We start from the raw sequence: 57,671 nt of genomic DNA, 5'->3' as shown, positions 1-57,671 counted from the left end.
AATTGTTTTTTTTGCCTTTTTTTTTAGTTTAATTCGTTCACTTTTGCAACAAATTGATTTGCAGCAACTTCGAATTCTTCCTTAACTAATTTGTAATGTGCTTTTTTATTTTCAACATCTTTTTGGTTAACTTTTACCATCAATGCATCAAATGCATCGTAAATATCTCCTACTAAAGCCTCTGAAGATTCAGTTGGTTTTCCGCCAGAAGTCATTTCCCAAATGTATACTATGTTTAAGATATCTCCTAAAACGTAGTTTATTTCTTTTTTCAAGTTTTTAACGCTTGCCATTTTGTTATTTTTAAAAATTATGGTGCAAAAGTAAACAATATATTGATACGCTGCTAATTAAATTGTAATTTCCAACAGTGAAGTTTCTCCAATAATTTGAAATTCTTCTAATGCAGCTGGAATTAAAACCGTATTACCTTTTTTAAATTTTGATTTTGAATCTGGTGTAACTAACACAAAACTACCTTCAGTACACATAAAAACAGTAAAGGATTCCTTTTTCTTATTCCAATTATAATTTCCTGAAACTTCTAAAATATTAGTTGTAAAAAACGGACATTGAACTAGATTAACACTTTCGTTTGGTTGGTTTTTATATTGTACTTTGGTTTTGGTTTTATCATAATTGATTGCTTCAACGGCTAAATCTGTATGTAATTCTCTACTATTTCCGTTTGCATCAAGTCTATCCCAATCATATAACCTATAAGTAATATCACTCGTTTGTTGAATTTCAGCAATTAAAACTCCAGCACCAATGGCATGAACTGTACCAGTTCCCAAGAAAAACGTATCTCCTTTTTTAACAGAGGTTTCATTCAGAATAGTAACTAAAGTTTTATCTTCTAAATGTTTTAAATAATCTTTTTTATTTGTTGATTCTTTGAAACCAATAACCAATCTTGCATTTTCATCAGCTTGCATTACATACCACATTTCTGTTTTACCAAAAGAATTATGCCTCTTTTTAGCCAATTCGTCATTTGGATGTACTTGAATAGATAAATCCTCTTTAGCATCTAAAAACTTGAAAAGCAATGGAAAAACAAATCCGTATTTTTCAATACAATTTTTACCTAATATTTCTGTTGGATATTTTTTAATTAATTCATTTAAATTTAGTCCAGTAAATTCTCCATTAGAAACCACACTAACATCATTAGTTACAGTTGACAACTCCCAACTTTCGCCAATAAAATTAGCCTCAAAAGATTTATTTAAAAAATCTTTCAACTTCGTTCCGCCCCAAATTCTCTCTTTATAAATGGGTTCAAATGTTAGTGGATATAACTTCATTTAATTTCCACTATAGGTTACAAAATTTCTTGGTGTTTCATATAAAACCACCTCTAAATCGTATTTAATTTCGATTTGATTTCTCAATTTTTGCCAAATAACTACTGAAATATTTTCGGCAGTTGGATTTAAATTTTCAAATTCAGGTACATCTAAATTAAGATTTTTGTGATCAAAAGCATCTTCAATATGTAGTTTAATTAAATCCGATAAAATTTTCACATCCATAATATAGCCCGTTTCTGGGCTAATTTCACCAGTAACACTGACAATTAATTCGTAGTTATGGCCGTGAAAATTTGGATTGTTACATTTTCCAAATACCGCATCGTTCTTTTCCATAGACCAGTCTTTACGATATAATCTATGCGCAGCGTTAAAATGTGCTTTTCTACTTATTTTTGCTCTCAATTTATATTTTTTTTGGCTGTTAAATTTTCATCAAAATGATGATAAAATTCTTCAAAAATTATTTTAAACCAAACAGTATAAATGTCTGGATTTTCAATCATATCGTTTTTAATGTCTTCAATTTTCATCCATTTCCAACTTTCCACTTCATCTTCATTAATAAAAGGAAAATCGTTATAATAACCTATCATTACATGATCTAATTCGTGTTCTGTTAATCCGTTATCAAAAGGTGCTTTGTAAATAAAATGAAACATTTCTTTTAATTCCGTTTCAAAACCCATTTCTTCGCGAAGACGTCTTGTTCCTGCTTGAATATTGTTCTCATTTTCACGTTGGTGACTACAACACGTGTTCGTCCACAATAAAGGTGAATGGTATTTATGATGCGCGCGTTGTTGTAACATCAGCTCATTTTTATCATTCAAAATAAAAACAGAAAAAGCTCTATGCAACAACGCTTTCTCATGTGCTTCTAGCTTATTCATTAACCCAATTGGATTATCATTTGTGTCCACTAAAATAACTTTTTCTTCTACCACTCTGGAAAATTTTAGATGTCAAATTTACAAAAAAAATAATTTTAATAGCAAAGATACACTGAAATAAAGAGTTTAACGCAATGTTAATAAAATTGGGTTGGTTATACCATAAATAATTGTATTTTTACGCTTCGAAAATTTTAAAAGAAAAAATGGGTAAAATCATTGCAATTGCCAATCAAAAGGGTGGTGTAGGAAAAACAACAACTTCAATAAATCTTGCCGCTGCTTTAGGTGTTTTAGAGAAAAAAGTTTTATTAATAGATGCAGATCCGCAAGCTAACGCTAGTTCTGGATTAGGAATTGATGTGGAAACCGTAGAAATTGGAACCTATCAAATATTAGAACATAGTAACAAAGCTGAAGATGGTGTAATTGCTACTACTGCTCCAAATGTTTGGATAATTCCAGCGCATATTGACTTAGTTGCCATTGAAATTGAATTGGTTGACAAAGAAAATAGAGAATACATGCTGAAACAAGCATTAAACGACATAAAAGAAGAATACGATTATATTATTATTGATTGCGCACCATCTTTAGGTTTGTTAACTTTAAATGCTTTAACTGCTGCCGATAGTGTTGTGATTCCAATTCAGTGTGAATATTTTGCCTTGGAAGGTTTAGGGAAATTATTGAATACAATAAAAAGCGTACAAAAAATTCACAATCCAGCTTTAGATATTGAAGGCTTACTTTTAACTATGTACGATTCTCGTTTACGTTTATCAAACCAAGTAGTGGAAGAAGTTCAGAAGCATTTTAACAACATGGTGTTCTCAACTATAATTCAAAGAAATATTAAATTAAGTGAAGCTCCGAGTTTTGGGGAAAGTATCATTAATTATGATGCCACTAGCAAAGGTGCAACCAATTACTTAAATTTAGCAGAAGAAATTATCAAGAAAAACAGTACTATATAATGACAAAAGCAGTAAAAAAACCTGTATTAGGAAGAGGATTATCGGCACTTTTAAGTGATCCTTCAAACGATATTAAGTCGGTTGAGGATAAAGGTGCAGATAAAGTTGTAGGCAGCATCATTGAACTTGATATTAATTTTATTGAAATCAATCCGTTTCAACCAAGAACTAATTTCAATGAAGAAACTTTACAAGAATTAGCCAAATCCATCAAAGAAGTTGGTGTAATTCAACCAATTACTGTTAGAAAATTAGAATTTAATAAATACCAATTAATTTCTGGAGAACGAAGATTACGTGCTTCAAAATTATTAGGTCTTTCTACAATTCCCGCATACATCAGATTAGCGAACGATAACGAATCGTTAATCATGGCATTAGTAGAAAATATACAACGTCACGATTTAGATCCGATTGAAGTTGCTATTTCTTATCAAAGATTAATTGAAGAAGTAAATTTAACTCAGGAAGAAATGAGTGAACGTGTGGGTAAAAAACGTTCTACTATTACGAACTACTTACGTTTATTAAAATTAGATCCAATCATTCAAACTGGAATGAGAGATGGTTTTATTTCGATGGGACATGGTAGAGCATTAATTAACATTGAAGATCAAGACGCTCAAAGCGATATTTATCATACTGTTGTTACTCAGAATTTATCTGTTAGAGATACGGAAGCTTTAGTGAAGAAATACCAAGAAGGTTTAAAACCAAAAACAGGCAAACCAGCTTCAACAAAATCTTTTGAAATTCCTACAGAACAAAAGAAAACGTTCGCTGATTTCTTTGGTGCTAAAGTAGATGTAAATGTTGCCGCTAATGGTAAAGGAAAAATTTCAATTCCTTTTCATTCGGAAGAAGACTTTAATAGAATTATGAAATTAATCAACAACTAGTGAAGCAACTTCTATACATATTTGTTTTTTTATTTTTGGGTGCTCCATTATCAGTTGCTCAAAATAAAGAATTGAAAATAGAAACAAAACAAACTGTAAAAGGTGACATTAATCCGTTATCGCCAGCAAAAGCTGCTTTTTATTCTGCAATTTTACCAGGATTAGGACAAGCCTATAACAAACGGTATTGGAAAATCCCTATTGTATATGGAGCCATTGGCGCTGGAGTATATTTTATTGTAGATAGCAACAAAAAGCACAATCAATATAGAAACGAATACAAAAAACGTTTGATAAATGGTGGAGCAGACACATCTGATCCAACTTTTGGTAAATTATCTGACGAAAGCGTTATTCGTGGTCAAAAATTCTATCAAAAAAACAGAGATTTATCGGTACTTATTACAGGTGCTTTATACATTTTAAATATTGTTGATGCTAATGTTGATGCTCATTTACTACAATTTAACGTAAATGACGATTTATCTTTAAAACCAGACTTACAAACCAACCCTTATACTTACAAACAAGATGTTGGATTTACGTTAACGTATCAATTTTAACATTGCTTTAAGTAACAATTTCTTTAAAACAATACTAATACAAAATGAAGATAGCACTTTTAGGTTACGGAAAAATGGGAAAAGTAATTGAAAACATTGCTTTAGAACGTGGACATCAAATTGTTTTGAAAAAAGGAAGCTCAGATAGTTTTGATGGATTATTAGATGCTGATGTCGCTATTGATTTTAGTGTTCCAAATAGTGCGGTAGGTCATATTTCAGAATGTTTAAACCACAATATTCCTGTAATCTCAGGAACAACAGGTTGGTTAGAAAATTACGATGAAATGGTGAATTTATGCCAAGAAAAAAACGGAAGTTTTATTTATGGTTCCAATTTTAGTTTAGGGGTAAATATTTTTTTCGAACTGAATAATTACTTGGCAAAAATGATGAAAAACCTTAAAGACTATAATGTCTCAATGGAAGAAATTCATCACTTACAAAAATTAGATGCGCCAAGCGGAACAGCCATTAGTTTAGCTAAAGGAATTATAGAAAATACAGATTACACCGATTGGACTTTAGATAACGCATCAACAAATGAAATTTATATTGATGCGAAAAGAATAGAAAACATTCCTGGAACACATTCTGTTTTTTACGACAGTAAAGTGGACCAAATTGAAATCAAACATACGGCTCACAGCAGAGAAGGTTTTGCTTTAGGTTCTGTAATTGCTGCCGAATGGTTACTTGGAAAAAAAGGCTTTTTCACTATGAAAGATGTTTTAGGGATATAAAGAGCCAAGTAAAAAGTAAAAAGAAACAAGTATAAAAAATAAGAGGATTTGAAGATTAATTCGTTCCTCACAACAATAAATAAGTATGGACATATCAACTTGGATTATCACATTATTAGTAATTAGCACATTACACGGCATTTGCTCTTGGAAATTATATGTAAAAGCTGGTAGAAAAGCTTGGGAAGCATTTGTTCCTGTGTATAATGGAATTGTTTTAATGCAAATTATAAACCGACCAAAATGGTGGATGTTTTTAGTGTTTTTACCTGTAATTAACTTGTTGATTTTACCTGTAATTTGGATTGAAACCTTACGTACTTTCGGTAAAAAAACTACTGCAGATATGTGGTTAGGTGTTGTTACTTTAGGATTATATATTGGATATGTAAATTACACACAAGACGTTTCTTACGAAGCAAAACGTGAAACAAAACCTGCAACTAAAGCATTAGACACTTTAGGTTCATTAACATTTGCTTTGATAGTCGCTACTTTCGTTCACACGTATTTTATTCAACCATTCGTAATTCCATCTTCATCTTTAGAAAAATCTTTATTAATTGGAGATTTCTTATTTGTAAGTAAGTTTCATTACGGAGCGAGAACACCAATGACACCTATTGCTGCGCCAATGGTTCATGATTCTATTCCTGTAATTAAAAAACTATCTTACTTAAGTAAACCACAACTTCCATATTTCAGATTTCCAGCTTTAGAAAAAATAAAAAATAATGACATTGTTGTTTTCAACTGGCCAAGAGATACACTTTCAAACATGTATATACGTGCCACAGAAAGAATTGACAAACCTCGTGATAAAAAAACAAATTATGTAAAAAGATGTGTTGGAATTCCTGGTGATAGTTTACAAATTAAAGACGGAATTGTTTTTGTTAATGGTAAAGAATTAATTTTACCAGAAAGAGCAAAACCTCAATATTCATACGAAGTTACTTATGACGCAAATACTCCTATTGACTTTGAAGGAATTTTAAAAGAACTTAATTCAACTGATGGCGCAGGTTTTAAAAATGACGCAAGAGACACTTTATACATACGTGCATTAACTTTTGAAGGTGCAGAAAAATTAAAAACAGTTTCTGGCATTAAAACCGTTAATCGAGTGATAGAAAAAGGTCCAAAAGATGGAGTGTTTCCAGATTTCGAAGACGGAAATCCTTCAGTAACTAATGACTGGAATGGTGATAATTTTGGCCCAATTTATATTCCTGAAGCTGGTAAAACTGTTACTCTAAACAAAGAAACCTTACCATTATATAAAATCATCATTACTGAATATGAAGGCAATACTTTAGAAGTAAAAGGTAATGAGATTAAAATAAACGGAAAAATAGCAAACTCTTACACATTCAAACAAGATTATTTTTGGATGATGGGAGATAACAGACATTGTTCTTTAGACGCACGTTATTTCGGTTATACTCCTGCTGATCATATTGTAGGTAAACCAATTTTTATTTGGATGAGTTTAGATTGGAATGCAAAAGGTTTATTCAATAAATTTAGAACCGAACGTTTCTTTACAACGGTAAGTGGCGAAGGTCAACCAGAATCATACTTTAAATATTTCCTAATTCTTTTAGCTGGATATTTCGCTTGGGATTGGTATAGAGGTAAGAAAAAGAAAAAAGAAGCAGATTTACTTTAAATAATTTAAGAGTTGTAATTTAGTTTACAACTCTTTTTTCATTACGATAGAATTATGAACCAGAATGACATTTTAATTTACCCAACTTATTTTCCATCTATCAGTCATTATATTGCTATGATTGATGCGAAAACGGTTACGTTTGAAGTGGAAGATACGTTTCAAAAACAAACGAATAGAAACCGAATGTACATTTATAGTCCAAACGGAATTCAACTATTAAACATATCAGTGAAGCATAACAGTGCAAACACTAACTTTAAAGACATCAAAATAGACAATCAACATAATTGGCAAAAGAACCATTTTAAATCGTTAGAAGCCGCTTATAAAAACTCTCCTTTTTACGAATATTTTGTAGATGATTTGCGACCATTATTCGAAAAGAAACATGAGTTTATGTTAGACTTGAACTTTGAGATATTTGATTTGGTAAATGAATCTTTAGGCATTTCTATTCCTTTTGAAAAAACTACAGAATACTTCCATGAAGTTTCAGACAAAACCGATTTTCGTTATTTGGTGAATGGCAAAAAAGACACCACACAAATTGAACCTTACACGCAAGTTTTTGATGACAAACATGGTTTCATAAATAACTTGTCCATCTTGGACTTATTATTTAATGAAGGAAGATATGCGGTTGATTATTTAAAACAGCAGAGTTTATAATTTGACTAATAGAAAAGAATCTGAAACAAGTTCAGATTAAAAACAAAAATGCCCCGATATGTATCGGGGCATTTTTTATATTCTTAAGTTATAACTTATGAGTTATGCTCTTGTTCAACTATTGTTTTATCGTATTTAGTCATCGTATCTACTAATACTGGTGTAGCAATAAATAATGATGAATAAGTTCCAACAATAATACCAATTAACATCGCGAAGATGAATCCACGGATTGAATCTCCACCGAAAACAAACATAATAGACAATACTAAAATCATCGTTAATGAAGTATTTAAAGTACGTGATAATGTAGTATTAATCGAATCATTTACGATTTGATTAAAGTTACCATGGTGAGATCTAATTCCTAAGAATTCACGAACTCTATCAAATACAATTACCGTATCGTTCATAGAATATCCAATTACAGTAAGAATTGCGGCAATAAAGTGCTGATCAATTTCCATGTGGAATGGCATGTATTTGTATAATAAAGAGTAAATTCCTAATACGAAAATAACGTCATGCGCAACAGCAGCAATTGCTCCTAATGAATATTGGTATTTTCTAAATGAAATTACTAAGTATAAACACACTAATAACATAGCTCCTAATACTGCCCAATAAGCATTTGTTTTGATATCATCTGCAATAGATGGACCTACTTTCATAGCTTGTAATACTCCAATTTTTTTACCTTCTTCCGTATTTGTAAACTGTTTGTAAGTAATTTCTTTAGCGAAGAATTTTTTTAATCCATTGTACAATTTAACATTTACAGCTTTATCAACCTCAACACCCTGCTTATCAATCATGTATTTAGTTGTGATTTTCAATTGTTTGTCGTTACCAAACGTTTTAGCTTCAGCTTTTTCGAAATACTCAGCAGTTGAAAGTGCATTTGAAACTTCTTCAGAAGAAACTTTTTGGTCAAACTGAACTTGGAATGTTCTTCCTCCTACGAAATCAATTCCTTGATCAAATCCATTTACATAGAATGAAACGAAACTAATAACACAAACTGTTAAAGAGAAGATATAAGTAAACTTCTTGATTCTTAAGAAATCGAAGTTGAAACCAGTAAACCAGTTTTTAGTAATATTTGTAGAGAATTGTAAACTTCTACCTTTAGCAATATCTGCATCGATAAAGAAACGAGCGATAAAGATCGAAGTAAATAATGAAGTTAAAATACCAATTAATAAAGTGATAGCAAAACCTCTAATCATTCCTTCACCAAAAATATATAAAATAGCTCCTGTTAAAACGTGAGTAACGTTAGCATCAATAATAGAACGCATAGCTCCTTTCCAACCGAAAGCATTTTTTACCGACTCTTCTAATGATAAACCAGCTCTTAATTCTTCTTTTGCTCTTTCATAGATAATAATGTTCGCATCTACTGCAGTACCCATTGTTAATACGATACCAGCAATACCAGGTAATGTTAATACAAAACCAAAGTTAGCCATTGCACCAAACAATAACACTAAGTTTAATAATAAAGCAACGTTTGCATACCATCCAGCTCTTCCGTAATAGAAAACCATCCAGAAAGAAACTAATAATAAACCAATTAATGAAGATAAAATACCGTTGTCAATTGCTTCTTGACCTAAAGATGGTCCAACAACTGCTTTTTGTACAATTTCTGCTTTAGCTGGTAATTTTCCTGCTCTTAATACGTTTTCTAAATCGGCAGTTTCTTCTAAAGTAAAACTTCCAGAAATTTGAGTTTGTCCTCCAGAAATTGCTGCTTTAGCAGTTGCTGCAGAATATACGATGTTATCTAAAACGATACAAACTTGGTTTCCTTTTTTAGCGATATCTCCAGTTAATTGTTCCCATTTTCTAGAACCAACTGGATTCATTTGCATACTTACTGCTGGTTTACCAAATTGGTCAAAATCAGCACTAGCATCTGTAACTGCACCACCTAATAATGGAGCAATACCATCAGAAGTACCTTTTAAGATGTATAATTCAACAATATCACCTAATTTTTCATTTGTTTTTCCCCAAGCAAATTTTGCATATGATGCAGTTGCTGGTAATAACGCTTTAATTTCAGATCTTTTTAAATAAGAGTTAATTTTCGCTGTATCTTTTACATTATAAGCGTATAATCCAGAAGGGCCTGCAATAGCTTTTTCGAATAATGGCCCTAAATCTTTAGCATCTTTTTTTGCAGGATCTTTTTTGTCTGCTAATAAATCGTTAACTTTTGATTTTGAATCAACAGCTTTTGTAGTATCAACTGTAGCAACTTTTTTAGTAACTGCTTTTTTCTCCGTTACTCTTAAAGCTTCGTTTGCAGCAGTAAAGAAATTACCTAATTCTTCAGGTCTTAAAGTTTCCCAAAATTCTAATTGTGCAGTACCAGATATTAATTTTTCAATTCTATCTAAATCTTTTGCACCAGGTAATTCTACTAAAATTCTTCCCGTTTCACCAATTTTTTGAATGTTTGGTTGCGCTACTCCGAATTTATCGATACGTTTTGTTAGTACTTTATAAGCACTTTCAATAGATTCAGCAACTTTTCTTTTTAAGATTACTTTTACCTGATCATCAGACATATTTGACTGAATCTCATCAGATAAATTTCTATTATAAAATACTTCAGGCGAAGCTAATTTTAAAATTCCTTTTGATTCTTTATTGAAAGCTTCAAAAAAGGCGTCTAAATAATCTTGATTTCCTTCTCTTTCTTCAGTAGCTCTAGTTAAAGCTCTATTAAAAATAGGATCTTTAGAATTGTTAGATAACGTTTTTAAAACGTCTTTAACAGAAACTTCTACAGTTACGTTAATACCACCTTCTAAATCTAACCCTTTGTTGATTTGTTGTTTTTCTATTTCCTCATAAGTAAAGCTAGCAAAACCTAAGTTTAAAACTTCTTTTTTCTTTAATGATTTTAAATAGTTTAGTTCCTTTTGAGAATCTCCTTTCGCAAACTCTTTCGCATCTTTTACAATTCCGTTAGCAACAAACGTAAATGAAAGTTGGTAGATACAAGCAATCGTAAAAATGATTGCGAAGAATTTAATTAGTCCTTTGTTTTGCATTATAGTTAATTTTAGTTATTTTCTTTAAAAACGGACAAATATATCATTTCATAAAGGATAAAACAATTTTATTTTTGTCTAAAATTCATTTTTTATAATTATTCAATCAACATTTTTGTTAATTATTTAATTATTAAGGCTTAACACAAAGGTAAGACATTAAAATTAATTAATCAATTATTTCCCACAACCTCAAATTGAGTGTTTTTTCACATGATAAATGTTATAAAAAAAACACTTTAGATGCTTTTTTTAGGTTTTTTTTTATTTCTCTCGAAACTTTTAAATTTCACTTTTACCAAAATTCTAAAACTGACAAAAAATAACATAAAAAAAGCGCTGAAATAGTTCAGCGCTTTTTAAAGTTTATATCAAACAATTATTAATTATCAATAATTGTAGAATCTGCAATTTTCTTATATGTTCCGTTTTCTAATTTCTCACGAATAGCGTCAAATGCTGTTAAAGTTTCGTCAATATCCGCAATTGTATGTGTTGTAGTAGGAATCATTCTTAATAAAATTATTCCTTTTGGAATAACTGGATACACCACAATAGATAAGAAAATACCGTAGTTTTCTCTTAAATCATTCACCATTATCATTGCTTCCGGAATACTTCCTTCTAAATAAACTGGTGTAATACACGTATTTGTATCTCCAATATTGAAACCTTTTTCTTTTAAACCGTTTTGTAACGCATTAACGTTTACCCAAAGTTTATCTTTAATTTCAGAAGAATTACGCAACAACTCTAAACGTTTTAACGAACCAATAGTTTGAATCATAGGTAACGCTTTTGCGAACATTTGAGAACGTAAATTATATTTTAAATAATCGATAATATCTTTATCAGCAGCAACGAAAGCACCAATATTTGCCATCGATTTTGCAAAAGTTGAGAAATACACATCAATTCCATCTTGACAACCTTGCTCCTCACCTGCTCCAGCTCCAGTTTTACCTAAAGTTCCGAAACCGTGTGCGTCATCTACTAATAAACGGAAATTGTATTTTTCTTTTAAAGCAACAACTTCTTTTAATTTCCCTTGTTGCCCTCTCATTCCGAAAACTCCTTCGGTAATGAATAAAATTCCTCCACCTGTTTCAGTAGCCATTTTAGTAGCACGTTGCAGGTTTTTTTCCATACTTTCTAAATCGTTATGCTTGTAAGTAAAACGTTTTCCCATATGTAAACGAACACCATCAATAATACAAGCGTGAGAATCCACGTCATAAACGATAATGTCGTTTTTAGTTACCAAAGCATCAATAATAGACACCATTCCTTGGTAACCAAAATTTAATAAATAAGCAGATTCTTTCATAACGAAAGCCGCTAATTCTCTTTCTAATTGTTCGTGAGCATCAGTATGACCACTCATCATACGAGCACCCATTGGATATGCAGCACCATATTGAGCTGCTGCTTCTGTATCAGCTTTACGAACTTCTGGATGATTGGCTAAACCTAAATAGTCATTTAAACTCCAGTTTAATATATTTTTACCTTGAAATTGCATTCTTGGACCTAATTCTCCTTCCAATTTAGGGAATACGAAATATCCTTCTGCTTGTGAAGCCCATTTACCTAATGGTCCTTTATTTTGTTGTATTCTTTCAAATAAATCTTTAACCATGATACTATATTAATTTGTGGTGCAAAAGTATAAATAAAAAAACGTTTTTAATAATTTTTTTTCATTACCTAACTTATGCTCAACACAATTGAAAAAACATATTTGCAGAAAATAAAGTTTTACTTATCTTTGACATTCTTATGAAATCGCAATTAAAACTTTTTTTTTTGCAAAAAAAATTCCGATATATAAAAAGCGATACCATATATGACCTCTAAAAAACAATTATTGCATATATGAAAGCAATTAAAATAATAGAATGTCCACGCGATGCTATGCAAGGCATCAAAACTTTTATTCCAACCGAAAAGAAAGTACAATATATCCAATCGTTATTACGTGTTGGATTTGACACTATTGATTTCGGAAGTTTTGTATCGCCAAAAGCCATTCCACAAATGCAAGATACTGCAGAAGTTTTAGCACAATTAGATTTGTCGCAAACTACAAGTAAATTACTAGCAATAATTGCTAATACTCAAGGTGCCGAAATTGCTTCAAAACACAAAGAAATTCAATATCTAGGTTTTCCTTTTTCTATTTCTGAAAATTTTCAGATGCGAAACACACACAAAACCATTGCGGAAGCATTAATTAGCTTACAAGAAATTTTAGAAATTGCAGTCAAATCTAACAAAGAAGTAGTTACCTATATTTCTATGGGATTTGGAAATCCGTATGGCGATCCATATAATGTAGAAATTGTTGGAGAATGGACTGAAAAATTAGCTAATATGGGTGTGAAAATACTATCACTTTCAGATACAATTGGCTCATCTGTTCCAGAAACGATTGATTATTTATTCAGTAATTTAATTCCGAAATATCCAAATATCGAATTTGGTGCGCATTTACATACTACTCCAGACACTTGGTTTGAAAAAGTGGACGCCGCTTACAAAGCTGGATGTGTCCGATTTGATGGTGCTATAAAAGGTTATGGCGGTTGCCCGATGGCAAAAGACGATTTAACAGGAAATATGCCAACTGAAAAATTATTATCTTATTTCACAGCAGAAAAAGCCAACACCAATTGTCATCCAATTAGTTTTGAAAGCGCATATAACGAAGCTTTAAAAATATTTAACGCTTACCACTAGTTGTAAAGTTAATAATCATAATAATATCTTTAACAGTAAGTGGTTTTCTTTTGTTATCCTTTTCTGGATTAATAACAAAATGGAACGCAAATAACGCTGATAAAATCAAACATACTAATACTTTTCCTGCAATATTCCCTATCATCATTTCTGAATAATTCAATTCCGAATAAAAATTTATGGTATAAAACAGAAAAGAATCCAAAACTGCTGTAATTACACTTGCTCCTAAAAACTGTAAAAAATAATATTTAGGAAATTTCGATTCTAAATATCTGAATAAAAATATAATTAGAATCATATCTAAATACAGTAAAATAATTCCTGTAAAAAATAAAACAATATCGAAATTAAAAATCTCCGCTAAAAAAGTGGTATTTCTAGAGAAATTATCGCTCAAAATTTGCTCTAACGAAATATAAGACAGGAAAACTAGTATAATATTACTCAAAATGATTCCATAAATCACACTTCGTACCTTAATTATACTTTCATTTCTAAAGATTAATAAAACAGCAAATAAAGTAGAAATAAAAATTAAGGTAGAACCAGGCGAAAACAAGAACACATCGAAGTATAAATTATACACATTTCCTGAAAGTATCGTTTGAAAAAACTGCATCGTTCCTAAGAAAATATACAGTAATCCAATCCCAAAATACTTTTTGGAAGCATGCAATCCTAAAATCATCAAGCCGACGATTAAAGTTTCTAAAAGCAAATATATAAATGTATCCATTTCACAAATATAATTATTTATCTCACTTAACAATTATTTAGCATAAAAACAATTGATTATTCCTAATATTTCACTAAATTTGCACGCAATTTAACTACAATTGCAGCATGAAAGCACACACTTCTAAAATTATTGGAGAAGGACTAACCTATGATGACGTTCTTTTAATTCCAAATTATTCTGAAATACTTCCAAGAGAAGTTTCTATTCAATCAAAATTTAGTAAAAACATTACCTTAAACACGCCTATTGTTTCCGCAGCAATGGACACGGTTACAGAAAGTGCTATGGCAATTGCTATGGCTCAAGAAGGAGGAATTGGTGTTTTACATAAAAATATGACTATTGCACAACAAGCTGCAGAAGTTAGAAAAGTGAAACGTGCAGAAAGCGGTATGATTATCGATCCAGTTACTCTACCATTAACTGCTAATGTTGGTGATGCTAAAAATGCCATGAGAGAATTTGGTATTGGAGGAATTCCAGTTGTAGATGCAAATGGTATTTTAAAAGGAATTGTTACCAACAGAGATTTGCGTTTTGAAAAAGAAAACAGCCGTGCAATTACTCAAGTAATGACTTCTGAAAATCTAGTAACTGCAGGAAAAGGAACTACTTTAGCTGCTGCAGAAGAAATACTACAAGAAAGTAAAATTGAAAAATTACCAGTGGTTGATGCCGATTTTAAATTAATTGGTTTAATCACTTTTAGAGATATTACGAAATTAACTCAAAAACCAAACGCTAACAAAGATAAATTTGGACGTTTACGTGTGGCTGCTGCTTTAGGTGTAACAGGTGACGTTTTAGAACGTTGCGAAGCTTTAGTAAACGCTGGAGTTGACGCCGTAATTATTGACACCGCTCACGGACATACAAAAGGTGTTGTTGATGTATTGAAACAAGTAAAAAATAAATTCCCAGAAATTGATGTAGTAGTTGGAAACATCGCGACTCCAGAAGCAGCTTTATATTTAGCTGAAAATGGTGCTGATGCAGTAAAAGTAGGAATTGGACCTGGTTCAATTTGTACGACACGTGTTGTAGCTGGTGTTGGTTTCCCTCAATTTTCAGCTGTATTAGAAGTTGCAGCCGCTTTAGAAGGAACTGGAATCCCAGTAATTGCTGACGGTGGCGTTCGTTATACAGGAGATATCCCAAAAGCGTTAGCGGCTGGAGCATCTTGTGTAATGTTAGGTTCAATGTTAGCAGGAACGAAAGAATCTCCAGGTGAAACTATTATTTTTGAAGGAAGAAAATTCAAATCATATAGAGGAATGGGTTCTGTGGAAGCCATGAAAGAAGGTTCTAAAGATCGTTACTTCCAAGATGTTGAAGATGATGTGAAAAAATTAGTTCCAGAAGGAATTGTAGGTCGCGTACCATATAAAGGAGAATTAAACGAAAGTATGCAACAATTCATTGGTGGACTTCGTGCCGGAATGGGTTATTGTGGTGCTAAAAATATTGAAACTTTACAAGCCACTAGCCGATTTGTACGTTTAACATCAAGTGGAATTAGCGAAAGTCATCCACATAATGTTACAATCACTAAAGAAGCTCCAAATTACTCGAGATAAATTTTAGTATTCAGCTTACAGTCTGAGTCTCAGTTTGCAGATAATAAAAAATCCATTCCAACTTATTGGAATGGATTTTTTATTTTTCCCCAAAAACCTGAACTGCGTAAATTTTAGTTTTAGACTCATTAAACGCGAATCCAAAACCTGTGTAATTGTACTCGCTATTTTTAATATTCTTAAAATGATTAGGCGATTTCACCCAAAGTGATTTCATCTTTTCAGCTAAAACTTCAGAATCAATAGTTTCTTTTGGAATGGTAGTAAAAAGTAAATTTTCAGCTACCATAACATATTTATCTTTACTAAAAAATTTCACTCTATCTAAATTTTTTTTTGTCTTGGGATTTTCATTCTGATCATGTTCTAAAATATCTTTACTCGCAATATATTTAGCTTGATTTGTTGCGGCCTTATCTAAATTTTCATCACGTTTTAACTTTGAACATTTATTCTCAACACGAACAACATTAATTTTATCAAACAATTTCGCATCTATTTTATCAAGATCAATATTTTGTTGAAAACCTAAAAACAACAGTACTAAAACTCCAAAACTTTTCATTTTTCACTTTTTATTAAAACGTTAAATATTGAGTTTTATTTTAGTTAAAATTTATTTAATTGAAATAAAAAAAATCCATTTCTTACGAAATGGATTTTTTTTCACTTTATTTAAGCATTAATTCTCTCTATAAATTTATTTAATTTTTTAATAAATTCATTGAAATATAAACAATTCAAAGTTTTCTCAAAATCAATTAATTTGAATAAGTCCGCATTATGTGATTCGTTATATTTTTTTGATGCAAATTTCAAATACTCTTTAGGTTCCTCTATTAACATCACATTTTCAACCTCTTCCAATTCAGCACCATAAATCCTATTGAATGTTTCAACATCTGTCAACAAAAGCGCTTCAATTTCATAAATATGCAATAAAGGAATTCCTTTTTTATCAACTACACTATTAGAACTCGTAAAATAATCCTTTCTTTCATATAATTTAGTTCTATTTGGCCAAGTTGAATCTAAATCACGAATAAAAACAACAATGTCTGGTTTTTGAAGTTGATACTCAATTCTTAAAAACCTCTTAGTCTTTTGACTATCTAAACTAGATCCATTAATTATATTCAACATTGAAACAAATTCAAAATCTTCATATTTTTTTCTCAAAAGATTCTTTATTGACTCAGTATCATTCGGAGCTTCTCCAACCAACCCTATCTTCATAAAATTATTTTTCTAAATCCGAATAAAGCCAATAATCACTTAAAAAATCTTCTTTTATATATTCATTAGCTTTTACAATTTCATTTTCATTTAAATGACGAAGTTTAGTACCTTCTTTTGAACTTGTAGAATACGCTATGACAATTCTACTTAACTCATTTGAATTTATAGCATCTAAAGCTTGAGGAGAATGAGTTGTGATAATTATTTGCTTATTTTGAGCTTCTAATTTCAAAAACTCCATCAATTTATGAAATTGATGCGGATGAATGCCTAATTCAGGTTCCTCAATCAAAATAATTCTACTTATTTGATTTTGACCTTCATACTTACCAATATTTGTTGGTCTTACATGTGTGTTTTCGTCATTTTCAAACACTTCTGAAATAATATAAAACAGACGTTTTGTACCATCTGACAAACTTGAAAACGGCAACCAATTACCATCAATCTTAAACTCAATAAAAATATTATTAACAGAAATAGTCTCTTTATCATCACTTATAAAAATATTAAAATTATCACTAAATTTAATATCTTCAATAGGTGAATATTTTTTTAAAGTTGATTTGATTTTTTCAGTTTTATTAAAAATATTTTTAAAAAGCTCCTTAAAATTATCTAAATCAAATTCTTCTTTTAAATTCATAATTCCTAAAATAAAATCTAATGTCAAACATTTAATAAAATAGGGATTAGATGGATTTCCAAAAATGCTTTGTAAATCATTTGACCATCTAAATTTAGAATTATCAATTCTAAAAGAATATGGTTTATCAACAATTAAATAATCTTTAAAAATACCGTGACAAATAAAAGTAGTATCAAAAACTATTTTATTTTTTTCAAATTTATCAAAAATAATAGTTTCGTCATTTCCTTTCTTGTCTTTTATAATTTTACCATCAACGATTAATTCATAATCCACTTTGTTTGATAAATTATTCGAATTAAACAATTCATCTATTTCAATATTTCGTTGAGACTTGAAAACATTTTTTTTTTCATTTTTAAAAAGAAATTCCGCATAAAAGTTATTTAAACTCTCATACTTAAATGACAATATTTTAGTGAGAAATTTCAAAAAATTAGTTTTACCAGCTGCATTTTTACCAATAATAACATTAAGTCCATTTTGAAACTCAACATCAACATCAATAATAGATTTGTACCCCGAGAGTTTAACTTCTTTTAAATAAAGATTATTTTCCATAAATTTAATTATTAGTACAAATATACATTACAATTTTAAATATTACGAATACTATTTTAGTAAAATTGCAATCACAGGTATAACAAAAAAAAATCCCGCCAAAATGAATTAGCAGGATTTCTGTTTATTAGATTCTGAAACAAGTTCAGAATGACAAAATTATATACCCAAATAATTACTTGGCGTAATCGCTTTTAATTCTGTTTTAATATCGTCAGAAACATTTAACGTTTCAATAAACGCATGAATTGAATCTTTATTGATAACCGTATTTGTTCTAGTCAAATCTTTTAACGCTTCGTATGGATTTGGATAGCCTTCTCTACGCAAGATTGTTTGAATCGCTTCTGCTACAACTGCCCAGTTTTTCTCTAAATCTTCAGCGAATTTTGGTTCGTTTAACAACAATTTATTTAAACCTTTCAAAGTCGCTTCAAATGCAATAAGTGTATGTCCGATTGGCACACCGATATTACGTAAAACCGTACTATCTGTTAAATCACGTTGTAATCTTGATAAAGGTAATTTCGCAGATAAATGTTCGAAAATCGCATTCGCAATTCCTAAATTTCCTTCCGAATTTTCGAAATCAATTGGGTTGACTTTATGTGGCATTGCTGAAGAACCGATTTCACCAGCTTTGATTTTCTGTTTGAAATAGTCCATGGAAACGTACGTCCAAATATCTCTATCTAAATCGATTACTATCGTATTAATACGTTTTAAAGCATCGAAATAGGCTGCAAAATGATCGTAATGTTCAATTTGAGTCGTAGGAAACGAGTGACGTAATCCTAAAGTTTCTTCAACAAATTGAGATCCGAAAGCTTTCCAATCGTGATTTGGATACGCTACTTTGTGTGCGTTATAATTTCCAGTTGCCCCACCAAATTTAGCGGCAAAAGGCACATTGAATAACAAACGCATTTGCTCTTCAATTCGTTCTACGAAAACTAAAATTTCTTTTCCTAAACGCGTTGGTGAAGCGGGTTGTCCGTGCGTACGAGCTAATAATGGAATGTCTTTCCATTCTGTAGCCAATTCTTTTAATTTTTGTACAATTGCAATTAAGCTTGGTAAATATACATTTTCAAAAGCTTCTTTTGCAGAAAGTGGAATCGCAGTATTATTGATATCTTGAGACGTTAATCCGAAGTGGATGAATTCTTTAAAGGCTTCTAATCCGAATTCGTCAAATTTCTTTTTGATAAAATATTCAACCGCTTTTACATCGTGGTTGGTTGTTTTTTCTGTTTCTTTAATCCAAAGTGCATCTTCAGTTGAAAAATTTTCATAAATACCTCTCAATTTTCCGAAAAGGTTCTTATCTACACCTTGTAATTGTGGCACATTATATTCGCACATAGCGATAAAATATTCTACCTCAACTAAAACTCTATATTTAATTAAAGCTTCTTCAGAAAAATAAGCGGATAATGATTTGGTTTTACCTCTGTAACGACCATCAATTGGCGATACGGCATTTAATTCAGTTAGTTGCATGATGTTGTGTTGTTATTTAAGGCGCAAAAGTACTTTTTTTTTGCCACAAAGTCGCAAAGTCGCCAAGGATTTTTTTTGATTTCCTGCAAGGTTTCCAAAACCTTGTAGGTATTTTTCTTTACTATATAAAACCTACAAGGTCCAAAAAAGACCTTGCAGGATTTCGTAATTTTGCCTTATAATTTCTCTTTCAAAATCTCCATGCCTTCACTCGCACTCATGGGTAAAACTTCTAATGGATTAGCTAAATCGTAAATGGTTGCTGGATTCGGATCGATATAATAAACTGGAACGTGAGATTTCGCATAATGCATTAAACCTGCAGCTGGATATACTTGTAACGACGTTCCGATGATAATGACAACATCAGCTGTTTGCATGTGTGGAATCGCTAAATCTATTGCAGGGACTTGCTCGCCAAACCATACAATATCTGGTCGTAATTGTTCTGCATTTTCGTTTACATCTCCCAAATGAATATCGGTTTCCCAATAAATACTTTCATTTTCTGAAAACTCACCACGTACTTTTACCAATTCGCCATGCAAATGCAAAATGTTTTTACTTCCAGCACGTTCGTGTAAATTATCTACGTTTTGAGTAATAATTTGAATGTTGAAATTTTCTTCTAACTCGGCTAAAATTTCATGACCTTTATTCGGTTGAACTTCTTTCAACTGCGCACGACGTTTATTATAAAAATCCAAAACCAAAGCTGGATTATTCTTCCAACCAATTGGCGAAGCAACTTCCATAATATCGTGATTTTCCCAAAGTCCGTTTGAATCTCTGAAGGTAGAAATTCCGCTTTCGGCACTCATTCCTGCTCCTGTTAAAACTACTATTTTTTTCATATTCTTTATTTGAAGCTATTTCCCGCTATTCGCTATATCTTTTTATTTTATTCCCTTAGAAAGCACTTCAAAAAACTCAGAGTAAAATCGCAACTAACAAAATAAAAAGGATGCCGCTACTATCGGGGCTAATTTTTTATATTTGCAGTAAATTTAAGAAAATGCCAAAAAACAAACTCGCTTTATTAGAATATTTAGAGAACTTCATGTCTGAAAACAGAAAAAACAGATTTATAGATGTGCTAAAAAACAGAACTAATCATTTTACGATTGCTATGGAAGATGTGTTTCAATTGCACAATACCAGTGCAGTGATGCGTAGTTGCGAGGTTTTTGGAATTCAGAATTTACATATTGTAGAGCAACGTTACGGAAAAGCCATTGACAAGCAAATTGCCATGGGTGCCGAAAAATGGGTAGATATCAATCAGCATCACGACATGAAAAGCTGTATTGCGAGTTTAAGAGCACAAGGTTATCAAATTATTGCTACTACACCACATAACGAATCTTGCATGTTAGATGAATTTGATGTGACTAAAAAATCAGCGATATTTTTCGGAACTGAGATTGATGGGCTTTCTGAAGAAGTAATGAAAGAAGCAGATGGTTTTATAAAAATTCCAATGGTTGGTTTTACCGAAAGTTTAAACATTTCTGTATCGGCAGCTTTAGTGATTCAAGACATAACGAATAGAATGCGTCATACAGATATTGCTTGGCAATTAACCGAAGATGAAGTATTAGAAAAACGTTTAGATTGGACCAGAAAAACGATTAAAGATATTGATTATATTGAGAAGCAGTTTGTGGAAGAAGAGCCAAGTAAATTCTAAGTTATGAAGAAACTATCACTATTGGTTTTGCTTTTATTTTTTGTTTCATTTAAACAAGACAAATCTTTACAAAATTCAGAGATCAAAAAAGATACTTTAAAAACAAAGAGTTTCACAAACTTTGATAAAAAGACAAATAAAGAAACTACTGAGGTTTTAGACTTTTTCTTAAAGAACAAAACTGACGCACTTAAACATGTAAAATATATTTATTACAAAAGTGAATATTTTAATTATAAAGAAAACAAAAAAGACATTCCTGGTCACATGAAATATTCTAATTATTTTGTTTTAAATGATTATGAAACTACCATGCATCAAATAGAGAATATTAAAAAAGATGAAAAAATACCTCATCTATTCTCATATAAGCAAATATACATAGATAGATTTGAGAAAAAGTACAAAGTAAATCCTGAGGAATACTGGCAGAAATACGAAAAGGTATTTGGAAAAAATGGTTTTGCAACTATGTCAAAACCATTATTTTCAAAAAATCTTCGATTCGCATACATAGAAATTTCTATACATTGTGGAGAATTATGCGGAGAAGGTCTTCATTATTTTTTAGAAAAAAAAGAAAACAATTGGGTAATTATAGAAAAAGGTTGTGATTGGGTTTCTTAATTCCTCTTCAAAACTTTATAATCATTGTACGAAGTCGCCAAAGCATCTAATACTAGTAAGTCACTTGCTGATATAATAAAGTTTCTATAATAATTACATTTTATTACTGTTTTTTTTCAAACCACAAATCCCGAATTCTACTCATCGTAATAGTTAAACCCGTAATACTTCCTTTTTTGTTTCTTTTATATTTTGAAACAGCCATTCCTGACCAACTCAAAACATCTTGTTTTAAAATTTGAATGTCAAATTCGCCAAAACGACTATGATATCCAATTAGTTTATCATCTTTTAAACTAATAGTATAATAAGTTTCTAACTCAGAGCTATAAAACGTTCCTGTATATTCTTTTAAGTCTTCTACTAAAAGTGGTTTATCCACGTATTTTTCAAAAACATCTATTGAATTGTCTGCGGAAATCAATTTCATTGTATTCGTTTTGATATCAAATTTTACAAGCAACTTTTCATTAATACCTCCCATTTGAAATTCAGTTGATGTAATAGGAATTAATGGTGATTTTTTATTGTTACTACGCAAATACCATAAGGTATTATTTTCTACATAAATTTTTCGAGAATAGTTATTCTTATCACTCCAATACATTCCTTCATATTTTTTTAAAACTTCATTATTTAGGGTAATGGGCTTAATTTCTTCCGGATAGGTTTCAGAAAGTAATTTGCTTTGCAAAAAAAGTTGGCTAATTTGATCAGCTGTTTTTGATAATTGATTGGATGCAAAATTGGATAGTATTATAATTTCTAAATTATCATCAGGATAACTATACATTACGGATCGAAAACCTGCAATAGCACCAGTATGTTGAATTCTATGATTTCCGAAAAAATCGTCCACAAAAACTCCAAAACCATAATTGTTTTTTTGACCCGAATTTAAAACATCTACAGTTTTAAGCATTTCGAAAGCACTTTTCCAATTCATCGAAGCTTCATTAAAATTTTTCATCCATTTTAAAACATCTTTACTTGTAGAATATACATTTGAAGCTCCATATGTTAAATCGTTGTTCTCAACATAATTAAAAACTGAAGGTTCGATTTCTGAGTAAGAAGTTGCTACTTTTGAAACTACATTAGAACTGTTTTCTTCTATAAAAGTAGCATTCATTTGAAGCGGCTGAAAGATTTTTTCCTTCATCCAACTTTTAAAATTCTGTTTTGAAACGTTTTCAATAATTTTCGCAAGTAAAATATAACCTGAATTAGTATACATATATTCTGAACCCGGTTCAAAATTCAATGCCGTTTGTTTTGTTAAATAACGATAAAAATCTTCATTTGAGATTGCATCACCATCTCGCCATCCAGCAAGTCCAAACAATTCCGGAGAACTTCTAAACCCACTCGTATGATGTAATAAATGCCTAATAGTTATTGGTTTTCCAAAATTATTTAGTTCCGGTAAATATTTTTTAATATCGTCATCAATAGATAACTTACCTTCCATTTGTAATAAAACAATTCCCATTGCGGTAAATTGCTTTGACATGGAACCAATATTAAAAACACTTTCTGAAGTATTTGGAATTTTATATGAAATATTTTCTAAACCATAGGCTTTTTCAAAAACCGTTTTATTGTTTTGAGTTACCAGAACAACACCACCTGGACCGTTTAAATTTTCCCGCATTGAAAACAAACCATCAATGTCGTTTGTTATATTTTGACTTGTTACTGAAAATGTGGTAAATACTGTGAAGTACAAAAAAATTATTTGTTTCATTTTTTTAGATCATTAAGTTAATAATGAAACAAATGTGAAGATTTACAAAGTAGTAGAAAACTTAATTATGCAAACTCCTTTTTTATGTCTGCAAAATAAGAAATTTTGCAAAAAGACAAATTTTAAAATAGTATAGATTTATAGTTTTAGCTTTTAATTTGCGAGAAAAAATGATCGCGGTACGTTTCTGAAATGGGGATAATTTCTTTTGAAATTTTTATTCTGCTTCGTTCGATTTCATCAATTTTACTGATGGCAACCATATACGATTTGTGTACACGACAAATTAAATTTGCAGGAAGAAGCTGTTCTAATTCAGAAAAATTTTGAAGTGTCATTATTCTTTTATTTATGGTATGAATTCTTCTATAATCTCGCATTCCTTCAATGAATAGAATTTCATCAATATTGACTTTTTCTAATCGACTCTCGGTTTTAATAAAAATAAATTTAGAATTTAATTCCTTGTGATTAACCAAATTATTATCTTGAATTTTATCCACAGCCTGCAAAAATCTTTCAAATGTAAAAGGTTTTAATAAATAATCTGTAACGTTAAGTTCATACCCTTTTAAAGCATATTCTGAATAAGCGGTTGTGATGATTACCTGACAATTTAATTTGGAATTTTCCAGCAATTCAATACCTGACAACTCATCTAAATTGATGTCTAAAAAAAGTAAATCTACTTTATTAGATTTTAAAAACGCTAATCCTTCCAACGCATCATCAAATGTGGCTAGCAAATTTAAAAAAGGTGTTTTCTCTACAAAACCCTTAGTTTTTTCTAAAGCTAAAGGTTCGTCTTCAATGATGATACAAGAATATTTAATCATTCGCTAAGGTTAAATTTACTTTATAAGTGTCGTTTTCTTTTATAATGGCTAAATTATGTTTTTTTGGGTACATAAGTTCAATTCTCTTTTTAATCAATTCGTTTCCTAAACCATTAAATTCTGATTGAAATGTTTTGTTTTCGTTATACTTGTTTTCGCATTCAAATACTATTTTTTCTTTCTCAATAACTAAAGAAACCGTTATGGCATTTTCCGTTTTTTTATTACTTACATGCTTGAAAGCGTTTTCTATAAACGGAATAAAAAGCATTGGTGAAACAGAATGATTTGCAGCTTCTCCTTTTACAATGAAATTTACAAAATTATCATTAGAAGTTCTAATTTTCTGCAAAGCGATATATTTTTCAATATATTCAATTTCCTTAGTTAAAGCGATTTTTTCTGTTTTAGTTTCAAACAACATAAACCTTAAGATGTCTGATAATTTATTCAGGTATTCTGAAGCCAGTTGCGCATCTTTAAGTAGTAAGATGTCGATATTATTAATGGTATTGAATAAAAAGTGAGGATCTAATTGTGATTTCACTAAAGCCAATTCAATTTGATGGTTTTTAAGATTAAGCGTTTCTTTTAATTGTATTTCATCATACCAAGTAATAAATCCTTTAATAATTACACTCATAGTACCTGCAAATAATCCAATAAGTGACATGGTTATAATTTCAGCAAAAAAAGAGCTCCAACCTCCTTCAAACATAAAAATTTTCCCAAATATTAAGGTCAAAAAAAAACCTCCAACAAAAGCGGAACCAATAGAAAACAAAATGCCATAAACAAAGGAAAGCCCAATTTTTCTTGTTTTGACATACTTAGGAAAAAGATAAAAATAGAACAGATAAAATGCACTAAAAGATGGAATTACCACAAATGGAATACCTACTTTAAGAATATTCTCAAAATTTGGTCCTGAAGAAAACCCTTGAGTTGCGGCAGCAATAATAACCAATAGTAATAAAAAATAAGCTAGCCAGAAAGCTGTGTGAATCAAATAAACAATTGACTTTTTCATAATAAATAGATTAATTTTTTAATTATTTCAAAAGTCTTGGTTTGTTTCATTAGTAAAAAAAGTATTATGCAAATTAGGATATTTCATCTGCGAAATGGAAATATTATAGTTGATTTTAATTAAAAACTAATGTAATTAGAACCAATTTAGTATTTCAAAAAAACTACAGATTATTTTCTCTTCAAAACTTTATAATCGTTATATGAAGTAGCCAAAGCATCTAATACTTGTAAGTCGCTTGCTGTGTTGATAAAACTTCTTGAGTAGTTACATTTTTCTAAAATCTTATCAATTTCATTTTTGTCTAATTGTAATAACATCACTAACGATTCTCTGTCAGTTTTTTTACTTAAAATGGCTGCGAAATTGGCATCGTTTTTCAAATCCATTAGCTTCTTCAAATCTTTTTCTTTCGAATTAAATAAAGAATACACTAAATCTACCGGATTGGATAAGGCTTTCATTAAATTTTCAGTTGCATTTTTAGCTTTCATTCCTGGTTCGTACCCTAAGTTTAAACCTGCAATGTTGTATCGGTAATTTTCATTAACTGGAATTAACTTCGTATCAATTTCTAAATAACCCGTTAAATTATAACTTGTTACCACAACGGTTTCAATTTCGTTTACTTTTTCACTTAACAAAATCGTTTTGTTTCCAGAAAACCATTTTTGATTAATTTCCACCTCAGCATAATTATACCCTAAATGAGAAAATAATAATTTATCATTCATGTTTGCTGTAATTTCAAACTCTCCATTTTCAGAAGCTAAAACTACAGAAGAATTATTCTTATTTACAATCGTAACTTGTGCAATTGAAGCATTTGTTTTAATATCCGAAATCTTTCCTTTAACTTTTAATTGTAATGAATCTGTTTGAGAAAACCCAAAAATAGAAATGAAAAGCAAAAATATGTAGATTATTTTTTTCATTGTGAAAATATATTTCAACAAAAATAAGATTTAATTTTCAATGTTGAATATTGTTAACATAAGATTATAAGACTTTTTAAACATGTAAGCTTAATTGGTTTGATAATATTATTTCAGCAAAAGGGTTCTCGATACTTTTTTTTGAGTATCTCATTCTAAAAATGAGATACTCAAAAAACACTCGAACTGACGATTTCAAAATACTCAGCAGTTAAAATAAAAAAATCCCGAAACGAATAAACGAATCGGGATTGATATATTTAAACTAATAAATTAGTCATTTGATCTTCTTGGTGATCTTTTTGCTCCTTCAAATCCAGAACTTCTTCTTTCTGTTGAACGACCTTCAGATGATGAACGACCTTCACCTCTTCTTCCGCTATCGCGAGAATCAGATGATCTTCTATCACTTCCACCAGTTGATGATGTTCTTGGTCTGAAACCACTTCCACCTTCACGGTTTCCGCCTTCTCTGTTTCCACCTTCACGGTTGAAACCACCTTCGCGATTTCCACCACCAGAATTTCCTCTGTAACCACCACCTTCACGGTTTCCGCCACCTGAGTTTCCTCTGTATCCACCGCCAGAATTTCCTTTGTATCCACCTGAGCTTCCGCCTTCACGTCTTCCTGAGAATCCGCTTCCGCCAGATCTTCCACCACTTCTTCCGTTATGGTCTCTACGTCCACCACCATCATTTTTAGAAATTTCAACGTTAATTTTTCTACCGTTCATATCTGCGGCATTTAAAACTTCCATTACTTTTTCTGATAAACCAGCATCGGTATTAAAGAAAGAGAAACCTTCTTTACAGTCTACTTTAAATACGTCATCTTGACCTACTTGTAAAGTATCACGTAAATAATCTTTTAAAGACATCCAATCGTAATCATCTCTTGTACCAATATTGATAAAGTATCTTACAGTTCCATCAGATGGAGCCGATTCTCTACTTGATGAACCACTGTCTTGAGACGCTAAATCTTTAGTTTTCTTGTAATAGTTTAAGAAACGATTAAACTCTACAGAGATTACTTTCTTAATTAATTCTTCTTTAGGAATGTCTTGTAACAATTCCATAATTGAAGGCAAATAATTATCGATAGCGTGATCTGTTTCTGTATCTTTAATTTTGTTAGCTAAGTGTAATAACTGAATTTCGCAAATTTCCATTCCAGAAGGAATTGGTTTTTCTTCGAATTTAGTTTTGATAATTCTCTCGATTGAGTGAATTTTTCTGATTTCACTTTTTGTAATAATTACAAACGAAGTACCTGATTTTCCGGCACGACCTGTACGACCTGAACGGTGCGTATACGTTTCAATTTCGTCTGGTAATTGATAATTGATTACGTGAGTAATGTTGTCTACGTCAATTCCACGAGCTGCAACATCAGTCGCAACAAGCATTTGGATTTGTCTTCCACGGAACGATTTCATTACGCCATCACGTTGTGCTTGCGATAAATCTCCGTGTAATGCAGCAGCATTATAACCATCTTCAATTAATTTTTCTGCAACCGCTTGTGTATCTCTTTTTGTTCTACAAAAAATTACCGAAAAGATATCTGGATTCGCATCAGCTAATCTTTTTAATCCTTCGTATCTATCACGTGCATTAACTAAATAATATTCGTGAGAGATGTTTGCTGAACTAGAGTTTTTATGTCCAACCGTAATTTCTTGCGGGTTTCTCATAAATTCTTTAGCGATTCTAGCTACTTCTTGCGGCATTGTAGCCGAGAATAACCATGTGTTTTTGTCTTTTGGCGTGTCTGATAAGATACTTGTAATATCTTCATAGAAACCCATGTTTAACATTTCGTCTGCCTCATCAAGAACACAGATGCTGATGTTTTTAATATTCACCATGCCTCTGTTAATCATATCTTGCATTCTACCCGGTGTAGCCACAATTACTTGTGCTCCTCGCTTAATATCACGCGCTTGATCATGAATACTCGCTCCACCGTATACTGCAACAGTATATAAACCGTCGATGTATTTTGAGTATAATTTAATCTCGTTTGTAATTTGCAAACACAATTCTCTTGTAGGAGAAAGTATTAAAACCTGTGTTTGCTTGTTGAATGGGTCAATTTTTTGGATTAGCGGAAAACCAAAAGCTGCGGTTTTTCCTGTTCCTGTTTGGGCAAGAGCGACGATATCTGTGTCATCTTCCAATAATAGTGGTATAGCCTTCTCCTGTACTTCCGACGGGGTTTCGAATCCTAAATCACTTATTGCTTTTAACAACGACTCGTTTAACCCTAATTGCTCAAATTTATTCATTATATATTTTTAAATTGGGTGCAAAGGTAGGATTTAATTTTGGATTAAACTAATTTGTTTGTAATTGATTTTCAGAAAGTTACGATAAAGTAATAGCTTTTTAACAATGAATTTACAGTTACTCAGATAAATTAGAAAGAAATTTTATCAATTTTTGTACCGCAATTCCTCTATGACTAATCACTGCTTTTTGTTCCATAGTCATTTCTGCAAAAGTAGTTGAAAATCCTTCTGGCTGAAAAATAGGATCGTAGCCAAAGCCCATATTTCCTGACTTTTCTGTAGTGATTTCGCCTTTTACAATGCCTTCAAACAAATGTTGTTCGTTATTAACATTTAAAGCTATAATGGTTTTAAACTGCGCTTTTCTATTGGTTTGAGAAGCTAATTTCTCTAAAACCAAATTCATATTGTCTTCGGCGTTTTTCTGTTCACCTGCATAACGCGCCGAATATACGCCTGGTTCGTTATTCAAAGCTTCTATTTCTAAACCTGTATCATCAGCGAAACAAGGTAAACCGTAATTCTCCGTAACATAATTGGCTTTCAAAATCGCATTCCCTTCAATAGTTTCAGCCGTTTCCGGAATATCCACAAAGCAACCAATGTCTTCTAATGAGACAATTTGAAATTGCGAACCGACTTGCTGCTGAATTTCAGCGATTTTATTTTTATTGTTGGATGCGAAGACTAATTTCATGTTTATAGGGACGCGGATGACGCGGATTTGGATCGATTAAACTGATTTATTTATTGGAATGTTTATTTATTGAAACACAGATTGGAGAAATTATATTAATTTTAGAAATCTTTATAACATTTGTTGTTCTTCAAAATCGCTTTCCTCACTTTTTAATTTTTTAATTTTACTTTCTAATTCAGAAGCTATATAAAAATAGATTGAACAAAACATTAGAATTACACAAAACCAAGAAGACAATGAAAAAGTATTGTTTTGTTTTAATGCTTTTATTTCTAAATCTTTATGTTTAATACTTTTCGATAATTGATCATAAAAAGAACCTGTATCGTTATTAACAACAAACGCTTGGTAATAACTTATCTTTTCTTCTAACAACTCATTTACATTTTCTAAATTTTCATAATCAGTTTTCATTTTCACAGAAATAAAAACCAATGTTCCTATAAAAAATAAGTACAGAAATAATTTTAACGAAATTAAAAACTTTAAACTTTTATTCTTCAACATTTTTTTATAAAGTATTACATTTTTAATAGTCTAACAAAGCAACACAATTTAAATCAATTTCTCCAATTTCTCCAATCTGTGTTGCTTAATATTAATGTGCTTTCAGTATTTTTTTATTAATATCTTTAATCAATTGCGGACCTTCATAAATAAATCCCGTATATAATTGCACTAAACTCGCACCAGCGTTTAATTTTTCGATAGCATCATCAGCAGTATGAATACCACCTACTCCGATAATTGGAAAGGATTTATTGCTTTTTTCTGATAAGAATCTGATAACTTCTGTAGAACGTTTTGTTAATGGTTTTCCAGATAAACCTCCAACCTCAACTTTATTTTCAGACGTTAATCCATCACGAGAAATGGTTGTGTTGGTTGCGATTACACCTGCAATTTTAGTTTCGTTTACAATATCAATAATATCTAATAATTGTTCGTTTGTTAAATCGGGAGCGATTTTTAAAAGAATTGGTTTCGCTTTAACTTTTATGTTATTCAAATCTTGTAACGTTTGCAATAATTTTGTCAAAGGTTCTTTTTCTTGAAGTTCACGTAAATTTGGCGTGTTTGGAGAACTTACATTTACCACAAAATAATCTACATAATCATATAATGCATTGAAACAAATCACATAATCATCTGTAGCGTTTTCATTTGGCGTGACTTTATTTTTTCCAATATTTCCACCAATTAAAACACCTTTATTTTCTTTTAATCTTACAATTGCAGCTTCTACTCCGCCGTTATTAAATCCCATTCGGTTAATAATTGCCGAATCTGATTTTAAACGAAACAATCTTTTCTTAGGATTTCCGTCTTGTGGTTTTGGAGTTAGCGTTCCGATTTCAATAAATCCGAATCCGAAATCAGATAATTCATTGAACAATTTCGCGTCTTTATCAAATCCTGCTGCTAATCCAACTGGGTTTTTAAATTTTAATCCGAAAACTTCTCTTTCTAAACGTTTGTCTTCTACTACATAAATAGCATTGATAATTGAAGTAACGAATGGTATCTTAGAAATAAATTTCACCAATGAAAAGGTGAAATAATGCACTTTTTCTGGATCGAAACAGAAAAGAATTGGACGTAAAAGTAATTTATACATAATATATGTTGAGTTGTTATGCAAAAGTAATTTTTAAAGACAGATTACACAAATTTTCAGAAATTAAAATAGTACTGCTATCCAAATTAGACTTTATATAAATTTTAACTTTCCAATGAATTTATTTTCATACATTTGTATATACAAATATTAATTAAGTCATGAATCGAAAACAATTTTTAGGACTTTTAAGTTTGACACCAATATTATATGCGATGAGAACAGTAAACGAATTATTTAACTATAAAGACATTTTGCCCAATACTGTAAAAATGCCAGTTTTATTTTTAGGACACGGCAGTCCGATGAACGCAATTGAAGAAAATGAGTTTGTTACTGGTTTTAGAAATATTGCCAAAACGATTCCTACTCCAACTGCGATTCTATGTATTTCGGCACATTGGTTTACCAAAGGCACAAAAGTGACTGAGATGAAAATGCCGCAAACAATTCACGATTTTGGTGGTTTTCCGAAAGAATTGTTTGATGTGCAATATCCTGCAAAAGGTTCTCCTGAATTAGCACAACTGACCAAAGAATTAATTCTTCCAACTGAAGTGGAATTGAATCACGATTGGGGATTGGACCACGGTGGCTGGAGTGTAATTAAACATTTGTATCCTGAAGCAAACATTCCAGTGATTCAAATGAGTATTGATTATAGTTTAACTGGTCAAGCACATTTTGATATGGCTCAAAAATTACAATCGTTAAGAAACAAAGGAATTTTAATTATTGGAAGTGGAAATATTGTGCACAATTTACGAATGGTAGATTGGGCGAATTTCGATAAAGACAATTATGGTTTTGATTGGGCGATTGAAGCCAGAGAAAAAATCAATAAAAATATTATTGATGGCGATTTTGCGAATTTAATCAATTATCAAAAACAAGGAAAAGCCTTTGATTTAGCTATTCCAACTCCAGATCATTATTTACCTTTATTATATACCTTAGGTTTGAAAAATGAATCGGAAAATATTCAGCTTTTTAATGATAAACTTCTGGCTGGTTCGTTGAGTATGACTTCTGTGAAGATTGGGTAAAACAAAAAAAAGAGTGATTTCTCACTCTTTCATTAATTTTTAGCATTTGTTGCTAAAACAAATTTTATATTGTTTTTAACTCCAATTTGCATAACATCAACTAAATCTTGAACTTGAAAATTGTAAGGCATTCTAATAACTACTGTAGCTTCTTTATTATCACCTACTTTTATCAATAAATCCTTTTCTAAATTTTCATAACTAACTTGTTGCTTGTCAATAAAAAAAGTTTTAGAATCAACTTCGCCAGTGACGGAAATTGTAATTAATTGTTTATTTGTTTTTTCATTCGTTTTCGATTTTGGCAAATTTAACTTTATTACATTCGGATTCGCCAATGTAGAAATGATTAGAAAAAACAACAGCAAAAAGAACATGATGTCACTCATTGAGGACGCATGTACTTCTGCATGAAATCGTCTGTTTCTTTTAATTGCCATTTGGTCGCTGAATTATGTTTACAAATTCTAACACTTGTTTTTGAACATTTAACATGAAATGATCAATTCTTCCATTCAATAAATGGTAACCGGCATAAGCAATTAAACCTACGATTAGTCCAGCTCCAGAAGAAATCATTTTTTCATATAAACCTCCAGAAATATTTCCAATACTAATATTTTCTGTGATAGAAATACTATAGAAAATTTTAATTACACCACCAATTGTACCAACAAATCCTAAAGTTGGCGCCATACCAGCAATTAAACCTAATTGTCCCATTTTACGTTCCATTTCACCCAATTCAATTTGAGCCATACGTTCCATGTTCGATTCAATTTCAGAAATAGGTCTTCCGATAGTTAAAATCCCTTCTTTTACTACTCTTGCTGTAGCATTATTTACTCTTTCAGCAGCACCGATTGCCAAATTCATATTTCCACCATTTAAATGAGTGCGAACTTCTTTTAGAAGAAAGTCGTCATTTTTGGTAGTTTTACTAATATATAAGTAACGTTCTACAATTAAATAAATGGTATAAAACAATAATATAATAATAGGAATAAGAAAAAAACCACCTTTTAAAATAAATTCTAAAACTGATATTCCTTCAACAGGAGGTGGAGTATTTGCGCCATTTGCATTAGTCACAGCTTGTGCTACTGTATCTACAACAGTAGTTTGTAAAAAAAATCCGATCATAAGTAATACTATTCTTAATTAATTTTTTGAAATTTGCACTAAAGATACATTTTTCTATAAAGTATAAAACTAAAAAAAACTGTTTTTATTTTGTTGGAAGTCGAAATTCTTTAAAATAAGTACAAAATGACCTATAAAGAAACTATAAATTGGCTTTTTAACCAGTTACCCGTGTTCCAAAACATTGGCGCTTCTGCCTATAAAAAAGACTTGACAAATACTTTATTATTAGTAGAGCATTTAAATCATCCGGAAAGAAATTTCAAAACCATTCATGTTGCTGGAACTAACGGAAAAGGCTCTACAAGTAGTATGATTGCTTCTGTGTTTATGGAAGCAGGTTATAAAGTTGGTTTGTATACTTCACCACATTTAAAGGATTTCCGTGAACGAATTACGATTAACGGAAAGATGATTTCTAAAAATTATGTTCATGAATTCGTAACCAATCATAAATCGTTTTTTGAAAATACCGAATTAAGTTTTTTTGAAATGACAGTTGGATTGGCGTTTGAATATTTTTCTGATAAGAAAGTTGACATTGCTATTATTGAAGTTGGGATGGGCGGCAGATTAGACTCTACCAATATAATTACACCTTTACTTTCTGTGATTACGAATATCGGAAAAGATCATACGCAGTTTTTGGGTAACACCTTAGAAAAAATTGCTTTTGAGAAAGCTGGTATTATCAAACCAAACATTCCTGTTGTAATTGGAGAATATACTTTGGAAACAAAACCTGTGTTTTTGGAAATAGCTAAACAAAACCATTCTGAAATTCATTTCGCTCAAGATAAAAAGCACCCAGATTATCCTTGCGGACTTTTAGGCGATTACCAATTGAAGAATAAAAAAACCGTAATTGAAACGTTTAGAAACTTGAAATCTGACTTTATTATTTCCGAAGAAAACATCAAAAACGGAATTTTAAATGTAGTCCAAAACACAAATTTACAAGGAAGATGGCAAGTTTTACAAGAAAATCCGAAGGTAATTTGTGATACGGCACACAACGCACATGGACTTGAAATTGTAATGAATCAATTAAAAAAGGAAAAAAACAACCAATTACATATTGTCTTGGGTGTGGTAAATGACAAAGATTTAGATTCTATTTTGCCATTATTCCCGAAAAATGCGATTTATTACTTTTGTAAACCAAAAATTGAGCGTGGTTTATCTGCAAAAATTTTACAAGAAAAAGCAGCAACATATAATTTAAAAGGAAATATATACAACTCTATTTCAATTGCTTATAAAAAAGCGCTGGCCAATTCTGACGTCAAAGACCTTATTTATATAGGCGGAAGCACGTTTGTTGTTGCAGAAATAATTTAATTTTTTTACGATTTTATTTGCAATTACGAAAAACTGCCTTATATTTGCACTCGCAATACGGAAGTAACGCATTTTATTGGGGCAATTAGCTCAGCTGGTTCAGAGCACCTCGTTTACACCGAGGGGGTCGGGGGTTCGAACCCCTCATTGCCCACAGATTTTAAAAACACTCCTTTTGGGGTGTTTTTTTTTATATCTAATTTTAAGATTTATTGTGTCCAATTTAACAAAACAGACAATATTAAAAAAAAACAAAAAAAAGCTAATTTGAAGATTAAGTAGTTTTTTTATCTACAAAAATAATATTCTCCTTTAAATTCCCTCAAAGAAATTAAAATCTCAAAAGTCAACAAAAAACTACTTCATTTTACAGCCACGAAACGAGTAAAACCAATAACTTTTACCGATAATAATCACAAAAATCCCTATAATTGTTAACAAAAAACAGCGGAATCAAAAATGGGTTTTCCCGAAAATGTTAATAACTACAAGACTAAAAAATATGTATTTCACAAAAAACCCCTATTTACAACACTTTTACAACACATTGACCTTCAGTACTTGTTCGTGTAAATATTAAAAAGAATGTTAATAACCTCAAAAAAACGCATGCATATTTAAAAAAAACATTTTATATTTGACCCATAACTTTAAAAAAAACAAAATGAAAAAAGTATTATTTACTGTTGCGGCAGTAATGACATTTGGTTTGATGAATGCTCAAGAAGTAACTACTACTTCAGCATACAAGCCAGTAAAAGGAACAATTGCTACTGAGGTAGGTTTAACAGGTGGTTTAAACAACACTGATTTTGACTTAAACACAGGAGTTGTTAAATTCAGATACTTCTTTAAAGACGATATGGCTTTAAGATTAGGTTTAGGAATTAACTCAAACAAAGAAGAAACAGTTATTAATCCAGACCCAACTAATCCTGGAACTTTAATTAACAAAAACTCTAATAACTTAGTTAATTTAGGTATTGAGAAGCATTTTGCTGGTTCAGATAGATTATCTACTTATGCAGGTGCTGATTTATTAATCGGATTCAATGGTGCTTCAGGTGAATATACTGAAAACGGATATTCTTACGAAATTGATGGTGCTCAAATTGACCCAGCTACTGGAGATCCTGTTGGAAATGCTAGTACTCAATTTGGTTTCAGATTATTTACTGGAGCAGATTACTACATTACTAAAAAAGTATTTTTAGGTGTTGAAGCTGGATTAAACTTTTTAGCTAGTTCACAAAAAGACATCGTAATTTCAGAAACTGGATCTGAAAACGAAAATATCCCTGGAGGAAAATCAGGTGGTCTTTCTACTAACGTAGTTGGTGGAGTTAGAATTGGTTTCCAATTCTAATCATAAAGATTAAAAGAAATTAAAGCACTTTTACAGTGTAAAAGTGCTTTTTTTTTAATAAATATTTTTTTAATAAAAAATTAATTATAATTTTGACCAAAATAATTTAAAACTAACAAAATGAAAAAAGTATTATTATCTGCAGTTGCAGTATTAGCGTTTACTTTTGGTAACGCACAATCAAACCAAAAAGGTACAATGCACGTAAACGTAATTGGTGGATTTTTATCTGGTTCAGGTACTCAACAAGATGACGAAGCAGGTTCAACAGAAACTAAGTTCTCAGCTACAGGTGCTCAATTCGGTGCAAATTTCCAATATGGTTTAGCTGAAAGTTTTTCTGCTGGTATTGGTTTAGAAGTTGGTACTTCAATTTTAACTCCAAAAGACTATAACTTTGAAGACTATGGTTACACAAAAGATTTCACATTATCTACTTTCAAAGTAAATTTATCTGGAAGATATTACTTCGTAAACAAAGATAATTTCAACGTTTATGCAGGTCCATCTGTTGGTTTTACATCTGGTAAAGACAAAACAGCTTATGGTTTTGATTATGGAACAGCTGAAAAAACTAAATTTTCTGGATTAAACTATGGTGTTAATGCTGGTGGTAACTACTACTTTACTGATGTAGTTGGTGTTATTGTTAACTTAGGTTACGAAGGAAACAGCTTAAAATCTAAACAAACTGAAGACGGTACTGAACATACTGGAAAAACAAATATTGGTGGAATTAAAGTTATGGCAGGTCTTGCTTTAAAATTCTAATCTAAGATTTTTATATAAAAAGCCCCGTTCTGATTTTCAGAACGGGGCTTTTGCTTTTTAATACAAAACCAGAATAAACTTCCAGAAAATTCATCTATTATTTTTGTGTTTATTTTCGTAATAATAAAATTCATTATATCTTTGAATCATAAAAAAAAAAGTAGATATGAAAAAAGGATTACTAACTGCATTTACAGCACTAACATTTGGCTTAACGCAAGCACAAGATGTAAAATTTGGAACAAAAGTGGGTTTAAACATCTCAAATCTTACTGGAGATATTGAGGATGCAAATAGTAAAATAGGGTTCCATATCGGAGGATTTGCTGAAATTAAAGTAAGCGACATGTTTTCATTACAACCTGAAATTCTGTATTCTACTCAAGGTACAAAATCTGAACAAAATTACTCTGATATTTCTGGAGGCTTCAAACTTGATTTAACTCAAAATTTGAGCTATTTAAACATTCCTGTAATGGCAAAACTATATGTTGTAGAAAAATTCTATATCGAAGTAGGTCCGCAAGTTGGTTTTTTACTTAATGCGGAACAAAAAGCCAAAGCAACAGGTTCTTATTTTGGACAACCTTTCAACCAATCACAAACTGTAGACAATAAAGACGATTTAAATTCTACAGATTTTGCAGTAAATTTTGGTCTTGGTATAAACTTAACTAAAAATTTCGGAGCTGGCTTTAGGTATTCTTTAGGTTTATCTGACATAGACAAAGCAGACTCAAGATCTGAGATACAAAATAGCAATATTGGAATTTCTGTTTTTTACAGCTATTAATTTTAAGATTTACATATAAACAAAAACCCGTTCCAATATTTTGAAACGGGTTTTTGTTTAAAATATAGTTACAAAAGAATTTTACTTTTCAAATTCTTTTAAGGTATTTATAATAATACTAACACAATCTAATAATTGCTCTTCCGTCATTACTAAAGGTGGTGCAAAACGTATGATGTTACCATGAGTTGGTTTCGCTAATAATCCGTTTTCAGCTAATTTCATACAGATATTCCAAGCTGTATCGCTTTCTTCTGTATCATTAATCACAATAGCGTTTAACAATCCTTTTCCACGAACTAAAGTCGCAATATTAGAAGTTTGAATGTATTTATCTAACTCCGAACGGAAAATTTTACCTAATCTTTCAGCATTTTCTGCTAATTTTTCATCAGTAACCACTTCTAAAGCAGCAATAGCAACTACAGCCGCAACTGGATTTCCACCAAAAGTAGAACCGTGTTGACCTGGCTTAATCACATTCATAATTTCATCATTAGCTAAAACAGCAGAAACTGGATAAACTCCACCAGAAATAGCTTTACCTAAAATTAAAATATCTGGTTGAATGTTTTCGTGATGAACCGCTAACAATTTACCTGTTCTCGCAATACCTGTTTGAACTTCGTCTGCAATAAACAATACATTATGTTTTTCACATAATTCTTTTGCTGCTGTTAAATAACCTTCAGATGGCACATAAACTCCAGCTTCACCTTGAATTGGCTCCACTAAAAATCCTGCGATATTTGGTGATGAAGTAATCGCTTTCTCTAAAGCTTCCACATCATCGTAAGCAATTTTTATAAATCCGTCAGTAAAAGGTCCGAAGTTTTTACGTGCATTTTCGTCATTAGAAAACGAAATAATTGTAGTTGTTCTTCCGTGGAAGTTATTTTCACACACAATAATTTGTGCTGCATTTTCACTAATTCCTTTTTTCTCATACGCCCATTTTCTACAGATTTTTAAAGCTGTTTCTACTGCTTCAGCACCTGTATTCATTGGCAATACTTTATCGAAACCAAAATAATTGGTAATGTATTTTTCGTAAACACCTAACTTATCATTATAAAAAGCACGAGAAGTTAATGTTAAAGTTTGTGCTTGTTCTATCATTGCACCCACAATTTTCGGATGACAATGCCCTTGGTTTACTGCTGAATATGCGGATAAAAAATCGTAATATTTTTTTCCTTCAACATCCCAAACATAAACACCTTCACCTCTATTCAAGACTACTGGTAATGGATGATAATTGTGTGCACCGTGTTTGTCTTCTAAAGCAATGATTGCTGCTGGGCTGATTTTTTCTAAAACTGACATAATTTATTTTTTATTGATTGTCAAATCGCAATTCCTACTTGTGGAGAGAAATCATCCATAACATAGCGCAAGGTAATAATTCTATATTTAATGATAAAATATTAACTTAACTAAGTTTAATTCTTCATTAAATCGGTACCAAAAACACAATATACATTAACATAACAATAATGTAACTTTTGTACGATTTTTCATAACTTTAATAACTTTTATAAAATATTAAAACAAGTTTAAAGCAACACAAAGCTACTAAGTTTGCCACATCTAATAATAAATTAAAAAACATGAAACTTACAACTAGTATTTTAGGTTTAACCTTGATTTCAACAGTATTGTCTTGCAATTCTGAAGAAAGTAGTGTCGCTGAAAACACGAATCCAATCGAACTAAAAAACCATTCAATCACTCCTGTACTAATGAAAACAATGCCAGGGTTTTCAACATTAAACACTTTTGCTTTATTTTCAAGTGAAGATACATTTACAGAAACTCCAGGATTTGTTTTTGGTGGCTCTGCAGATGGATCAGGATTATTCAAAAACAATGATGGCTCTTTCACTTTCTTAGTAAATAACGAAGACAATTTTGCTGTTTCTAAAATTAAGTTTAACAAAAATTTCAAACCTGTTGGCGGTGAATACGTTTTGAATTCAAATGGAGCTGGTAACCGTTTATGTTCAGCTACTTTAGTAACACCAGAAATTCATGGATTTGGCCCATTATTTTTAACAGCTGGAGAAAGTAATAATGAATCTCAAATTATAGGTTTAACTCCATACGATACTAAAGCAAACAACAGTACACCAAGACCGATTTCTGGATTTGGAAGATGGTGTGCAGAAAATGCCGTTCCTTTAGCAAAAGAAGCTTACGCTAACCAAACAGTTGTTTTATTAGGTGATGATGATTCTGGAACTTATGGTGGACAATTAGTTATGTACAAAAGTACTGTTGGAGATTTAAACAATGGAAAAGTTTATGTAATTAAAAGAACAGACAATATTACAAATGAAAGAACTATGACTGAGAACAACACTTATCCTGTTCAGTTTGTAGAAATTACAGATGCAAAAACTAATACTGGACTTCAAAACAACCAAGCAGCTCAGGCAGCTCAAGCTATTGCTTTTGGACGTGTAGAAGATATTGATTACAGAAAAGGCGCTGGTAAAGAACGTGAACTGTATTTTAATGTTACAGGTCAGGATAACACAGGTTCAAATGCTGATAATTCAAGATCTAAATATGGACGTGTTTACAAACTAGTTTTAGATGCAAACAATCCATTAAGCGGGCAACTTACATTGGTTTTAGATGGTGACGACAGATCAGGAAAAGCAAAACAGTTTCAAAATGTTGATAATATTTGCGTAACTAATAACTATGTATATGTACAAGAAGATTCAAATGGTTATGGAGACGAAACTCATGATGCTTACATTTATCAATACAATATTGCTACAAAAGAATTAAAAGTAGTTTTTGAATTAGATCACAAACGTAATGATCCTACAAATAAATACTTAAGTGCGGGTTCAAATTTTGGTTCATGGGAATATGGCGCTTTAATTGATGTTTCAGAAACTATTGGAATTCCAGACACATTTATGCTTTCAATTCAACCTCATTCTTGGAGAACAGATGCTTTTAAAGGTGTAGACGGCGGAACAATTCGTCCAAACGAAAACCAAGGAAGTCAAGTTATATTAATAAAAGGTTTAGCAAGATAAAAAATCAACTTTTTAAAATACAATTAATTAGGAATGTGATGTATTGCATTCCTAATTTTTAATTTATACCTAATGAGAAAAATAATAGCTTTTTTATGCATTGGATTACTTATAGTTTCATGTAAAAACTCCAATTATGAAAACCTAACTCCAATTGAAAAAACCAAACAAAACTTAATTAAAAACTATGCTTTATTTGCTGTAAGTTGCAAAAAATTGGATAGTTTAATTCAAAAAACATCCAACATAACAAAAGCACAAAACGAATTTAAAACAGCTCGTTTACATTATAAAAAAACCGAAAGTTTTATCTCTTTATATTATCCTGAAACTTCTAAAAGTTTGAATGGAGCAGCTATTGATAAAAACGACATACATGAAACAAGTAGAAAAAAAGTTGAAGCTACAGGTTTTCAAAAAGTTGAAGAACTATTATTTGCTAAAGAAATTGATATAGAGAATTTAAAAAAACATGTTGGTATTTTTAATGGTTTTACTCAAACACTTAAAACCAATATTGAAAACATTCAACTTTCCGATAGTAATATTTTTGAAGCACAAAAATTGCAAATGGTTCGAATGATGAGTTTAGGAATTTCTGGATTTGATTCACCAATTACACTTCATTCCATCCCGGAAGCTAAAGCTACAATTGAAAGTATTTCAGATGTAATCTTAACTTTTACGGATGATGAAAAATTTGTTGAACTTATTTCTAAAACTAAAACATATCTTGATAAAAATCAAAATTTCAATACTTTTGATAGAGCTGATTTTATTGTAAATTATTGTATTCCGATTTCTAACACTATTCATAAAATCCAACAAAAATTAAAAATCAAAACGAATCCTTATACGAATGCAATTAATCTTGATAAGCAAAACATTTTTGAAGAAGGCGCATTCAATCAGGATTATTTCGCACCAAATTACAATCAAAAACCAAATTCAGCACAAATCGCATTAGGAGAAAAATTATTCTTCGACCCAATATTAAGTGGTAACAATAAAGTTTCTTGTGCAACTTGCCACATTCCTACTCAAGCTTACGCTGATCATAAAACCAAAGCAGTAGAGGGAATAAAATCTAGAAACACGCCTACTTTATTAAATTCTGCATTTCAAAACGTTCAATTTTTAGATGGTCGAGTAACTTATTTAGAAGACCAAGCGAAAAGCGTAATCAACAACAAAGATGAAATGCATGGAAGTTTCGCAAATGCTTTAAATAAAATTAAAAACAATCCGACTTATCAAAAAAAATTCAAAACTGTTTTTACCAAAGAAAAAGAAATCACAGAACAAAATCTATTAAAATCATTGGCAAGTTATGTGCGTTCTCTATCGAAACTAAATTCAAAATTTGATACTTATTTACGTGGAAAAACGAAGTTGACAGCAAGTGAAAAAAACGGATTCAATTTATACATGGGTAAAGCCAAATGCGCTACCTGTCACTTCTTTCCCTTATTTAACGGAAGTGTACCTCCATTATATAATGAAACAGAAAGTGAAGTCTTAGGAGTTCCTTCGCAAAATGCAACACAAAACGCAACTATAGATAGTGATTTAGGCGAATTTTTAATCACAAAAGCGCCTTTAAAAAAACACGCTTTTAAAACACCAACTATCAGAAACAGTAGCATAACGTTTCCATATATGCATAATGGTGTGTATCAAAAACTAGAAGATGTTATCGATTTCTATAATCGTGGTGGCGGACATGGTGTTGGAATTGCTATTGAAAATCAAACCTTACCAACGAATAAATTAAATTTAACAAAAAGTGAAATTAAAAACTTAAACGATTTCATTAAAACGTTAAATAATTCTGGCTATTAAAGCTTGTTTTCAAACATAGATAATAAAGTTGTAACGGTATTCCAATTTCTTATGGTTGCCGTTACATTTATTTTTTTCTCAATATACTTTTGATCCAATTTAGTTTTTCCAGCACCAACTGCATATTTGATATAAATTCTGCTACTATCAATGGCCGCTTCATCGGGTTTGAAATTACTAATTTTTAAATCGTTTAAAGCTAATGGAGATAATTCTTTAGAAATAAAAGCGACGTATAATTTCTTCGTTTCACACTCTTTTTCTTTTAAATACGGATTGTTTTTTAAGCACAATTCTAAATCTTTTTTAGAAACCATAACAGCAGGTACATCATAACCAAAAACTTTTGAAATTTCTTGTTTGATTTTAAAACCAACACTTGCGGCATTTTCTTCTTCCGAATCCACAAAAACATTACCGGTTTGTATGTACGTTTCTACATTTTGAAAGCCCATATTTTCCAGCATTTTCTTCAATGCATCCATTTTAATCATATTGTGTCCTGATACGTTTATGCCACGTAAAAGTGCTAAGTGTTTTGTCATGTTATCGATATATAATCCCTGACGGGATTGTAATTATTAATGTTTTTACAAAGTTATACAAATTCTATTAGAGATAATTTCATATTGGCTCTTTAAAAATATAATTTTCATCATAATCAATTTCAAAAGCATTTAAAAACTGAATGTATTCTTTTATAAAAGTTTGCCTTTGATGATGTGTTTCTTGATTTTGAACATATTTAATTACTCTATCAACATGAGATTTTGAATAGGAAAAAGCACCATAACCTGATTGCCATTCGAATTTAATAGGTAGAAATTTCTTTTCATTAATCCATTTTGATGAACTTCCTTTTATATCTTGCATTAAATCGGAAATAGATTGAGTTGGCCTCATTCCAATAAAAACATGAATATGGTCTGGCATTCCGTTTATTGCTAATAATTTATGATTATGAGCTTTAATAATCCCAGAAATATATTGATATAATTCTTCTTTAAAAGAAGCTAGAATTAGTCCTTTTCTGTATTTTACTACAAAAACGAATTGTATGTGAATTTGCGTATATGTGTTTGCCATTGTGCGTATAAAAAATTTGAATTACGGAATATATAATTGCTAAAAATACAAAAATCAAGCATTACAATGTCGCATCGCGACGTTATTTTGGTAAAAATCCTTACTTTTGCACCATGGGAAAAAAGAGAACAGAAAGAATCGTATTCGAAAACGTACAAATCCTTGATGCAGGTGCAAAAGGTGTATCGGTGGCAAAAGCCCCAGATGGTAAAGTAATTTTTATTCCGAATGTCGTACCAGGTGATGTGGCCGACATTCAAACCATGAAAAAAAGAAAAGCATTTTACGAAGGTAAAGCTATCAAAATTCATGAGTTTTCGGAACACAGAACAGAACCGGTTTGTGAACATTTTGGTGTTTGTGGTGGTTGTAAATGGCAAAACATGAAATATAGCCAACAATTGCATTACAAACATAACGAGGTTTACAACAATTTAAAACGTATTGGAAAAATTGAAATGCCAGAATTTGAACCGATTTTAGGTTCGGAAAAGCAATTTTTCTACAGAAATAAAATGGAATTTGGTTTCTCCTCTACAAGATGGATGACGCCAGAAGAAGTGCAATCAGGTGCAGAACTAGACAACAAAAATGCCGTTGGATTTCATATTCCTAGAATGTGGGATAAGATTTTAGATATTTCTAAATGTCATTTACAAGAAGATCCTTCTAACGATATTAGAAACGAAATTCGTCGATTTGCAAACGAAAACAACCTTTCTTTTTTCAATCCAAGAGAAGTTACTGGTTTATTAAGAACGTTAATGATTCGTACCGCTTCAACAGGTGAATTGATGATTTTAATTCAGTTTTACGACAACAATAAAAAAGAAATTGAATTGATCATGAACTTTTTAGCAGAACGTTTCCCTAATGTTACTTCGCTACAATATGTGATCAATCGAAAACTTAACGATACGATTTACGATCAAGATATTATTACTTTCAAAGGAAGAAATTATATTTTAGAAGAAATGGAAGGTTTACATTTTAGCATTAATGCGAAATCGTTTTACCAAACCAATTCGGAACAAGCGTACCAATTATATGCTATTACAAGAGATTTCGCTGGATTAACTGGAGAAGAATTGGTATACGATTTATATACTGGAACAGGAACCATTGCCCAATTCGTTTCTAAAAAAGCGAAAAAAGTAATTGGTGTAGAAGCCGTTCCAGAAGCAATTGCTGATGCCAAAGAAAACGCTACTCGTAATAACATTACCAATTGTGAGTTTTTTGTAGGTGATATGAAAAACGTTTTCAATGACGATTTCATTAACACGCACGGACATCCAGATGTGGTTATTACTGATCCTCCTCGTGATGGAATGCACAAAGATGTTGTCGCACAATTATTGAAAATTGGAGCAGAAAAAATTGTTTATGTAAGTTGTAACTCGGCTACTCAAGCGCGTGATTTAGCTTTATTAGATGAAATGTACAAAGTGACTCGTGTTCGTCCAGTGGATATGTTTCCACAAACGCATCACGTAGAAAATGTGGTACTTTTAGAAAAAAGATAAGTATGAAAAAATTATTCTTCTTATTGCTAATTAGTTTTTTCTTTTCGGGTTGCGAAAAAGATGATATTTGCGACGAAACAACTCCAACTACTCCAAAAGTTGTAATTGAATTTTATGATGCTGTTGCAACAACAACGCCAAAAAACATAACAAATTTAAAAATAACAGCTACTGGATTTACTTCTGAATTAAAATATAATGCAGTAAGTAAAATTAAAGTTCCTTTGAAAACTTTTGCAGATGTTGCTGCTCTGAATTTTACTTTAAACGGAAGTGTTGATCCAACTACAGATGACAATCAAGATGAAGTTATCTTTAATTACACGAGAAAAACAGCATATATTTCTCGTGCTTGTGGCTTTAAAACAATTTATACTTTAGATGCTACAAATCCTGTTTCTGTAACTGCAGATGGAAATAATTGGATTCAAAACATAACTGTATCACAACCTAATATTGAAAACGAAAATGAAACACATGTTAAAATATATTTTTAGTCTCGTTTTTCTATTGTGTTTTTCAATTGAAAGTAACGCACAAAACAAAGTAAAAGATACTGTTAAAATACCGCAACGATTTGGATTACGACTAGGTGTCGATTTACATCGCTTAACAAAATCGTTATACGATAAAAACTATAAAGGTTTAGAATTAGTTGGTGATTACCGAATTACGAAGAAATTTTATATCGCTGGAGAATTAGGAAACGAAGAAAAAACAACGCTTGACGACAACATCAATTATACTACAAAAGGAACGTATTTTAAAGTTGGTTTTGATTATAATGCCTATGAAAATTGGCTAGATATGGAAAACATGATTTACGTTGGAATGCGAGCTGGTGTTGGTAGTTTCAGTCAGAAATTGAATTCGTACAATATTTATGAACCGGGAAATTTTTATGGAACAAATACTATTGTTCCTGGTCAAGAATTTAATGGCCTTTCTGCAAGTTGGATAGAAGTAATAAGTGGTTTAAAAGCGGAAGTTTTCAGTAATTTATATGTTGGATTTTCTATACGATTGAACTATTTAGTATCCAATAAAGAACCAGAAGGTTTTGCTAATTTATACATTCCAGGCTTCAACAAAACCTATGAAAACAGTAAATTTGGTGCAGGATTTAATTACACTGTAAGTTATTTTATACCCTTATATAAAAGCAAACCTAAAGCAAAAGAAACAAAAGAAGTTAAACAATAAGTGCTTTTTGACTTAAAACAGAAATCCCAAATTTCAATTGTAATAATTGGAATTTGGGATTTTTTATTTTTTGGAATTTGACTATTTAATCTCTTTCACACCTTTGATAAAAAGCCATTTCATAAATAACTTTTCACCTTCAGCTGTTTTTACCACTTGAAATTTTGGTGCTAAAATGGTGGCAACTACAAACGCCGCTAACGGAATTTGCCAACCTGTAAAACCTGTGTAAGTTGCTACGATAAAGCGTAATGCAATGAAAAGGATTAAAAATCCTAACATATTAAAAACTAATGCTTTTGTTTGTTTTGACATAATCTATTTTTTACTTGAATCTTTTTACTTGAATCTTTTTACTTTTTACTTTTTACTTTTTACTTTTTACTTTTTACTTTTTACTTTTTACTTTTTACTTTTTACTTGGCTCTTGTTACCTGGCTCTTGTTACTCTTCTTCTCTGTTCTGAAATTTAGTTCGCTTACTTCCGGCATACATTTCGTATTTCACCAAACGTGCTTCTAACTTTCCATTAAATAATTTTATTTTTCGACTTGGACGTAAACCTACAAATTTCAAAGCTTCCAAATTCGCAGTTATAAACCAAGCGTTTGTTCCTGGATAATTCTGCTTCATCGTATCACCAATTTCTCTGTAAAAACGTTCCATCTCAATATTCAAACGTTCTCCATATGGTGGATTAAAACAAATATGTAACGGACCTTCTACTTCTTTCTCCGATTGGAAGAAATCAGCTTGTTTTATCGTTACATAATCATCTAAATTGGCATTTTTGATATTGTCTTTTGCTTTTTCAACCGCACTTGGCGCTTTATCGCAACCAATAATCGTATAATGAAATTCTCTAGTTTTCTTTAATAACGATTCTAAAACCTTATCAAATAATTCTGAATCCCAATTTGGCCATCTTTCGAAAGCAAATTCTTTTCTGTTGATATTCGCGGGAATATTACATGCAATCATTGCCGCTTCCGCCACAATTGTTCCACTTCCACACATTGGATCTAAGAAATGTGCATTTCCATCCCAACCAGATAAAATCAACATTCCGGCAGCTAAAACTTCATTAATTGGAGCGATATTTGTTGCCGTTTTATAACCACGTTGGTGTAAAGAAACACCTGAAGTATCTAACGAAAGCGTACAAAAATCTCTATCAATATGAATGTGAATACGTAAATCTGGAAAATCTTTATCAATACTTGGACGTTCACCAGTATTGGTTTTAAACTGATCTACAATCGCATCTTTTACTTTTTGCGCCACAAACTGACTGTGCGTAAACTGCTCTGAATACAAAGTCGTTTCCACAACAAACGATTGTTGCACTTTTAAATAATCCGACCAATCAATTTTTTGAATCCCATCATATAACGTTTGCTCGTTATAAGCTTTAAACGTATGAATGGGTTTTAGAATTTTTAAAGCCGTACGTAAAGCCAAGTTTGCTTTGTACATAAAACCTTTATCACCTTGAAAACTAACACTTCTAGTTCCTTTTACCACATTTTGTGCTCCTAATTGGAACAATTCTTTTTCCAGAATTTCTTCAAAACCAAAAAAAGTTTTGGCAACCATTTTAAAATTTTCCATAGACCTCTTTCCCTCAGAGAGAATTTAATTATTAATTATATTTTTAATAGACAGAAATTAAACGCCGATTTCACGAATTTTTTTGTGTGAATTTGTGTAATCTGTGTTTATAATATTTGCTATTTGTTTGCAAAAATACATTAAATTTGTTGATTCATAATTTCCAAACAGATAAATGTCAGATTCTACAGCAAAAAATTCAGAAAATTGGTTCAGTACTTGGTTCGATACACCTTATTATCACATTTTGTATAAAAACAGAAATGATGAAGAAGCCCAAGCTTTTATGGATAACATTACGCATTATCTAAATATGCCTGAAAACGGAACTATTTTAGATTTAGCTTGCGGAAAAGGAAGACATTCCATCTACTTAAATAAATTAGGCTACAACGTAACTGGTGTTGATTTATCTGAAAACAGTATTGCGATTGCTAAGGATTCTTCAAATGAAACTTTACAGTTCAAAACGCACGATATGCGTGAGCCGATGAACGAAACTTATGATGCCGTTTTTAATTTGTTTACGAGTTTTGGTTATTTCGACACACACGAAGACAATATTAAAACTTTAAAAGCGATTAAAGAAAGTATCAACGAATACGGTTTTGGTGTGATTGATTTTTTCAATGCCGATTTTATTATTGAAAATTTAGTAGCTGAAGAAACTAAAGAAATTGATGGCATTACGTTTCATATCAAACGTTCAGTTGAAAACAAAAAAATAATCAAAGAAATTCGTTTTGAAGACAAAGGCGAATCTTTTTTCTTTACCGAAAAGGTTTCCGCTTTCACCTTAGCCGATTTTGAAGCTATGATGGAAGAAGCAGGTATTTATTTATTAGAGATTTTCGGCGATTACAAGTTGAGAAAATTCTACAAAACACAATCAGAACGTTTAATTTTGTTATTTAAATAATGAACTACAGTATTTATATTTTCCCTTTATTATCTGTCATTTTAGGATACATTTTCGCCATATTTTTTTCACCAAAAAGCAAGAAGAACTTAAAATTACTACTTGCGTTTAGTGGTGCGTTTTTATTATCATTAACCGTAATGCATTTGCTTCCAGAAGTTTATCATAGTGAAGAAATTATTACTGAACCTGGACACGAAGGGCATTTTCATTCTAAAATTGGAATATTCATTATGATTGGAATTTTGTTTCAAATCATTTTAGAATATTTTTCAAAAGGAGCAGAACATGGACACGTTCACGGACATAATAAGATTTCTCATATTCCATGGTTGTTATTTTTCAGTTTGTGTTTACACGCGCTTTTAGAAGGTTTACCAATTAGTAAAAACCCATCTTTAGCTTATGGAATTGCGATTCATCACTTTCCAATTGCTATTATTTTGACTACATTTTTCAAAAACGCCCAATTGAATTCAAAAGCTATTTTATTTTTTATGATTGCGTTTGCGTTTATGACACCAATTGGAACTTTCCTAGCTGATAATTTGAGTTTTATTACGAATTATTATTCGCAATTATCTGGAATTGTAATTGGAATTTTATTTCATATTTCTTCTACTATTATTTTTGAAAGTAGTGAAGGCCATAAATTCAATTTAGCTAAATTAGTGGTGATTGCTTTAGGGATTTTGTTGGCGAGTTTTATGTAGAATTTGCCACGAAGACACTAAGTCGCAAAGTTTTTTTAAAGGTTTGTTTTTGTAAATAATTTCTTCACCAATTCAATATCAAAAGCATCTTTGTTTATGGAATAGAAATATTTTGTTTGCCAAAGTTGCGTTTTTTCTGCTTGTGTACTTGTTGGAATATCCCAAGGCGGATAGACTCTAATGCCTCTCTTTCCGGAAATATTGTTATTGCTAATAATTCCTTTTTCTAAAAGAACAGCTTTCGGAAACACAAATTGACCCAAATTTTTTTCGCTTTTTGAAGTGATAACGATGAAGTCGAAATTGTCTGAAACATCGAATGGTGCAGTTATTCCTTTGTTATTTCTTTTCCAAATGGTTACAAACTGACCGATTTTAGTTGGCGTAATTTTTGAAAATCGGTGAATGATTTCAATCGAATTTAATTGAAAAGAACATGCTTGATATTCGGCACTTTCAGAATCAATAACAAGATTAGAGAATTCGAAATTGCAATTATCATAAACCAATTCTTTAACTTGAAGAAGTTCAGAAGTTAATGGGTTTTCTTTCATTATTTATTTTTTTCTTCAATCCAACGACTCATAAATTCTGTACTTCGCATGGTATGAAATTGCAACATTTGCCCAATGAAATTAGCATTTCTATGCGTTTCTAAATTAGTTTGAAGATGATTTAAAATATCTAAAAATTTAGACTTATAAATTGAAAACAAAAACTTGTGCTCTATGATTTTGTGTCCATTCTCCACTGCTTGTTCCAAAACTTCTTGATTCGAATACAATTCAACTGCTTTAGTTATAAAATCAGAATAATCGATAGTAATAAATCCATTCCAAGGCAAATTATCGTGCATAGCTTCTGCTCCAATTGATGTAGTTACTGATGGCGTTCCGTATTCCATACCTTCCAACAATTTTCCTTTAATCCCAGCTCCAAAACGAATGGGTGCTAATAAAATTCTCGCCGAACGAATGACTTCTTCTGCACTTTCTGCTCTGCCGTGAATAAAAAATCGCTCTTTCGGATTATGTAATTGATGTACTTTCTGAGTTGGATAGGCTCCGTAAATATTTAGTTTGGCATTTGGAAGTAAGTCTTTTAATTTTGGCCAAATTTCATTTTTTAAGACTAAAACCGAATCCCAGTTGGGTTCATGATAAAAGTTTCCTATAAAGACAAAATCAATTTTTGATTGAAAATCTGGTTTTTCTGGAGTTAAAGCATCAACCCAAATTGGCAAATAAAATAAAATAGATTTTGGAACTTGGAAAAACGTTTGCAATAAATTCATCTCATGATCTGAAACCATAAGCGATAAATCACATCTAAAAATAGCCGCAATTTCTCTTTTAGCGACATCCGAATTAAAATTTAAACTCTCGCTATTTTTCTTAACTGCTTCCTGTCTGGCTTGACGTAAGCAATGTAAATCTTCTGTATCTAAGATTTTAATCGCGTTTGGCAATACATTTGAAACGCGCCAACCAAATTGTTCTTCCACCATAAATCGGTCAAACAAAACGATATCTGGATTTATCTGAAGTAATAATTCATCAAAACCTGAATCATTAATTTGAACGGAATGTTGCGTGATTCCTAAACTTGATAAATCGAAAGAGAATTCGCTTTCAGAAGCAATTGAAGCATATTCCACATCATATTTTTCCGATTGAAAAAACCGAATTAATTGCAACATTCTGCTACCCGCTGCCGAAGAATTGGGTTCTACCCAAACTGAACTAATGATTAAAATTTTCATAGTCCAAATATACGAAGATTTTTGAGGGTGAATTTTGTAATTTAAAAATCTTAAAACTAATTTTAGAATGGTTTAACTTATAAGTAAGTAAATAATATTCATTAAAAGCACACCAATCACGACCAGTATTAGAGTTATGATTGGTGCATTTTTGTTTTTGAAAAGCATTTAGAAAAAAATATAATAAAGAATTTTAATTAATAGTAAAACTGAAACAGTAAGAATTGTTACTCTAATAATAGAAGTTACACTTGGGAATTCGAATTGAAATTTCATTTATAATATTCTTCTTTTTGGTAATATTTCTATTTTTCAATAAAATCTAATATTCATTTTTATCAGATATTTTTTTCCAAGCGTGACTTGAATGTGTTGCTGTAGAAAATGGTTGTTTACATTTTTCTGGTGTTAATGCTAAAATATTTTTTTGAAAATCGTTTCGGGTAATACCACATCGGTTGCATTTATATGTTGCCATAAGTTTATTTTTTTGAATTTACTTTTTCATTAATTGTGCTTCCAATTTTTAAAATTCCATTTGTATTCTTTGCAATATTAACAATACTATTTTCAACAATGTCTAAAGCAGTTTTCACTTTTTGATAATCCACTTCTTTTTTTCTTTCAATTAAAACATTATCTATTATTATAGATGGTTTCAACACAGGAATTCCATTAATAAAAAGTTGATATTTATATCCAATACTAACTTCATGATAAATATCATTAAAAAAAAGACCATCATCTCCATCAAAAAATTCTTCTTTATAAGGATAAACCTCTAAAGAAAATTCACTTCTAGCTTTATCAAATCCTTCTTGAAAACTTTTATTCTTCTCAATTAAGATATTACTTTTCAGATTACTAATTTCTTCTTTTAAAATACTGAATCTTTCATCGGATTTAACAAAAACTTCATTATCAATATTTTTGTGTAAGTTACTATGCTTACTTCTAAGGTTAGTTAAATATATTAACCATATTAAAGATGTCATAACAATAGCAATTACTATATAAATCATTTCTATAACGCTCATTTTACTATTTAGTTTTTAAAATTTTATAATTAAATCATTTTTTTACAAAGCCGGCGCATGTTTTCCCTTATTACTTCCTAATGGATGTCTAGAACATGAACTTGCGGTTAATGATGAAATTGTTGATGATGAAGATCCACAAAACTTACACGAGTATTTTGATTTTTCGCTACCTTCGTAAAGTTTGTGTTTTCCTTTATTACTTCCTAATGGATTACGACTGCATGATGAAGCCGTTAAACTGGAAATACTGGAGCTTTTAGAACCACAATTTTCACAATAAAAATTTGACATAATTTTAGTTTTTTAGTTTAAACCGCTAAAATAATAATCAAAAAATAATGCTTTAGAACAACTTGTTAAAGCAGGTGAAAACGAATACAAAACCTACTTTTTAACTTATGAAGATGTTTATAATTTTAAACTTGTAGTAAAATCACAACAAAAGTTCCATCAGATTCTGTGAAATTTGTTGTTATTGGATTTGAAATATGTGGTTGAATCAAACGAAGTCTTTCGGCTGCTAATTGTAGTGCTTTAGAGGTATGCAATTTGACTTTATTAAAAGAAGCTATCCCTTTTCCGTTATCTTTTATACGACATTCCAATACATGAGTTTCATTGAGCTGGAAAGAAATATCTAATTTCGGATTTGGATATTCGGCATTAAAAGCATGCACAAATACATTTTCAATAAAAGGCTGAAGCAACATCGTTGGAACTTGAATCTCTTGTGTATTTATATTAGGTTCTACTTTAAGATTAACTTGAATTTTATTTCCAAAGCGTGTGTTTTCAATATAAATATAATGCTGTAAAAAAGTAATTTCTTCTTGTAACGTAATGGTTTTCTTTGTAGAATTATCCAGTGTCAATCGCATCAACTTAGCCAATTCACTAACAAAATTTAGCGAATTATCTATGTCATTACTAATTATAAAATCTTGTATGGTATTCATTGCATTAAACGTAAAATGAGGATTCATTTGACTTTTAAGTGCTTCTAATTTTGTTTCTGCTATACGTTGTTGAATGAGTGCTTTTTCTTCCGCGTTTTTTTTATTTCTTTTTATTATAAAATACAAACTCGTTGCTATAACTGAAACAACTAAAAGCATAAACCACCAAGTCACCCAAAAAGGAGGTGTGATTCTTAATTTCAAAATTTTAAACTGTTTCGTTTCTCCTGAATTTAAATCTAAAACTTGAATTTCTAAATTATAATTTCCATGAGGCAAATAAGATAAAAATACGGATGGTTTTTCAGAATAGGGACTCCAATTGTTTTTGCTATTTAATCGGTATCTAAATTTTAACTTATGAGGAAAAGGATGTCCAATTGGAATAAAATCGATAGAAAAAGAATTATGCTTATAATCTGATATTAATTCATTAGAATGATACGAAAACCAACGATTGTTTTTACTACTAAGCAGCTGATTATTTATTAATATAGATTGGATTATAATTTTTTCAACTGTTTTTTGTTTAGCTAAAAGCTTATTTAAATTAAGTTTATAAAATCCCTTTTGTGTTCCTAACCATAAATCATCACCAAAAATTTGTGAAGTTTTAAAAACACAATCTTTTAGACCTTGTTCTGAATCTATTAATCGAATTTTACCATTGTGGTAAACATTCAACCCTTTTTCTGTACCGATTAAAATATACTCTTTATAACATTCTAAAAAATTGATACTATTTCCTATAATTTCTTTTTTGGGAATAGTTTTAAGGATTTTAAATTTTTGATTATCATCCACAATAAAAACGGTTCCAAATTCGGCAGCCAAAACCAAATATCCATTATTCGTAAGGGCAATATGTTTGAATTTTTTCTCTTTCCAAATATTTTCAAACAAATACGATTTAAACTTTCCTTTATGATGAACAAACAAGCCATTAAAAACAGAAATTAGATACGTTTTATCTTTATTGTTTAGGATTTTGACAATGAATTGAGGCGTGTTAGTCTTAAATTTCGAATAATGTTTTCCTTCTAATTTGTATACATCATCATAAACATAAGCACCTGCGTAGGTAATGGTTTCTATAAATTTATGATCTGAAGTGAAACCAATTTTTAAACTATGTTTCGGAATATAATTTATAATTTGAGCTTTTGAATTCATTTCAAAAATCCCTAAATTACTTCCAACCCAAACAGAATTTTTGTTCTTTACTAACTCATAAAAAACAATTTCGTTTGCTTTTATATTAAAATTTAATTCAAAATCACGTGATTCTCTATAATTAGTATTGCATTTTGTTTTGTGAATCTTGATATATTTAGATTGAAAATTTTTAAAATCATTTAAAGATATTGCAGCAGTTATTTTATCCGAAGAATTTAATACTGAAATACCCTGATTATGTAATACAAATTTTGATTGATCAAGAATTTCGAAATCAACAATAGATAAATTTTTAAAATTTTCATATTGAATCGTGGCATCCAAACGTATTTCATAAATCCCTTTATCATTTGAACCTACATAAAGTACATTTCTTAATTTATCATATACAACATTTAAAATCTTTTTTGAATCTACACCAAATGCATTGGAAAAATTAATCATTTTATCTTTTTCAATTTTATACAAACCACCATCCGGAGTGTACACTCCATCTGCAGCCGCAAAAAGTAAAGAATTTTGAACTTTAGCGTATTGATTAATAATTGAATTTCCAAATTGAACGGGTTGAGTATTTTTAGAAAATAACTGCTCAATATTTAATTTTTCTACGAAACCTTCTTTACTTAAGTATAAATCTTGATGATCTAAAAAAGCACTATAAAAGTTAATCCCTAAATATACAGGTTCAATATTAGTGGAATTTTTGCTTTCAACAATTTTAAAAACACCATCAAAAACACTAATAAAATACACTTCATTTTGATATACAAAAAAATCTATACAAATGAAATCTTCCTTTGTTTTAGGAACTTTTGGAGTAGTTATTTTATTTGTTTTGATATTAATAATAGAAACTCCTTGTTCTGTACCAACGTAAATATGGTTTTTATTCGAAAATACTTTTCTGACTTTATCTGCTGGTAATCCATTTTTAGTAGTAAGAATTGTAAATTTCTTTCCATCAAATTTACTCACTCCACCACCATAACTAGCAAACCACATATTCCCATCAGCATCTTGAGAAATATCCCAGCAGCTATTATGACCTAAACCATCTTCTTCACTTAAATTATAAAACTGACCATTAATAAAACGAGAAACGCCATTTTCTGTACCCACCCAAAGTACATGATCTTTATCAACAAACAAAGATCTGACTGCATTATTTGGCAAACCTTCAGAAGTAGTATAATTTTTTGATGGATATTGTTGAGCAAAAGCGGCCGTAAAAACTAATAAAAAAAGACTAAGAAGAAATCGCATCAATTAATTTCTTTTTAGTGAATAAAGTATCAGAAACAGGAATGGATTCCCCAATAATTAAATCTAACTTATACTCGTCAGATTTAAAACTCTTAATGTAATTTTTATTAACCAAATAACTTTTATGGATTCTAATAAAATTGGTATCCATTAAAACTTCACTTATTTCTTTTAAAGATTTAGAAGTAAAATATTCTTTATCTATGGTAACAATGTTCGAATAAGAACCATCAGACTTACAATAAACTATAGAATTAGCTTGAATTACTTCAAAACCAGATTTAGTTGGAAAAACAACTCTCTGTTTATCTACAAACTGATTATTAATGTTTTCAGTTAACAATTTAAACCTATCAAAATCGATTTTTATATTCTTTTTTGAAATATAACGTGAAATAGCAATATTAAAATCCTCTGTGCCAAATGGTTTAACTAAATAATCTAAGGCACTTTTTTTAATAGCTTGAATAGCATATTCTTTATAAGCTGTGGTAAATATAATTTCAAAATTAATTTTATCAAAATACTTTAAAAGTTCAAAACCATTTTCATCTGGCATTTGAATATCTAAAAATATTAAATCTGGTTGATATCTTTTTATTGCTCTTACAGCAGATTCAACTGAACTACATTCCTCCAAAACATCAATAGTATCAGAATGATAACGTTCACAAAATTTCCTAAGAAAACTTCGCGCATGCATTTCATCATCAACAATAATTACTTTAATTTTCATCTAATATATTAATATTATTCAAAAATACAATTAAGTTTAGGAGTATCCAAAATATCCTATAACTGTATAAAAAAAGAAAATGAAACACTAATTCTGCCTTGTTTACACATTATAGTTACTATATAATGATTGAAAAACAAAACAGTTAATTAAGAGATTCTCTTGATTTCTTGGGCGTTCCCTCGTTGCAGAAGTATTCCTTTTACCACACGTTTAGTCTTACAACGAGGTCGTGTGTTCCGCTATATCTTTTATTTTGTTGCAGACTTTTGGTAATAAGTCAATTAAATTCGGTAAGCAACAAAAAAAAAGGATGCCACTCCACCCACTAACGCATAGGTTTTCAGAAGATATTAACTGCTATAAACAAAAAAAAGTCCCATCGGGACTAGATATAAGTAAAAAAAAGGATGCCAATCCACCCACTAACGCATAGAATTTCATAAGATGAAACTACTATAAACAAAAAGAATCTGAAACAAGTTCAGATTAAACAAAAAAAGTCCCATCGGGACTAGATTTAGGTAAAAAAAAGCCTCAATCTAAAAGATTGAGGCTTTAATAAAAGAAGGCGGCGAACCGAACTCGTTCTAAAACGAGTGAACACGCCGTACCAATAACAAAAAAAAGAGGCTATCTGAAAAGATAGCCTCTTAATAAAAGAAGGCGGCGACATACTCTCCCACATAACTGCAGTACCATCTGCGCAGTTGGGCTTAACTTCTCTGTTCGGAAAGGTAAGAGGTGAGCCCCAACGCAATAACCACCTTAATGGTTTGTTACATTCGACAATTTAATATGTATTGTCGATCATAACAGTCTTGTTATAAATAACTAGACAAATATCTTAACATACTGAGATAAAAATAATAAAAGTATAAAAACGATTCTTTCCTGGTCCCTGAGGTATCTCTAAGGGGAAAGAATTTCGCTCCCCCGATTACTCGGGGGAACATTACAATAAGCTTACGGGTTATTAGTACTACTCGACTATGACATTACTGCCTTTACATCTATAGCCTATCAAC

At 30.6% G+C, this 57,671-nt stretch carries 55 protein-coding genes, 1 tRNA gene and 1 rRNA gene; 23 read left to right on the top strand and 34 right to left on the bottom strand.

The window, feature by feature from the left end:
• Positions 1-23: 23 nt before the first annotated feature.
• Genes G6N05_RS14030 through idi form a run of 4 tightly spaced genes read right to left on the bottom strand, consistent with a single transcriptional unit; the run spans position 24 to position 2,263 of the window.
• Entirely contained in the window at positions 24-293 is a 270-nt protein-coding gene (locus G6N05_RS14030; RefSeq protein WP_091315735.1) for a hypothetical protein, read from the bottom strand.
• 57 nt (positions 294-350) lie between these two features.
• On the bottom strand, positions 351-1,310 hold the full coding sequence (locus G6N05_RS14025; RefSeq protein ID WP_166130946.1) for a type I phosphomannose isomerase catalytic subunit: 960 nt from the start codon (positions 1,308-1,310) through the stop codon (positions 351-353).
• Positions 1,311-1,721, bottom strand: a complete 411-nt coding sequence (locus G6N05_RS14020; protein WP_166130943.1) for a 6-pyruvoyl trahydropterin synthase family protein — start codon at positions 1,719-1,721, stop codon at positions 1,311-1,313.
• Positions 1,718-2,263: an isopentenyl-diphosphate Delta-isomerase gene (gene idi, locus G6N05_RS14015; RefSeq protein ID WP_166130939.1), complete on the bottom strand. Its 546-nt coding sequence runs from the start codon at positions 2,261-2,263 to the stop codon at positions 1,718-1,720. Before idi ends, G6N05_RS14020 begins: the two co-directional genes overlap by 4 nt.
• A gap of 152 nt (positions 2,264-2,415) precedes the next feature.
• Here idi and G6N05_RS14010 point away from each other — a divergent pair, with 152 nt between their 5' ends.
• The 6 genes from G6N05_RS14010 (at position 2,416) to G6N05_RS13985 (ending at position 7,735) form a co-directional block, all read left to right on the top strand.
• Positions 2,416-3,186 carry a ParA family protein gene (locus G6N05_RS14010; protein ID WP_166130935.1) on the top strand — a complete coding sequence of 257 codons (771 nt, stop codon included), beginning with the start codon at positions 2,416-2,418 and terminating at the stop codon, positions 3,184-3,186.
• A complete protein-coding gene (locus G6N05_RS14005; RefSeq protein WP_166130931.1) occupies positions 3,186-4,085 on the top strand; it encodes a ParB/RepB/Spo0J family partition protein in 900 nt (299 codons plus the stop codon). Before G6N05_RS14010 ends, G6N05_RS14005 begins: the two co-directional genes overlap by 1 nt.
• The gene (locus tag G6N05_RS14000) at positions 4,085-4,648 is read left to right on the top strand and encodes a DUF5683 domain-containing protein (RefSeq protein ID WP_166130928.1); all 564 of its coding nucleotides are present in this window, start codon (positions 4,085-4,087) and stop codon (positions 4,646-4,648) included. The genes G6N05_RS14005 and G6N05_RS14000 overlap by 1 nt, the downstream gene beginning before the upstream one ends.
• Positions 4,649-4,692: 44 nt before the next feature.
• Positions 4,693-5,391 carry a 4-hydroxy-tetrahydrodipicolinate reductase gene (gene dapB, locus G6N05_RS13995; protein ID WP_166130925.1) on the top strand — a complete coding sequence of 233 codons (699 nt, stop codon included), beginning with the start codon at positions 4,693-4,695 and terminating at the stop codon, positions 5,389-5,391.
• 85 nt (positions 5,392-5,476) lie between these two features.
• Positions 5,477-7,063, top strand: coding sequence for a signal peptidase I (gene lepB / locus G6N05_RS13990; RefSeq protein WP_166130922.1), 1,587 nt, complete (start codon positions 5,477-5,479; stop codon positions 7,061-7,063).
• Positions 7,064-7,117: 54 nt separating this feature from the next.
• A complete protein-coding gene (locus tag G6N05_RS13985) occupies positions 7,118-7,735 on the top strand; it encodes a WbqC family protein (RefSeq protein ID WP_166130919.1) in 618 nt (205 codons plus the stop codon).
• Positions 7,736-7,830: 95 nt separating this feature from the next.
• Here G6N05_RS13985 and secDF read toward each other — a convergent pair whose 3' ends face one another.
• Together secDF and G6N05_RS13975 are read right to left on the bottom strand one after the other, a co-directional pair.
• Positions 7,831-10,803, bottom strand: coding sequence for a protein translocase subunit SecDF (gene secDF / locus G6N05_RS13980; protein WP_166130916.1), 2,973 nt, complete (start codon positions 10,801-10,803; stop codon positions 7,831-7,833).
• Positions 10,804-11,185: 382 nt separating this feature from the next.
• On the bottom strand, positions 11,186-12,442 hold the full coding sequence (locus G6N05_RS13975; protein ID WP_166130913.1) for an aminotransferase class I/II-fold pyridoxal phosphate-dependent enzyme: 1,257 nt from the start codon (positions 12,440-12,442) through the stop codon (positions 11,186-11,188).
• A gap of 236 nt (positions 12,443-12,678) precedes the next feature.
• On the opposite strand from G6N05_RS13975, the gene G6N05_RS13970 reads away from it, so the two are divergent.
• Positions 12,679-13,542 (top strand): hydroxymethylglutaryl-CoA lyase, encoded by an 864-nt coding sequence (locus G6N05_RS13970; protein WP_166130910.1) that lies wholly within the window; start codon positions 12,679-12,681, stop codon positions 13,540-13,542.
• Here the strand turns inward: G6N05_RS13970 and G6N05_RS13965 are convergent.
• Positions 13,526-14,281: a VUT family protein gene (locus tag G6N05_RS13965; RefSeq protein WP_166130907.1), complete on the bottom strand. Its 756-nt coding sequence runs from the start codon at positions 14,279-14,281 to the stop codon at positions 13,526-13,528. The genes G6N05_RS13970 and G6N05_RS13965 overlap by 17 nt on opposite strands.
• Before the next feature lie 107 nt (positions 14,282-14,388).
• On the opposite strand from G6N05_RS13965, the gene guaB reads away from it, so the two are divergent.
• Positions 14,389-15,861, top strand: coding sequence for an IMP dehydrogenase (gene guaB, locus G6N05_RS13960; RefSeq protein ID WP_166130904.1), 1,473 nt, complete (start codon positions 14,389-14,391; stop codon positions 15,859-15,861).
• A 79-nt stretch (positions 15,862-15,940) separates the two neighbouring features.
• On the opposite strand, the gene G6N05_RS13955 is transcribed toward guaB, so the two are convergent.
• The 5 genes from G6N05_RS13955 to G6N05_RS13935 all read right to left on the bottom strand — a co-directional run bounded on the left by G6N05_RS13955 (position 15,941) and on the right by G6N05_RS13935 (position 20,667).
• Positions 15,941-16,426 (bottom strand): CAP domain-containing protein, encoded by a 486-nt coding sequence (locus tag G6N05_RS13955; protein WP_166130901.1) that lies wholly within the window; start codon positions 16,424-16,426, stop codon positions 15,941-15,943.
• A 110-nt stretch (positions 16,427-16,536) separates the two neighbouring features.
• Positions 16,537-17,097 carry a DUF4276 family protein gene (locus G6N05_RS13950; RefSeq protein WP_166130897.1) on the bottom strand — a complete coding sequence of 187 codons (561 nt, stop codon included), beginning with the start codon at positions 17,095-17,097 and terminating at the stop codon, positions 16,537-16,539.
• Between the two features lie 4 nt (positions 17,098-17,101).
• On the bottom strand, positions 17,102-18,310 hold the full coding sequence (locus tag G6N05_RS13945) for an AAA family ATPase (protein ID WP_166130894.1): 1,209 nt from the start codon (positions 18,308-18,310) through the stop codon (positions 17,102-17,104).
• Between the two features lie 159 nt (positions 18,311-18,469).
• Positions 18,470-19,813 carry an adenylosuccinate lyase gene (gene purB / locus G6N05_RS13940; RefSeq protein WP_166130890.1) on the bottom strand — a complete coding sequence of 448 codons (1,344 nt, stop codon included), beginning with the start codon at positions 19,811-19,813 and terminating at the stop codon, positions 18,470-18,472.
• Between the two features lie 176 nt (positions 19,814-19,989).
• Positions 19,990-20,667, bottom strand: a complete 678-nt coding sequence (locus G6N05_RS13935) for an SIR2 family NAD-dependent protein deacylase (protein WP_166130887.1) — start codon at positions 20,665-20,667, stop codon at positions 19,990-19,992.
• A 161-nt stretch (positions 20,668-20,828) separates the two neighbouring features.
• Between G6N05_RS13935 and G6N05_RS13930 the strand changes: the two genes are divergently transcribed.
• Together G6N05_RS13930 and G6N05_RS13925 are read left to right on the top strand one after the other, a co-directional pair.
• Positions 20,829-21,503: a TrmH family RNA methyltransferase gene (locus G6N05_RS13930; RefSeq protein ID WP_166130883.1), complete on the top strand. Its 675-nt coding sequence runs from the start codon at positions 20,829-20,831 to the stop codon at positions 21,501-21,503.
• Positions 21,504-21,506: 3 nt separating this feature from the next.
• On the top strand, positions 21,507-22,130 hold the full coding sequence (locus G6N05_RS13925; RefSeq protein ID WP_205729767.1) for a hypothetical protein: 624 nt from the start codon (positions 21,507-21,509) through the stop codon (positions 22,128-22,130).
• Between the two features lie 103 nt (positions 22,131-22,233).
• On the opposite strand, the gene G6N05_RS13920 is transcribed toward G6N05_RS13925, so the two are convergent.
• From G6N05_RS13920 to G6N05_RS13885, 8 genes are all read right to left on the bottom strand, one after another.
• Positions 22,234-23,877 (bottom strand): serine hydrolase domain-containing protein, encoded by a 1,644-nt coding sequence (locus G6N05_RS13920; RefSeq protein WP_166130877.1) that lies wholly within the window; start codon positions 23,875-23,877, stop codon positions 22,234-22,236.
• Between the two features lie 146 nt (positions 23,878-24,023).
• Positions 24,024-24,713, bottom strand: coding sequence for a LytR/AlgR family response regulator transcription factor (locus G6N05_RS13915; RefSeq protein ID WP_166130873.1), 690 nt, complete (start codon positions 24,711-24,713; stop codon positions 24,024-24,026).
• A complete protein-coding gene (locus G6N05_RS13910; protein WP_205729766.1) occupies positions 24,706-25,743 on the bottom strand; it encodes a sensor histidine kinase in 1,038 nt (345 codons plus the stop codon). The genes G6N05_RS13915 and G6N05_RS13910 overlap by 8 nt, the downstream gene beginning before the upstream one ends.
• A 170-nt stretch (positions 25,744-25,913) precedes the next feature.
• Complete coding sequence (locus G6N05_RS13905; protein WP_166130870.1) at positions 25,914-26,678, bottom strand: carboxypeptidase-like regulatory domain-containing protein; 765 nt, start codon at positions 26,676-26,678, stop codon at positions 25,914-25,916.
• Positions 26,679-26,951: 273 nt separating this feature from the next.
• Positions 26,952-28,970: a DEAD/DEAH box helicase gene (locus G6N05_RS13900; RefSeq protein WP_166130866.1), complete on the bottom strand. Its 2,019-nt coding sequence runs from the start codon at positions 28,968-28,970 to the stop codon at positions 26,952-26,954.
• A gap of 118 nt (positions 28,971-29,088) precedes the next feature.
• On the bottom strand, positions 29,089-29,670 hold the full coding sequence (locus tag G6N05_RS13895) for a non-canonical purine NTP diphosphatase (protein WP_166130863.1): 582 nt from the start codon (positions 29,668-29,670) through the stop codon (positions 29,089-29,091).
• Between the two features lie 111 nt (positions 29,671-29,781).
• Complete coding sequence (locus G6N05_RS13890) at positions 29,782-30,180, bottom strand: hypothetical protein (RefSeq protein ID WP_187003033.1); 399 nt, start codon at positions 30,178-30,180, stop codon at positions 29,782-29,784.
• A 91-nt stretch (positions 30,181-30,271) separates the two neighbouring features.
• Positions 30,272-31,291: a quinone-dependent dihydroorotate dehydrogenase gene (locus G6N05_RS13885; protein ID WP_166130857.1), complete on the bottom strand. Its 1,020-nt coding sequence runs from the start codon at positions 31,289-31,291 to the stop codon at positions 30,272-30,274.
• A 215-nt stretch (positions 31,292-31,506) separates the two neighbouring features.
• On the opposite strand from G6N05_RS13885, the gene ygiD reads away from it, so the two are divergent.
• The gene (gene ygiD, locus G6N05_RS13880) at positions 31,507-32,337 is read left to right on the top strand and encodes a 4,5-DOPA-extradiol-dioxygenase (RefSeq protein ID WP_225875180.1); all 831 of its coding nucleotides are present in this window, start codon (positions 31,507-31,509) and stop codon (positions 32,335-32,337) included.
• Positions 32,338-32,369: 32 nt separating this feature from the next.
• Here the strand turns inward: ygiD and G6N05_RS13875 are convergent, their stop codons facing one another.
• Both G6N05_RS13875 and G6N05_RS13870 read right to left on the bottom strand, forming a co-directional pair.
• Positions 32,370-32,777, bottom strand: a complete 408-nt coding sequence (locus G6N05_RS13875; protein ID WP_166130851.1) for an ExbD/TolR family protein — start codon at positions 32,775-32,777, stop codon at positions 32,370-32,372.
• Entirely contained in the window at positions 32,767-33,480 is a 714-nt protein-coding gene (locus G6N05_RS13870; protein WP_187003034.1) for a MotA/TolQ/ExbB proton channel family protein, read from the bottom strand. Before G6N05_RS13870 ends, G6N05_RS13875 begins: the two co-directional genes overlap by 11 nt.
• A gap of 126 nt (positions 33,481-33,606) precedes the next feature.
• Here G6N05_RS13870 and G6N05_RS13865 point away from each other — a divergent pair, with 126 nt between their 5' ends.
• The 5 genes from G6N05_RS13865 (at position 33,607) to G6N05_RS13845 (ending at position 37,751) form a co-directional block, all read left to right on the top strand.
• On the top strand, positions 33,607-34,821 hold the full coding sequence (locus G6N05_RS13865; protein ID WP_166130848.1) for a bifunctional folylpolyglutamate synthase/dihydrofolate synthase: 1,215 nt from the start codon (positions 33,607-33,609) through the stop codon (positions 34,819-34,821).
• A gap of 79 nt (positions 34,822-34,900) precedes the next feature.
• Positions 34,901-34,975: transfer RNA gene (locus tag G6N05_RS13860), tRNA-Val, on the top strand.
• A 510-nt stretch (positions 34,976-35,485) separates the two neighbouring features.
• Positions 35,486-36,187 (top strand): outer membrane beta-barrel protein, encoded by a 702-nt coding sequence (locus G6N05_RS13855; protein ID WP_166130845.1) that lies wholly within the window; start codon positions 35,486-35,488, stop codon positions 36,185-36,187.
• A gap of 120 nt (positions 36,188-36,307) precedes the next feature.
• The gene (locus G6N05_RS13850; protein WP_166130841.1) at positions 36,308-36,958 is read left to right on the top strand and encodes an outer membrane protein; all 651 of its coding nucleotides are present in this window, start codon (positions 36,308-36,310) and stop codon (positions 36,956-36,958) included.
• A gap of 166 nt (positions 36,959-37,124) precedes the next feature.
• A complete protein-coding gene (locus G6N05_RS13845) occupies positions 37,125-37,751 on the top strand; it encodes a porin family protein (RefSeq protein WP_166130838.1) in 627 nt (208 codons plus the stop codon).
• Between the two features lie 81 nt (positions 37,752-37,832).
• Here the strand turns inward: G6N05_RS13845 and rocD are convergent, their stop codons facing one another.
• A complete protein-coding gene (rocD, locus tag G6N05_RS13840; protein WP_166130834.1) occupies positions 37,833-39,077 on the bottom strand; it encodes an ornithine--oxo-acid transaminase in 1,245 nt (414 codons plus the stop codon).
• Between the two features lie 284 nt (positions 39,078-39,361).
• On the opposite strand from rocD, the gene G6N05_RS13835 reads away from it, so the two are divergent.
• Both G6N05_RS13835 and G6N05_RS13830 read left to right on the top strand, forming a co-directional pair.
• Positions 39,362-40,807, top strand: a complete 1,446-nt coding sequence (locus G6N05_RS13835) for a PhoX family protein (protein WP_166130830.1) — start codon at positions 39,362-39,364, stop codon at positions 40,805-40,807.
• 72 nt (positions 40,808-40,879) lie between these two features.
• A complete protein-coding gene (locus G6N05_RS13830; RefSeq protein ID WP_166130827.1) occupies positions 40,880-42,649 on the top strand; it encodes a cytochrome c peroxidase in 1,770 nt (589 codons plus the stop codon).
• On the opposite strand, the gene G6N05_RS13825 is transcribed toward G6N05_RS13830, so the two are convergent.
• Together G6N05_RS13825 and tnpA are read right to left on the bottom strand one after the other, a co-directional pair.
• Positions 42,646-43,194, bottom strand: coding sequence for a DUF1697 domain-containing protein (locus G6N05_RS13825; protein WP_166130824.1), 549 nt, complete (start codon positions 43,192-43,194; stop codon positions 42,646-42,648). The genes G6N05_RS13830 and G6N05_RS13825 overlap by 4 nt on opposite strands.
• A gap of 79 nt (positions 43,195-43,273) precedes the next feature.
• Positions 43,274-43,735, bottom strand: coding sequence for an IS200/IS605 family transposase (tnpA, locus tag G6N05_RS13820; protein ID WP_166130821.1), 462 nt, complete (start codon positions 43,733-43,735; stop codon positions 43,274-43,276).
• Positions 43,736-43,848: 113 nt separating this feature from the next.
• Between tnpA and rlmD the strand changes: the two genes are divergently transcribed.
• Genes rlmD through G6N05_RS13805 form a run of 3 tightly spaced genes read left to right on the top strand, consistent with a single transcriptional unit; the run spans position 43,849 to position 46,464 of the window.
• Positions 43,849-45,261, top strand: coding sequence for a 23S rRNA (uracil(1939)-C(5))-methyltransferase RlmD (gene rlmD, locus G6N05_RS13815; protein WP_166130817.1), 1,413 nt, complete (start codon positions 43,849-43,851; stop codon positions 45,259-45,261).
• A gap of 2 nt (positions 45,262-45,263) precedes the next feature.
• Positions 45,264-45,758 carry a DUF6452 family protein gene (locus G6N05_RS13810; RefSeq protein ID WP_166130813.1) on the top strand — a complete coding sequence of 165 codons (495 nt, stop codon included), beginning with the start codon at positions 45,264-45,266 and terminating at the stop codon, positions 45,756-45,758.
• Positions 45,739-46,464, top strand: a complete 726-nt coding sequence (locus G6N05_RS13805) for a DUF6048 family protein (RefSeq protein ID WP_225875179.1) — start codon at positions 45,739-45,741, stop codon at positions 46,462-46,464. The genes G6N05_RS13810 and G6N05_RS13805 overlap by 20 nt, the downstream gene beginning before the upstream one ends.
• An 81-nt stretch (positions 46,465-46,545) precedes the next feature.
• Here G6N05_RS13805 and G6N05_RS13800 read toward each other — a convergent pair whose 3' ends face one another.
• Both G6N05_RS13800 and G6N05_RS13795 read right to left on the bottom strand, forming a co-directional pair.
• Complete coding sequence (locus G6N05_RS13800) at positions 46,546-46,779, bottom strand: hypothetical protein (protein WP_166130807.1); 234 nt, start codon at positions 46,777-46,779, stop codon at positions 46,546-46,548.
• Between the two features lie 129 nt (positions 46,780-46,908).
• The gene (locus G6N05_RS13795) at positions 46,909-48,075 is read right to left on the bottom strand and encodes a THUMP domain-containing class I SAM-dependent RNA methyltransferase (RefSeq protein WP_187003035.1); all 1,167 of its coding nucleotides are present in this window, start codon (positions 48,073-48,075) and stop codon (positions 46,909-46,911) included.
• Positions 48,076-48,250: 175 nt separating this feature from the next.
• On the opposite strand from G6N05_RS13795, the gene G6N05_RS13790 reads away from it, so the two are divergent.
• Both G6N05_RS13790 and G6N05_RS13785 read left to right on the top strand, forming a co-directional pair.
• Positions 48,251-48,994, top strand: a complete 744-nt coding sequence (locus G6N05_RS13790; RefSeq protein WP_166130803.1) for a class I SAM-dependent methyltransferase — start codon at positions 48,251-48,253, stop codon at positions 48,992-48,994.
• A complete protein-coding gene (locus tag G6N05_RS13785; protein WP_166130799.1) occupies positions 48,994-49,707 on the top strand; it encodes a ZIP family metal transporter in 714 nt (237 codons plus the stop codon). Before G6N05_RS13790 ends, G6N05_RS13785 begins: the two co-directional genes overlap by 1 nt.
• A 35-nt stretch (positions 49,708-49,742) precedes the next feature.
• On the opposite strand, the gene G6N05_RS13780 is transcribed toward G6N05_RS13785, so the two are convergent.
• The 7 genes from G6N05_RS13780 to rrf form a co-directional block, all read right to left on the bottom strand.
• The gene (locus tag G6N05_RS13780) at positions 49,743-50,261 is read right to left on the bottom strand and encodes a MepB family protein (protein ID WP_166130795.1); all 519 of its coding nucleotides are present in this window, start codon (positions 50,259-50,261) and stop codon (positions 49,743-49,745) included.
• Positions 50,261-51,469, bottom strand: coding sequence for a glycosyltransferase family 4 protein (locus G6N05_RS13775; protein ID WP_166130792.1), 1,209 nt, complete (start codon positions 51,467-51,469; stop codon positions 50,261-50,263). The genes G6N05_RS13780 and G6N05_RS13775 overlap by 1 nt, the downstream gene beginning before the upstream one ends.
• Positions 51,470-51,791: 322 nt before the next feature.
• Complete coding sequence (locus G6N05_RS13770) at positions 51,792-51,947, bottom strand: hypothetical protein (protein WP_166130788.1); 156 nt, start codon at positions 51,945-51,947, stop codon at positions 51,792-51,794.
• 4 nt (positions 51,948-51,951) lie between these two features.
• Positions 51,952-52,506, bottom strand: coding sequence for a hypothetical protein (locus G6N05_RS13765; protein WP_166130785.1), 555 nt, complete (start codon positions 52,504-52,506; stop codon positions 51,952-51,954).
• Positions 52,507-52,925: 419 nt separating this feature from the next.
• Complete coding sequence (locus G6N05_RS13755) at positions 52,926-55,907, bottom strand: sensor histidine kinase (RefSeq protein ID WP_166130781.1); 2,982 nt, start codon at positions 55,905-55,907, stop codon at positions 52,926-52,928.
• Positions 55,891-56,643 (bottom strand): LytR/AlgR family response regulator transcription factor, encoded by a 753-nt coding sequence (locus tag G6N05_RS13750; RefSeq protein WP_166130777.1) that lies wholly within the window; start codon positions 56,641-56,643, stop codon positions 55,891-55,893. The genes G6N05_RS13755 and G6N05_RS13750 overlap by 17 nt, the downstream gene beginning before the upstream one ends.
• Positions 56,644-57,304: 661 nt before the next feature.
• Positions 57,305-57,414, bottom strand: a 5S ribosomal RNA gene (gene rrf / locus G6N05_RS13745).
• Positions 57,415-57,671: the final 257 nt, after the last annotated feature.

This window comes from Flavobacterium bernardetii, assembly GCF_011305415.1.
Lineage (GTDB): Bacteria > Bacteroidota > Bacteroidia > Flavobacteriales > Flavobacteriaceae > Flavobacterium > Flavobacterium bernardetii.
This window is presented reverse-complemented; position numbering and strand designations above follow the sequence as displayed.

Bases quoted from the DNA above. Each gene is read 5' to 3' on its own strand.
- G6N05_RS13945 (WP_166130894.1), bottom strand. From the start codon at position 18,310: ATGGAAAATAATCTTTATTTAAAAGAAGTTAAACTCTCGGGGTACAAA.
- G6N05_RS13935 (WP_166130887.1), bottom strand. From the start codon at position 20,667: ATGAAAAAAATAGTAGTTTTAACAGGAGCAGGAATGAGTGCCGAAAGC.
- G6N05_RS13795 (WP_187003035.1), bottom strand. From the start codon at position 48,075: ATGGAAAATTTTAAAATGGTTGCCAAAACTTTTTTTGGTTTTGAAGAA.
- tnpA (WP_166130821.1), bottom strand. From the start codon at position 43,735: ATGGCAAACACATATACGCAAATTCACATACAATTCGTTTTTGTAGTA.
- G6N05_RS14005 (WP_166130931.1), top strand. From the start codon at position 3,186: ATGACAAAAGCAGTAAAAAAACCTGTATTAGGAAGAGGATTATCGGCA.
- G6N05_RS13970 (WP_166130910.1), top strand. From the start codon at position 12,679: ATGAAAGCAATTAAAATAATAGAATGTCCACGCGATGCTATGCAAGGC.
- G6N05_RS13810 (WP_166130813.1), top strand. From the start codon at position 45,264: ATGAAAAAATTATTCTTCTTATTGCTAATTAGTTTTTTCTTTTCGGGT.
- G6N05_RS13910 (WP_205729766.1), bottom strand. From the start codon at position 25,743: ATGAAAAAGTCAATTGTTTATTTGATTCACACAGCTTTCTGGCTAGCT.
- G6N05_RS13920 (WP_166130877.1), bottom strand. From the start codon at position 23,877: ATGAAACAAATAATTTTTTTGTACTTCACAGTATTTACCACATTTTCA.
- G6N05_RS13855 (WP_166130845.1), top strand. From the start codon at position 35,486: ATGAAAAAAGTATTATTTACTGTTGCGGCAGTAATGACATTTGGTTTG.
- G6N05_RS14030 (WP_091315735.1), bottom strand. From the start codon at position 293: ATGGCAAGCGTTAAAAACTTGAAAAAAGAAATAAACTACGTTTTAGGA.
- G6N05_RS13930 (WP_166130883.1), top strand. From the start codon at position 20,829: ATGCCAAAAAACAAACTCGCTTTATTAGAATATTTAGAGAACTTCATG.
- G6N05_RS13750 (WP_166130777.1), bottom strand. From the start codon at position 56,643: ATGAAAATTAAAGTAATTATTGTTGATGATGAAATGCATGCGCGAAGT.
- secDF (WP_166130916.1), bottom strand. From the start codon at position 10,803: ATGCAAAACAAAGGACTAATTAAATTCTTCGCAATCATTTTTACGATT.
- G6N05_RS13805 (WP_225875179.1), top strand. From the start codon at position 45,739: ATGTTAAAATATATTTTTAGTCTCGTTTTTCTATTGTGTTTTTCAATT.
- G6N05_RS13800 (WP_166130807.1), bottom strand. From the start codon at position 46,779: ATGTCAAAACAAACAAAAGCATTAGTTTTTAATATGTTAGGATTTTTA.
- G6N05_RS13875 (WP_166130851.1), bottom strand. From the start codon at position 32,777: ATGGCAATTAAAAGAAACAGACGATTTCATGCAGAAGTACATGCGTCC.
- rocD (WP_166130834.1), bottom strand. From the start codon at position 39,077: ATGTCAGTTTTAGAAAAAATCAGCCCAGCAGCAATCATTGCTTTAGAA.
- G6N05_RS13765 (WP_166130785.1), bottom strand. From the start codon at position 52,506: ATGAGCGTTATAGAAATGATTTATATAGTAATTGCTATTGTTATGACA.
- G6N05_RS13895 (WP_166130863.1), bottom strand. From the start codon at position 29,670: ATGAAATTAGTCTTCGCATCCAACAATAAAAATAAAATCGCTGAAATT.
- ygiD (WP_225875180.1), top strand. From the start codon at position 31,507: ATGAGAACAGTAAACGAATTATTTAACTATAAAGACATTTTGCCCAAT.
- G6N05_RS13845 (WP_166130838.1), top strand. From the start codon at position 37,125: ATGAAAAAAGGATTACTAACTGCATTTACAGCACTAACATTTGGCTTA.
- guaB (WP_166130904.1), top strand. From the start codon at position 14,389: ATGAAAGCACACACTTCTAAAATTATTGGAGAAGGACTAACCTATGAT.
- G6N05_RS13905 (WP_166130870.1), bottom strand. From the start codon at position 26,678: ATGAAAAAAATAATCTACATATTTTTGCTTTTCATTTCTATTTTTGGG.
- G6N05_RS13785 (WP_166130799.1), top strand. From the start codon at position 48,994: ATGAACTACAGTATTTATATTTTCCCTTTATTATCTGTCATTTTAGGA.
- G6N05_RS13975 (WP_166130913.1), bottom strand. From the start codon at position 12,442: ATGGTTAAAGATTTATTTGAAAGAATACAACAAAATAAAGGACCATTA.
- G6N05_RS13755 (WP_166130781.1), bottom strand. From the start codon at position 55,907: ATGCGATTTCTTCTTAGTCTTTTTTTATTAGTTTTTACGGCCGCTTTT.
- G6N05_RS13965 (WP_166130907.1), bottom strand. From the start codon at position 14,281: ATGGATACATTTATATATTTGCTTTTAGAAACTTTAATCGTCGGCTTG.
- G6N05_RS13835 (WP_166130830.1), top strand. From the start codon at position 39,362: ATGAAACTTACAACTAGTATTTTAGGTTTAACCTTGATTTCAACAGTA.
- G6N05_RS13915 (WP_166130873.1), bottom strand. From the start codon at position 24,713: ATGATTAAATATTCTTGTATCATCATTGAAGACGAACCTTTAGCTTTA.
- G6N05_RS13950 (WP_166130897.1), bottom strand. From the start codon at position 17,097: ATGAAGATAGGGTTGGTTGGAGAAGCTCCGAATGATACTGAGTCAATA.
- G6N05_RS13885 (WP_166130857.1), bottom strand. From the start codon at position 31,291: ATGTATAAATTACTTTTACGTCCAATTCTTTTCTGTTTCGATCCAGAA.
- dapB (WP_166130925.1), top strand. From the start codon at position 4,693: ATGAAGATAGCACTTTTAGGTTACGGAAAAATGGGAAAAGTAATTGAA.
- G6N05_RS13955 (WP_166130901.1), bottom strand. From the start codon at position 16,426: ATGAAAAGTTTTGGAGTTTTAGTACTGTTGTTTTTAGGTTTTCAACAA.
- G6N05_RS13825 (WP_166130824.1), bottom strand. From the start codon at position 43,194: ATGACAAAACACTTAGCACTTTTACGTGGCATAAACGTATCAGGACAC.
- G6N05_RS14010 (WP_166130935.1), top strand. From the start codon at position 2,416: ATGGGTAAAATCATTGCAATTGCCAATCAAAAGGGTGGTGTAGGAAAA.
- rlmD (WP_166130817.1), top strand. From the start codon at position 43,849: ATGGGAAAAAAGAGAACAGAAAGAATCGTATTCGAAAACGTACAAATC.
- G6N05_RS13925 (WP_205729767.1), top strand. From the start codon at position 21,507: ATGAAGAAACTATCACTATTGGTTTTGCTTTTATTTTTTGTTTCATTT.
- G6N05_RS13870 (WP_187003034.1), bottom strand. From the start codon at position 33,480: ATGATCGGATTTTTTTTACAAACTACTGTTGTAGATACAGTAGCACAA.
- G6N05_RS13985 (WP_166130919.1), top strand. From the start codon at position 7,118: ATGAACCAGAATGACATTTTAATTTACCCAACTTATTTTCCATCTATC.
- G6N05_RS13775 (WP_166130792.1), bottom strand. From the start codon at position 51,469: ATGAAAATTTTAATCATTAGTTCAGTTTGGGTAGAACCCAATTCTTCG.
- G6N05_RS14025 (WP_166130946.1), bottom strand. From the start codon at position 1,310: ATGAAGTTATATCCACTAACATTTGAACCCATTTATAAAGAGAGAATT.
- G6N05_RS13890 (WP_187003033.1), bottom strand. From the start codon at position 30,180: ATGTTGAAGAATAAAAGTTTAAAGTTTTTAATTTCGTTAAAATTATTT.
- G6N05_RS13900 (WP_166130866.1), bottom strand. From the start codon at position 28,970: ATGAATAAATTTGAGCAATTAGGGTTAAACGAGTCGTTGTTAAAAGCA.
- G6N05_RS13850 (WP_166130841.1), top strand. From the start codon at position 36,308: ATGAAAAAAGTATTATTATCTGCAGTTGCAGTATTAGCGTTTACTTTT.
- G6N05_RS13830 (WP_166130827.1), top strand. From the start codon at position 40,880: ATGAGAAAAATAATAGCTTTTTTATGCATTGGATTACTTATAGTTTCA.
- G6N05_RS13865 (WP_166130848.1), top strand. From the start codon at position 33,607: ATGACCTATAAAGAAACTATAAATTGGCTTTTTAACCAGTTACCCGTG.
- lepB (WP_166130922.1), top strand. From the start codon at position 5,477: ATGGACATATCAACTTGGATTATCACATTATTAGTAATTAGCACATTA.
- G6N05_RS13780 (WP_166130795.1), bottom strand. From the start codon at position 50,261: ATGAAAGAAAACCCATTAACTTCTGAACTTCTTCAAGTTAAAGAATTG.
- purB (WP_166130890.1), bottom strand. From the start codon at position 19,813: ATGCAACTAACTGAATTAAATGCCGTATCGCCAATTGATGGTCGTTAC.
- G6N05_RS13790 (WP_166130803.1), top strand. From the start codon at position 48,251: ATGTCAGATTCTACAGCAAAAAATTCAGAAAATTGGTTCAGTACTTGG.
- G6N05_RS13770 (WP_166130788.1), bottom strand. From the start codon at position 51,947: ATGGCAACATATAAATGCAACCGATGTGGTATTACCCGAAACGATTTT.